A 47703-nucleotide genomic window follows, 5' to 3' on the forward strand; every position below is an offset into this window, starting at 1 on the left:
CCCGGCGTTGCCCGTGCGCCCCCCATATCCCCGACCGTCGAGCACCAGCCCACCCCCAACGCCCGTAGACACCACCACCCCCACCATCGACAACGAGCCGCTCCCCGCTCCCACCCACTGGTCCCCCACTGCCATACAAACCCCGTCCCCAGCCAACACAACCGGCATCCCAGGCATCAACTCCGCAACCCGCTGCCGCAACGGAAACCCCCGCCACCCCCCAATATTGACCGGCGAAACCTCCCCGCGCCCCCCATCAACCGGCCCCGCACACCCAACCCCCACCCCCAAGATCCCGCCGAAGCCCCCCCGCTCACCCTCACCACCACCCGCACTGCCCCCCGTACCCCCGCCCCCCGCCATCTCCAAGACCAACGCCCGCACCACCTCGAACACGGCCTCCCCATCCCCCCGAGGCGTAGCCCGCTGCTCCCGCCGGACAACCACCCCGCCCCGGTCCACAACCCCGACCGCAACCTTCGTACCCCCCACATCCACACCCAAGAACATCCCCAAAGTATCCAACCCCAACCCTAACCCCCACTCCCCCAACGCAAAATAAGCCCCCGCCGACCACGTCGACAGAAGCTCACACCACCCACGGCCAGCCCTCGGTAGAGGATCGCACCGTGGACAACCCAGTCTTTTTCGTTACCTATCCAATGCGAGGCGAAGCCCGAGCGCCCCACCTTGGTTCAAGAGAGCCCGCACAGCGGGCGACCACAGTTCCTACGGCACCAATGCGAGGGCGAAGCCCGAGTGACCCACGCTGGTTCAAGAGATGACGCACCGTCGGGCCTGGGGGCTCGGCCCCCAGAGACAATGACGAAGGGGTCCCCAGCGAAGCGGCGCAGCCGCGAGCAGGGCAATGGAAACCCCGCAGTGCTGCCAGGTCGGGGGTCCGCCAGCACTGCGGGGTCAACCGGAACATCGTGCTTCGTCCCGGCGGCGTTACACCGATCGTGAATGTGCCCTGCATCACATTCACGATCGGCTCTCGGGGTTAGCGCCAGGTGACTTGCTGGGCCTGGGCCAGGGTGATCAGTTCGTGGCGCATCGACGGTGTTGCCGCCTGCTCGATCGCGCGGGTCACCGCCTTGCGAGTACGGGCCTCGACGCGGCGGGCTCGGATCTTCGCAGCGATGTTCATGGCGCTTGCATCCCCTTCGGAAGCTTCTTGCGGCTCTGGCTGAGCGGCATGCCTCAAGTATGCACCCGACAGCCGCCGAATGCACCCGTTTGTCCGGTGAACTAGCGCACATGCCGATGAATCATCGGCAGTTAACCGATGTTAACCGGCTTCTGTCCTGAACGGTGGATGGCTGGGCGGACAACGTTCGACTCCGGGGCAACGCTTGATCGCAGCATCTAGCTATTTCTAGTGTTTTTGCTATGGATTTAGATACGGCGGGAGAGTTACTCGTCCATGCCCAGCAGGTACCGGCCGAAGTGCGGCACCGTGAACGCGATCCGGCCGCGCTCGGCGGAGTAGATCAGGCCCTTCTTGATCAGACTGTCCCGTGCCGGCGACAGCGACGACGGCTTGCGGCCCAGGTAGACGGCCACATCGGAGGTGCCCGCGCCCTCGTCCCTGCCCTCGGTCAACTCGGCCATCGCCCGCAGGTACTCGCGCTCGGCGGGGGTGGCGCGCTCGTACCGCGAGCCGAAGAAGCCGACCGCCAACTCGGCCTCGGCCTCCGGCGCGGCGACCCCGACGTCCTCGGCGGTGATCGGGTCGGCGGGCGCGGCATCCCACGCGGCCTTGCCGTACGCCTGGATGAAGTACGGATACCCGCCGGACCACTCGAACAGCGCGTCCAGCGCGTCCAGGGTGATCCCCGCTTCCTCGCGGTGCACCGGGGCGAGCACGGCCCGCTCGGCGTCCTCCCGGCTCAGCCGGTCGATGCGGACATAGCGGAACAGCCGCTCCGAGTACGACTTGCTCGCCGACAGCACCGCGGGCAGGTGCGGCAGCCCCGCGCCGACCACCACCAGCGGCGCGCCGGACTGGGACAGCTCGTGGCAGGCGGCGCACAGGGCGGAGATGTCGTCCGCGCCGATGTCCTGCATCTCGTCGATGAGCACGGCGACCCCGGTCCCGACGTCCTGCGCCAGTTCGGCCACGTCGGTGAACAGCTCCACCAGGTCGATCTCGATGTCGCCGGAGTCGGCGCGGCCCTGCGCGGCAGGCACATCGATGCCCGGCTGCCAGCGGTCGCGCAGCTTGGCGTTGTCGGAATTGGCCCGCAGCGCGAACGCCTTGAGCACGCCGAGCACCGCCTCGACCCGGTCCGGCGCGCGGTGGCGGACGGCGAGGTCGCGCACGGCCCGGTGCAGCGCGGCGGCGAGCGGCCTGCGCAGGTCGGCCTCCGGGCGGGCCTCGATCTTGCCCGCGCCCCAGCCCCGGCGGACGGCCATCGACCGCAGCTCACCGAGCAACACCGTTTTGCCGACGCCGCGTAGCCCGGTCAGCACCAGACTCCGCTCGGGCCGTCCCCGCGCGACGCGCTCCAGGACGACCTCGAACGCGGTCAGCTCCTTCTCGCGGCCTGCTAGCTCCGGCGGGCGCTGTCCCGCGCCGGGTGCGAACGGGTTCCGAACCGGGTCCATCATCCGACGGTATCCCCGTTTCTAGCGCGAACCCGATATTGATCGAGAAACCGCTACGGCGTGTCCTTGACGCATCGACTATCGATGCTATCGTTTGTCGATGTCATCGATAAACGATAGGTAGGGAGCTTGCTCATGACGAAGTTGATGAGCCGCCTTCGGGAGCCGCTGAGTACCACCGACAAGCGGATCGCCACCGGGGTCGGGTTGCTGTTCGCGACGGCGTACGGGCTGGTGAACTACGGCACGATCAGGTCGGCGACCAGGGGATGTGTCGAGGCGGGCCACGCCGCTCCGGTAGGTCCCGCGACCGGCGCCACCCAGGTCATCGGCTCCGATTCGGTCGTGATGGCCGCCACCGCGCGGCTGTGCCCCAATCCCTTCACCGGACCGGACACCACCGACCTGCTCATGTCGCTCGGCGCCACGCTGCCGAGCATCGCGTTCGGCGCGATCACGCTGATCCTGCTCGGCTGGTTCCTGTGGGGGGCGGTCCGCCCGGGTCTGCACTCGCCGGTCACGCCGGGCAGGCTGCGCACGCTCGGCTGGTTCGTGCTCATCGCAGGCCCGATAGCCGAAGCCGTCCAGTATGTGTTCGTCTACGAACTGGCCGAGAAACTCATCGAGAACACCGCCGAGTACCGGGCCGGTCTGGCGGAGTCGGACTTCAACGGGGCCTTCTCGGCGTGGTCGCAGGAGTTGCAGATGAACTTCCCGTGGTGGTGCGTGTTCGCGGGCGCGACGGCCCTGCTGGTGTCCAGGCTGCTCAAGATCGAGGTGCGGATGGGCGAAGAACTGGAAGGCACGATCTGATGCCGCCGCCCGAGGAGCCGCACGGCATCCGGGTCCACCTCGACAAACTCCTCGCCGACCGCGGCATGACCGTGGCCGAGTTAGCCGAGCTGGTCGGGTTGACTCCGGTCAACGTCTCCGTGCTGAAGAACGGCCGCGCGAAGGCGATCCGCTTCTCCACCCTGTCGAAGCTGTGCGAGGTCTTGGAGTGTCAGCCCGGTGACCTGATGACTTGGGGTCGCTAGATGTTTCTAGCGGAATTGCTAGAGAGGGCTACTTCTCCAAGATGGCTGTCACGCCCTGGCCGCCAGCCGCGCAGATCGAGATGAGGCCGCGGCCGGAACCCCGCTCGTGCAGCAGCTTCGCCAGCGTCGCGACGATTCGGCCGCCGGTCGCGGCGAACGGGTGGCCCGCGGCCAGCGAGGAGCCGTTGACGTTGAGCTTCGCCCGGTCGATCGAGCCCAGCGGCTCGGCGAGGCCCAGCTTCTCCTTGGCGAACGCCACGTCCTCCCACGCCGCCAGCGTGGCCAGCACCTGCGAGGCGAACGCTTCGTGGATCTCGTAGAAGTCGAACTCCGGCAGGCTCAGGCCGGCCCGCGCCAGCATCCGCGGCACCGCGTAAGCGGGCGCCATCAGCAGACCTTCGCCACCGTGGACATAGTCGACGGCGGCGGTCTCGGAGAACGTCAGGTAGGCCAAGACCGGGAGGCTGCGCTCCTTCGCCCACTGCTCACTGGCCAGCAACACCGCCGACGCGCCGTCGCTGAGCGGGGTGGAGTTGCCCGCGGTCATGGTGCCGTCCGGGCCGCCGAACGCGGGCTTGAGCTTGGCCAGCTTGTCCGCGCTCGACTCGGGCCGCAGGTTCTGGTCGCGGGTGAGGCCCTGGAACGGGGTGACCAGATCGTCGAAGAAACCGCGCTCGTAGGCGGCGGCGAGCTTCTGGTGGCTCGCGGCGGCCAGTTCGTCCTGCGCCTCGCGGCTGATCGCCCACTCCTGGGCGGTCACCGCGGCGTGTTCGCCCATCGACAGCCCGGTGCGCGGCTCGGCGTTGCGCGGGATCTCGGGGACGATGTGGCCGGGCCGGAGCTTGGCCACCAGGGCGAGCCGCTGGCCGACGGACTTGGCGTTGTTGAGCGCGATCAGGATGTGCCGCAGATCCTCGTTCACCTGGAGCGGCGCGTCGCTGGTGGTGTCGACGCCGCCCGCGACGGCCGAGTCGAGCTGGCCGAGCGCGATCTTGTTGGCGACCTGGATGATCGCCTGCAGCCCGGTGCCGCACGCCTGCTGCACGTCGTAGGCCGGGGTGTCGGGCGCGAGCCTACTGCCCAACACGCTCTCCCTGGCGAGGTTGAAGTCCTTGCTGTGCTTGAGAACCGCGCCCGCGGCGACCTCGCCGAGGCGCACGTCCCGCAGGCCGAAGCGGGCGACCAGGCCGTCCAGCGCGGCGGTGAACATGTCCTGGTTCGACGCCGCCGCGTACGGGCCGTTGGACCGCGCGAAGGGGATACGGTTCCCGCCAAGGACGGCGACGCGGCGCACGCGACTCGGGGCCATTGCGTCCTCCTGTTCCGGTGCTGTACTGGCAGCCTAACCTACTCGCAAGTAGGCTTACTAACGAGTAGGGAGGCGCATACTGATGACTGACCGCTACCAACAGTTCAGCACTTCCGGCGTCGGACGGCTGCTCGTGCAGCGGCTCGGACTGCCCAACCCGACGCCGCTGCGCCGGTTCTCACCTGGTCAGCCCGCGCTCGACGGCCCCGCTCTGCTCGGCGGCGCGCCCGGCGGGCGGCTGGCCGACTCGATCGGCGCCGCCATGAAGTCGGCGGGGATCGAGGTGCTGACCGTTCCGCAGGACAGCCACGCCGCGCTCGCCTTCGACGCGACAGGCATCACCACCCCCGAGGCGCTGCGCGAGCTGTACGACTTCTTCCACCCGGTGATCAGGTCGGTCGGCCCGTGCGGCCGCGTGGTCGTGCTCGGCACACCGCACCCGGCCGATCCCCGCGAAGCCGTCGCGCAACGCGCGCTGGAAGGCTTCGTCCGCTCGGTCGGCAAGGAACTCAAACGAGGCGCCACCGCACAGCTCGTCTACGTCGAGCCGGGCGCCGAGGACAAGGTCGAGTCCACGTTGCGCTTCCTGCTCTCCGCCAAGTCGGCGTACGTCGACGCCCAGGTCGTCCGGGTCGGTACACACGGCGGCGATGTCACCGTGCCGGACGATTGGGCTGTTCCGCTGGCGGGCAAGGTCGCCCTGGTCACCGGCGCGTCCCGGGGCATCGGCGCGGCCATCGCCGAGGTGTTGGCCCGCGACGGCGCGCACGTGATCGCCCTCGACATCCCGGCCCAAGGCGCCGACCTCGCCGCCGTCGCCAACGGTGTCGGCGGGTCCGCGGTGCAGCTCGACATCACCGCGGCCGATGCTCCGGCCCGGCTTGTCGAGCACCTCAAGGCGCGACACGGCGGCGTCGACATCGTCGTGCACAACGCGGGCATCACCCGCGACAAGACGCTGGCGAAGATGACGGACGGCGGCTGGGACGCGGTGCTCGCGGTCAACCTCGCCTGCCAGCTCAAGGTCAACGACGCCCTGCTGGACGGTGTGCTGCGCGCGGGCGGCCGCATCATCGGCGTCTCGTCGATCGCGGGCGTCGCGGGAAATGTCGGCCAGACCAACTACGCCACCAGCAAGGCGGGCGTCATCGGCATGGTCGACGCGTACGCGCCGCTGCTCGCCGAGCGTGGGATGACGATCAACGCGGTCGCACCCGGATTCATTGAGACAACGATGACTGCCGCTGTTCCCTTGGTAATCCGCGAGGTGGGGCGGCGGATGAACAGCCTGTCTCAGGGCGGACTGCCGGTCGATGTCGCCGAGACCATCGCGTGGTACGCCAATCCGGCGTCGGGCGCGGTCAACGGCAACGTGGTGCGGGTGTGCGGCCAGAGCCTGCTGGGGGCGTGATGGAGCTGACGGAGTCGCCCAACCTGGGTGTGCTGTTCCCCAAGGCCGTCCTCGCGGGGTTCACCAAGCGCGGCGGGGCGCTGCCGGACCGGGTGTACACGCGGTCCGGTGTGCGCGTCGATCCTCGGCAGCTCGCGGCGTACGACCGGGTGTGCGGGTTCGGGCTCACCGACGAGGTGCCCGCGACCTACCCGCACGTGCTCGGCTTCCCCATGCAGGTCAAGCTGATGACCGACGCGGACTTCCCGTTTCCGCTGGTCGGGTCGGTGCATCTGGCCAACCGCGTCACCCAGACCCGCGCTCTGCGCGTCGATGAGGAGTTCGCCCTGCGGGTGCACGCGGCGAATCTGCGACCGCACGCCAAGGGCACCCAGTTCGACATGGTCAGCGCGGCCCTGGTCGAGGGGGAAGCCGTCTGGCACGAGGTCAGCACCTACCTGCGGCGCGGTCCGGGCTCGGGGTCGGCTGGTCGCGATGCCTACCCGGAGCCACCGAGGCCCTCGGCGACGTGGCGCGTTCCCGACGACATCGGCAGGCGCTACGCCGAGGTCTCCGGCGACCGCAACCCGATCCACCTGCACCCGCTGACCGCCCGGCTGTTCGGCTTCCCCCGCGCGATCGCCCACGGCATGTGGACCAAGGCCCGCTGCCTGGCCGCGTTCGAGGGCAGGTTGCCTGCCGCGTACTCGGTGGACGTCCGGTTCAAGCTGCCGGTGCTGCTGCCCGCCAAGGTCGCCTTCTCGGCCACACCGCACGCGGGCGGTTGGGACTTCGCGTTGTTCGGCGACCGCAAGCCGCACCTGGCGGGCACGATCACCGCGCTCTGAATGGTCGTTCCGTAGCGCGAATGGCGAACAGATTACGCTGCAAGGCTACGTTACGTTGAAGGGCGAAATCAGCGGTCGCCGGGGTTGGTCGGTTACCACGCCCACGGAGCTAACGGTCAACTGGCCGCTGCCTAGCCGCGTGTCACCGTTGCCACCGAAACCTTCCTTTATGGTGTAGCTGAGGTTCCACTGCACCTCCGCGTGAGAAGTTCCGTCAGCGAAGGCCCACATGAAGACATCGAAATCCAGTCGCGCCCACTCAATTATGGGTTGAATCTTCACCGATCCCTTGTCGGAAACTATCCTGAACGGTCGCATCAGCTGGAGATCGCCGCCCGCAGCCGCGACGTAGTCACCGGTTTCCCGGTCGGCGAATTTCTGCAGGGTGAATATGAACTGGAGGTCCGCCGACATGACCTTCAACGGGTAAACGGATGCTCGGCACACTGTGGGTCTGAATCTGATCCTGACCTTCTGCTCGACACCAGGCCCTTCCGCGTGAGCCTGCCTCAGCGCCGTGCGACCCTCTTGGGTGCGTACCGCAGACCACACCGTGTCCGGGTGTGCGGCCTGGCTTGGCCCCCTGATGACGAAATGACTTCCTGGATCCGCCGCCAACAGGGTATCCACGTCATGCTTTCTGGAGAAGGGGCTCGTAAAGGGGACGGGGTGGAAGAGCACATCGCCCGGATTGGCATTCGTCATGACAGATCGGCTCCCGATGCCATCAGTAGTCCGTTGCTGGTGAGTTGCGCATCCCGATGACAGTGAAGCGGAGTCTGCGGCGAGTGTGGAGGTCTCTGTGGGCAGGGTTGGGCACACGAGAACCTGCTCCTATAGCCGCCGCCTTCGCCGAAGCTTGCGCGCCGGCTTGCGGCCAGTTGCCCAAAAGGGAACGCGACCTATGGGTGGGTCTCGTTGTTTGTACCAGGATTCGGGTGTGAATGGTTCATTCCGGGGTGGGGGTCCAGACGGTGCCGGTGACGAGGTCGCCGAAGCCCATCCAGACCAGGTTCATCAGCCAGGAGGCGACGACCTTCTCCGGGACGTCCGGGTGGTCCAGCCACCAGTCGGCCAGGGATTCGCCCGCGCCCACCAGGGCGGCGGCCAGGGCCTCGGTCGACTTGGTGGCGGTTTCGTCGAGGCCGCTGGTGGTGGCGGAGCGGACCAGCAGGGCGTCCACGAGGTTGATGGCCCGGCTGCGCATCGCGAGCAGTTCCTCGCTGAACGGGCCGCCCTGGGACGTGGCCTGGCGGTGCAGGACGCGCCAGCTTTCCTTCTGGGCGCCGACGAACTGGAAGAACGCGCGCAGACCGTGCCAAAGCTGCATGTCGGGGGGCAGTTCAGCCCGGACGCCCGCCGCGATCGCTTCCATCAGCAGGGTGGCCTCGCGCCGGATGCAGGCGGCGAACAGGTCCTCCTTGTGCCCCAGGTAGGCGTAGATCATCGGCTTGGACACCCCGGCGACGTCGGAGACCTCGTCCATGGAGGCGTTGTGGTAGCCGTGTCGGGAGAAGACGCGGACGGCCGCGTCGAGGATCTGGCGTTCCCGGACCTCGCGGGGCAGGCGCTTCGCGCGCGCCGGTCGACGCTCCTCGTCGACGCTCACGCCGAACCTCCTAGGTGCAGAACTTGCCAGCCAACCTACCCGCCCGTAACCTACTCCAGAGTAGGTACAGGGAGGTGTCCATGTCCGATTCGGGCCGTGCCATCGGTGCGCTGACGCCGCGGGAGCTGATCGAACTACTCGATCGAATGAATCCTGCCGACGTCGCCGCGATGGACATCGACGTCGATGCTATCGGGCGCGCGATCGATCCGCGGACGCTCGGCAAGAACGACCTGACCGCCCTGCTCGGCTCGCTGAACCGGCTGGCCGAGGCGGGCGCCGACGTCGACCTGGCGGGCATGGGCGCCGAGACCTTCGCCCGGATCATCGCGCACGCCTCCCGCGACCAGGTCCAGTCGATCATGAAGGACGCCGGGCTGCGGGCGCGGGTGCTGGGCGAGGTCTTCCGCCGGATGGGCAGCCACCTGCGCGCCGACCGCGTCCGCGACCTGCACGCCGTCGTCCACTGGCGGCTCACGGGCGGCGCGGGCGAAGGCGGCTACGACCGGTACCAGACAGTGATCGACAACGGTGTGTGCACGGTCGGCCGGGAGATGGACGAGCGCTCCCGGGTCACCATCACCGTGTCGCCCGTCGACTTCCTCAAGCTCATCACCAACAACGCCTCGGCTCCGGTGCTGTTCATGACCGGCAAGCTCAAGGTGCGCGGCGACCTCGCCTTCGCGGCCGGTCTGATCGGCCTGTTCGACCTCCCCCGGCCGTGATGCACACTGCGGGCATGCGCCGCAAACGCAAGCCAAGGTGGCACCGGATCGCGCCCCGCACGGTGGTCGACCTCGACGGCTTCGCCGAGGCCATCGACCCCGCCAAGCTCGACACCCGCCAGTTCGTGCAGCTCATCGAGGTGCTGGACATGTTGGGCAGCACCGGAACGGGCATCGAGCTGGCGGGTATGCGCACCGACACCTTCGTCCGGTTCCTCGGTCGCGCCTCCCGCGCGCAGCTCGATGAGCTGATGGCGCACCCGCAGCTGCGGCACGTGGTGTTCGCCGAGGTGTTCCGGCGGATGACCGACCACCTCGACCGCGAGCGCGCCGCGAACCTGCGCGCGGTCGTCCACTGGCGGTTCCTCGACGGCGACGGCGGCTACGACCGGTTCGAGACGGTGATCGACAACGGCCGGTGCTTCTCCGGCGACGAGCCGACCGACGACCCCCGCGTCACGCTCACCGTCGCGCCGGTCGACTTCCTGCGGGTGATCACCGGCGGGGTCAGTGTCCCGATGCTGTTCCTGTCCGGGAAGGTCAAAGTCAAGGGCGACATCGCCTTCGCGGCAACCCTCATCGGCTACTTCGACCTGCCCAAGGCGTGAGCGGGGAGCCGCGCAGGCTCCCCGCCCACACACCTAGAAGGTGATCGCCATCGCCGGGTCGGCCAGGAGGGCGCCGACGTCGACCAGGAACTCCGAGCCTTGTTGGCCGTCCACCAGGCGGTGGTCGAAGCTCAGCGCGAGCTGGCAGACCTTGCGGATCTTGACCTCGCCGTCGACCACCCAAGGGGTGTCGCGGATGGCACCGAACGCCAGGATCGCGGCTTCGCCCGGGTTGATGATCGGGGTGCCGGTGTCGACCCCGAACACGCCGACGTTGGTGATCGTGATGGTGCCGTTGGCCATGTCGGCCGGTGGCGTCTTGCCGTCGCGGGCGGTGGTGGTCAGGGCCTCCAGGGCCTCGGCCAGCTCGCGCAGCGACAACGCCTCGGCGTCGCGGATCTTGGGCACGATCAGGCCGCGCGGCGTGGCTGCCGCGATGCCCAGGTGCACGTAATCCTTGTAGACGATCTCCTGGGCGGCCTCGTCCCAGCTCGTGTTGATCTCCGGCGTACGCTTGACCGCCATCGCCACCGCCTTGGCGCAGAACGCCAGCGGGGTGAGCTTGACGCCGCGGAAGGCCGGGTGGGTCTTGAGCTTGGCGCGCAGGTCCATCATCGGCGTGACGTCGACGGTGAGGAACTCCGTGACGTGCGGCGCGGTGAACGCGCTGCTGACCATGGCCTGCGCGGTGACCTTGCGCACCCCCTTGATCGGCACCCGCCGCTCGCGGGCACCCGGGGCCGCCGCGGCGACCGGGACGGCGATGTCTTGATGGTGGCTGGCCGGGACGGCCGCGGCCCGCTCGACGTCGGCGCGGGTGATCACGCCGCCCGCGACCGCCAGGGACCGCAGGTCGACGCCGAGATCCTTCGCCAGCTTGCGCACGGGCGGCTTGGCCAGCGGCACATGGCCGCCGGGCCGATCCACCAGCGCGACCGGCGCCAGGCTGTGGGCGAACGGCGTGGCCTGCTCCTCCACCGCCGGGACCGGGCCCTGGGCGTGTTCGAACGCCGCGCCGACCGTGCTCTGCGCGGCAGCGGCGGCGGCCTCCCGCGGCACGGCCGGGCCGTTGCGCGCCCGGCGCTTCGCGGTGACCGCCTTGGAGCCGTAGCCGACCAGCGGCTTCATCTCCTCCTCGGTCTCGGCGGGCGCGGCACCGTTGGTCGAGGCGGGCGCGGGCGCGGCGGCCCCGCCCGGATCGACGTCGATGGTCAGGATCGGTGTGCCGACGTCGACAGTCTGGCCGGGCTTGACGTGCAGCTCGGTGACCACGCCCGCCCACGGACACGGCAGCTCGACAGCGGCTTTCGCGGTCTCGATCTCGACGATGATCTGGTTGACCGTCACCGTGTCGCCCGGTTTGACGTGCCAGAGCAGGATCTCGGCCTCGGTGAGCCCCTCGGCCGTGTCGGGCAGGGGGAAGCTCTTGTACTCAGGCATCGCTCACCACGCCAGCGAGCGGTCGACAGCGTCGAGCACCCGATCGAGGTCGGGCAGGAAGTGCTCTTCGAGCTTCGCGGGCGGGTACGGGGTGTCGAACCCGGTCACCCGCAGCACGGGCGCCTCCAGCGAGTAGAAGCATTCCTGCTGCACGCGCGCGGCGATCTCCGAGGTCAGCGACGACTCCGAAGGCGCCTCGCTGACCACGATGAGCCTGCCCGTGCGGCGCACCGACTCGAACACCGGCACCAGGTCCAGCGGCGACAGCGTGCGCAGGTCGATGACCTCCAGGGAGTGCCCGTCGTCCTCGGCGGCGGTGGCCGCGTCGAGCGCGACCTTCACCGACGGGCCGTAGGCGACGACCGTGGCGGTGGTGCCCGTGCGGAGCACCCGCGAGGCGAACAGCGGGCCGGGGGTGGCCTCGGTGTCGACCGCGGCCTTCATGACCGCCGAGTGGTAGAGCCGCTTGGGCTCGAAGAACAGGATCGGGTCGTCGCTGCGGATGGCCTGCTGGATCATCCAGTAGGCGTCGACCGCGTTCGAGCACGCCACGACCCGCAGGCCGGCGGTGTGCGCGAAGTACGACTCCGGCGACTCCGAGTGGTGCTCGACCGCGCCGATCCCGCCGCCGAACGGCACCCGGATCACCATCGGCACCCGCACCCGGCCCAGCGTGCGCGCGTGCAGCTTCGCGACCTGGGAGACGATCTGGTCGAACCCGGGGAAGATGAAGCCGTCGAACTGGATCTCGCACACCGGTCGGAAGCCGCGCACGGCCAGGCCGACCGCGGCGCCGATGATCCCGGATTCCGACAGCGGGGTGTCCAGCACCCGGTGCTCGCCGAAGTCCTTCTGCAGGCCGTCGGTAATTCGGAACACGCCGCCGAGCTTGCCGACGTCCTCACCCATCACCAGGACCTTGGGGTCGGCCGCCATCGCGGCCCGCAGGCCGAGGTTGAGCGCCTTGCCGAGGGTGAGCGTCTGGACCGTCGAGTCGGCGGTCGCCTTGTTCAACACGGGAGCGGCCATCAGTGCTCTCCTCCCGCGAAGCCCGCGGTGTAGGCGAGGAACTCGTCGCGCTGGGCGTCCAGGAACGGGTTCGGCTCGGCGTACACGTGGCTGAATATCTGCTCGATCGGGGGTTCGCCCATCTCGAAGCAGTATTCGCGCAGTTCGACGGCGAGGGCGTCGGCGTCGGCCTGGACGGAGTCGAAGAAGTCCTGGTCGGCGTCGCCGTGGCGGACCAGGTTCACCCGGACGCGCTCGATCGGGTCCTTGAGCTTCCAGGCTTCGAGTTCGTCGGAGAGCCGGTAGCGGGTGGGGTCGTCGGTGGTGGTGTGGGCGTCCATCCGGTAGGTGAACGCCTCGATCAGCACCGGGCCGTTGCCGTGGCGGCACTCGTCGAGCGCCCAGCGGGTGACCGCGAGGGTGGCGAGCACGTCGTTGCCGTCGACCCGGATGCCGGGGAAGCCGTAGCCGCGCGCCCGCTGGTAGAGCGGCAGGCGCGTCTGGCGTTCGGTGGGCTCGGAGATGGCCCACTGGTTGTTCTGGCAGAAGAACACGAGCGGCGCGTCGTAGACCGCCGCCCAGACGAAGCCCTCGTGCACGTCGCCCTGGCTGGTGGCGCCGTCGCCGAAGAAGACCATGGTGGCCTCGCCGTCGTCGTCGCCGACTTTGCCCTCGAAGCGTTGGCCCATCGCGTATCCGGCGGCGTTGAGCACCTGGTTGCCGATCACGATGGTGTACGGGTGGAACCGGGTGGCGTGGGAGTCCCAGCTTCCGTTGTCCGTGCCCCGGAAGATGCCGAGGAGTTCCTTGGGGTGCACGCCCTTGCACCACGCGATGCCGTGTTCGCGGTAACTGGGGAACGCCATGTCGGAGGGCCGCATGGCGCGGCCCGCGCCGATCTGCGCGGCCTCCTGGCCCAGCAGCGGGACCCAGATGCCGAGCTGGCCCTGGCGTTGCAGGGCGTTCGCCTCGCGGTCGGCGCGCCGGATCAGCACCATGTCGCGGTAGAGCCCGCGCAGGTCGTCGGCGGTGACGTCGGCGACGTAGCGGTCGAACTCGGGGTTCTCGACCCGCTCGCCCTCGGGGGTCAGCAGTTGGACCAGTTCCGGGCCACCCTCACTGGTCGCCCGCAGGCCCGCGATCACCTGGTTCGCCGTCGGTACGGCGGCGGTGGCCGGGGGGCCTCCCCGGGGCTCCGGGTGCGTCCACTGTTCTGGGGACGACATGCGCGTTCTCCTCGTTGTCTCCGGCCGCGCAGCCGCTCGTGGCGGCGGCGTACGGCCGCGCCACCGGTCGCCACCGCCGCTGGTGTGGACGGTTGGCCACCGTCGGCGCTGACGGTTCCTCCCATACATCCTGGCACGCGTACCCCCGAACCGGTGAGTTCGTGCCGGTCGTTGGTTACCAACCGTGGGCCGCTGAGCTGGGAAAACGATTGGACAACCGACGTTCGGGGGTCAGAGCACGACACGGTCGGGGCAGCTCAGCGCGGGCAGCGCGGACGAGGACTGACCCGAAGCCGCCCGAGTCGTGACCTGCATCACATGATCAGGTGGACTGTCTCGACGCGCTACTGAGCACGCCTCGCCGATCACCCATACGGCCGTAGCCCGCATCCGCAGGCCACGGTTGGCTGATCAAGGGGAGGTGAATTGACCCGGCGAGCCCATGAGTACTACTCGAAGGCTCCCAGAACGTGAAGCCGGTCTGTCCCTTTGGAATAGACGTAAGGGGAAACGATGCGAACGCATGTGCCGTCGAACGAGATCACGGCGGAAGGTTACGCGCCGATCTACCATGACACCAAGGACCGCATGAGCGCGGTTTTCGGCGTGCGTAACGACCGCCACTGGCCCGCCGGAGAGCGGACCTGCTCCAAGTGCTACAGCGTGACGCCGCCTGCGAGGTCGTAGGGATGGAAAAGATCGTGCTCGTCGCTGAACCAGATTCGGTTCTTGGGCCGTGTCTTGCTGCCAAGCCGGATCTTGACGAGACTTTCCAGAAACGCCTCACCCTTTTGGAACAGTACGATCTCGGCTTCCTGCTGCTCGGCCTGAGTCCGCGTCGGCTTCTGCGCGATGGCCGACTGTTCGACAATGAGCAGGTGTGGCCACTGCTGTTGTGGTTCGCCCAGTGGGACAAGCACTGTCGTTTCTGGGCGGCTGAGGTAGTGAAGCAGTGGCTGATTTTTAACCCGTCAGAGGGAGATTTTGAAGGCGTCGAGGATGAGAAGGCAGTCGAGTTCCGCGACTACTTCTTCGAGAAGTACGCGATCCCACTCATCGCTGAGTTCCGCCAGTATGTCGCCTTGTCCATGATCTTTCCGGACGAGCACAACGCGCCATCCGGTCCGGTCGACATGGTGTGGCATTCGTTCATGCTCAACACTCAGGAGTATGAGGACTTCAGCGCGCGTATCTGGGTCGGAGCAGAGCACATGCCGCCCGAGGTTCCAGAGGAGGACTATCGCTGACGTTGTGAGTTGACGGCGAATGCGCGGATCGCTGAGATGGCAGGCGGGGTACCCACGGTGTCCGAGGGAATTGTCGGCAAGTTCAATCGACAGGGTTTCGTCGTACTGCGATCTCTGATCCCGAGCGATGACGCCCAACGCCTTGCTGAGTTGGTCGAGCGACGGCACCGAGATCCCGAAACGCACAAGGCGGCCGACTCGGACTTCGTGCGCGGCAACGTAGGTCTCATGCGAATGTTCGAGTACCACCAAGCGTTTCGTGACCTGCTGGTCGTGGAACCTGTCATTAGCCTCGTGGAACAGATCCTTGGTTCGGACTGCCACGTAGTTGCGCAGAACGCGCTGCGGACGCCGAACGGATCGGGGATCGTGAACTGGCACATTGACGACGCGCTGTTCTTCCCGTTCCTGGCTGACGCTCCCGCTCCTTTCGCCCTCAGCACTGCGCTGCCCTGTTACAGCCTGAATGTGATGGTCGTGCTCAGCGACGTGGACGATGAGACACACGGCCCGACACAGGTTGTTGCCGCAAGCCATCTGACGGGGAAAGCGCCGGAGTACAGTCCGGCGCTCCCGTCAGGGGTGTTTCCCACATCGTTGCTCGCACGCGCCGGGGACGCGTACTTGGTCAACAGCCAAACGTGGCACCGGGGCGCCCAGAATAAGTCTGGGCGCACCCGGTACCTACTGACCACCACGTATGGCCGTCGCTTCATCAGTCAGCGGTTCTATCCGTTCCTGAACTACGTGATGCCACAGCACGTGATCGCCGGCGCTTCGGATCACTTGCTTCGAGTGCTCGGCAAGCATCAGAAGGGGCCATACGGCTAGCTCGTAGGGGTCACTCGTCGGCCTTGGCGTCGTCCTTGCGCCACAGGTGCCCAGCGCCTTCGAGGCTCTTGCTGCGCACCAGTTCCAAGGCGTGCTCCACGAACGCGTCCACGGCCATGGACGTCTCTTCGCCGGACCGGTACCGCACCGTCACCGTTTGCTGTTCTGCCTCGCGGCGGCCCACAACGAGAATCAGCGGGATCTTCCTTGTGACCGCCGTGCGGATCTTGGCGTTCAACCGGCTATCGCCGGCATCGACGTCGACACGCAAACCGGCCTCGAACAGGATGTCGCGCACCTTGTAAGCGTAGTCGTTCATGTCCGGCATGACCGGGATGACCTGGACCTGTTCCGGGGCGAGCCAGACCGGGAACGCGCCCGCGAAGTGTTCCGTCAGGAAGCCGACGAATCGCTCGTGAGAGCCGAGCGGCGCGCGGTGGATCACTGCTACCTGCTTCTCGGTCCCGTCCGAGTCATTGTATCCAAGCTCGAAACGGCTTGGCGTATACAAATCGACCTGGTTGGTCGAGGCCGCGAACTCCTTGCCGGTGACTGCGCGGATGATGAAGTCGACCTTGGGGCCGTAGTGCGCAGCGCCGCCAAGTTCTTCGACAAACGGGATGTTGGACTCTTCCATCGCCTGACGCGTGATGCGCTCGGCGTTGTCCCACATCGCCGCGTCGTCGTGGTACTTGTCGGTGTTTGCCGGGTCGCGCAACGCCAGAACCATGTAGAAGTCGGTGATCCCCAGCGCGCGGTAGTAGTCGTCGTGCATCCTCATGACTTCGAGGAACTGGTCCTTGGCCTGGTCGAGCGTGCAGTAGATGTGGGCATCGTTCTGCGTGAACCCACGGGTCCGCATGATGCCGTGCAACTGGCCGCTGCGCTCGAACCGATAGACGGTTCCGTACTCGGCGATCTTGAACGGCAGGTCGCGGTAGCTCCGTGGCCGAGCCTTGTACACCATGTGATGGTGCGGGCAGTTCATCGGCCGCAGGTAGTATTTCTCGTCCTCGATCTCCATTGGGGAGTAGAGGTCATCTTCGTAGTACGGAAGGTGCCCGGACAGGTAGTACAGGGCGTCCTTGGTGATGTGTGGCGTGACGACGCGCTGGTACCCCAGTCCGCGCTCGGTCACCCGCGCCCAATCCTCCAGTTCATCCCGGATGATGGTGCCGTTGGGCATCCACAGCGGCAGACCGCGTCCGATCTCGTCGCTGAATGCGAACAGATCCAGTGCTTCGCCGATCTTGCGGTGGTCGCGCTTCGCGGCCTCTTCGAGGCGCTGGAGATGGTCCTTCAACTGGTCGCGCGTCGGCCACGCGGTGCCGTAGATCCGCTGAAGCTGCTTGTTCTTCTCATTGCCGCGCCAGTATGCCGCCGCATTGCGCATGAGCTTGAAAGCCGGGATCAACCTCGTTGAGGGCAGGTGCGGACCGCGACACAGATCCGACCAGCAGGTGTCTCCGGTGCGCATGTCCACGTTATCGTAGATCGTCAAGTTGCCCGACCCGACTTCCATGACCTCGCCGGTGTCAACCTCACCCTTGATGTCGATGAGTTCCAGCTTGTACGGCTCGTTGGTCAGTTCCGCCCGCGCATCCTCCAGCGAGGGAAACTCTCGGCGCTGGAACCGCTGACCTCTCTTGATGATCTCCCGCATCCGCAGCTCGATAGCCTCAAGGTGCTCCGGCTGGAATGGCTTGGCAACGTCGAAGTCGTAGTAGAAGCCGTCTTCGATAGGCGGGCCGATACCGAGCTTCGCGTGCGGGTGCAGCTCTTGGACCGCCTGGGCAAGCACGTGCGCGGTGGAGTGGCGCAGCACGTTCAACCCATCCGGGCTGGACATGGCGACCGGCTCAACTTCGACGCCGTCGTCGGGAGACCAAGCGAGATCCTTCAACGCGCCGTCAGGCGCTCGGACGACCACGATGGCGTTGGGGCCGGCCGTGGGCAGTTTGGTACCCGCGATAGCCTCGGCGGCCGTCGTCCCGGCCGGGACCAGTACTCGCTGGGCCGGGGCGTCAGGGCGGGTTGCAGACACGGACGGGCTCCTTCGGTCAACTGCCATGAGCACAGGTACGCGGTAGAGGTGATGATATTCCGCCCTACCGACTACGGACCGTGCGGGTCGAGCCCGCGTCTCCACTCGGCCGTCCAGCGGATGCTGTGTCCCGCCGGACGGGTTCGAGCAGGTGTTCACCGAGGATGCCACCGATGACTCGCTTGGCTTGGAATGTGCCCGACAGAAGGTGCTCGACTCGTAGAGGTCGGGCCGTGAAATTGCCTTGCGAAAGCACACGCAGATAGCCGAGATCAAGCCGGAGACGTGGCAGGGGTATTTGGCAGAGCACGCGAACAAGTACCAGCCGGGTCGCATGATCCGTAACACTCGGCTCACCGGAGCACTCACCCTATGACACTAAGAGGCTAAAGTGGCTTGGACGTACTGTGAACAGTGGAATTATATGCTGGACAAGCCACTGACACCGTTCGATGAGATTGAGGCGCGCCGACGTCACGAATCGGGGAACCTCTACACTGCGGTTACTACCGATTCAGCCGGTTGCGGATCCTGGTTCACGTTCGCCTGGAGAACGACTTCGTGGCCACCCATTTCCAGGACAGTCACGGGCGAGACAGCCTGGTTTACAACTTCCGGGCCATAGACGGGCGACTCTTCCTTCGGAAGATCATCACCTACACCTATGACGAGAATTCAGATGGAGATCCCCATGGACCGTTGGTAATCGAGTCGTACACCTTCACGCCCGAGGGGATCTGTCGCCAGGAAACCGACGATTCGCGGGCCGAGACAATCGAGTCGGTGGACCGCCATTCGGTTGATGTCTCGACCCATTGGGAGGGCATCCCACAGTTCGGCGAGTATGATGCGGTGGCGAAGCACGAACGCGACTGATTGAGCGTCGCTGCAAATACGAATGTCTCCACCCCGGCCGCTGGGGCCGGGGTGGGGTTTCGTTATTCGGGGGTCGGCCGTTCCTTCGCCTGTCCACCGACGCGCTTCGCGCGCAGGTACGCGACGTCGATGTGACTTAAATCACGTGATCAGGTGGACTCGTGGCCGTCAGCGGGAACTGGCACGGCCACGAGTCCAGTACCGAGCTTGCCCGAGCGCGGCTGAAGATCCCCTCAGCCGACGTGCCGGGTGAGGGTGCGCAGGGCGCGGGTGGGGATGGCGAGGTGCCCGCCGTGCGGGTTCTTGGAGTCGCGCACGGCAACGTCGGACTCGACGTAGGCGACCTCCACGCACGAGGTCTCTGAGCCGGAGCGGCTGGACTTGCGCCACCTCGCGCTGGTGAGGTCCATGGTGATCCCTTCGGTGACGGGTGCGGTCAGTGCTGGGTGGCGTGGTGCGTCAGGTGGTGCAGGGCGTGGGTGGGGATGGCGAGGTGTCCGCCGCGCGGGTTCTTGGAGTCGCGCACCGCGACCTCGGACTCGACGTGGGCGATCTCCACGCAGTCGGTCTCCGAGCCGGAGCGGCTGGACTTGCGCCACCGGGCGCTGGTGAGGTCCATGGTGTCTCACTTTCGGTCGTATTCGGTCGCGATGGACGCCAGGAACTCCATTGATTCGGCAGGTCCCAGCGCCGCCGCCGCGAGCGTATCGGTCAGTCGCTGAAACGGGCCGGTGTCCTCCGGCTTGTCCAGGAAGCCGGATGCCTGCTTGTGTTCGAGGTGCACGATCGCGGGTGCCTTGCCGAATTCCAACAGTTGAAAAGGTCCGTAGATCGGGTAACCGCCTTGCTGGAAGAGGATCACCTGCACGGTCACATTGGACAGCTTCGAGATCTCGATCACTCGGCGAATCTGCTCGGCCATCACCTCACGCCCGCCGAACGGGCGGCGCAAGGCGGCTTCGTCCATGATCACTTGATAGCGAGGCGGCACCTTGCGGGTCAACACGGTTTGCCGTCCTGCGCGGGCCGAAACGCGGATGTCGGTATCGACATCGGGCACGCCGCTGCGCTCCATGACGGCCCGCATGTAGGCGTGTGTTTGTAGCAAGCCTGGGATCAGTAGTGGCTGGAATTGGGCTATTCGGGTGGCTTGGGATTCGAAGGTGATCAGGGTCGGGAGCTGCTTGGGCAGAGCGCCGCCGGTCTCCCACCAACCCGACGCGGTGGCCTCGCGTGCCAGCTCCAGGACGCGTTCGCGCTCCAGACCGGAGACGCCGTAGACCACCAACAGGGCGGACACCTCCTCCGGGTTGGACACCCGGATCGCCAACTCCACCCGGTTCAGGCTGGCCGGTGAGATACCGACCAGCTTCGCGGCTTCCCTGGTGTTCAGGCCGGACCGCGCCCGCAGGTCCTTGAGTTCCGCCGCCAGGGCGCGGGCGCGCGCACTGCCTTGTCTCTCGGTCATGGCGGTTATCCCATCAGCGATCAACTCGGCAACGGAAGTACACGATCGGATGAACGTCTCACGCTGAGAGATATTCGAGACCGGTGCCACGGTGATGGCCATGGAAACCACACACGAAATGCCGTCCTGCGTTCTGGACGAGAACGGCCACCTGCTCCCGATCAGTGCCGACGAGGCTATGACCGTACTCACGGAGTGGGCGATGAATTATCCCACCGGCCGCTTCGCGGTGGTCGGGATGGCCCCGGACGGCTGGGACGCCGCCGTGCTCGGCTGGGGCCTCGCGCAGCCCGACCAGGTCTTCGTCAGCCTGGACGAGACCGGCGTGTCCGGCCGGTACGCCAGCGTGGACCGCGTGATCGACCTGCTCGCGCGCGCGGGCATCGACTCCCGGGTGATCTGGGTCGACGCCGAACCCGAACGCTGGGACGACGCGGAAACCACGGACTGAAAGGGGCAAGCACACGTGGCAACGCCCTATGCGCTGATGGCCATGCTCGATCTGAACGAGGGGCCGATCGAGTACCGCGTATTCGAGGATTACCTGGAGATCACCGTCGGCAGCGAACGCACGGAGTTGGTGGTGACCCTCAATCTGTCCACAAGCTGCGTGGTCACCCTCGCCTCGGTCATCGAGCAGGCGATACCGATGCTGCGCGCCAACGACGCCCTGATCAAGGAAGGTCGCATCACCGCGATGGCCGCCCCGCCCGAGTACCGGGTGATGATCGGGGACCCGTGCACCACGGAGCCCATGTTGACGGCATCGGCCGAGCCCACGCACGTGCCCGTGATCTCTCCCGCCGGATCCTGAACGCCCGCCTACGGAGTCAGCCCCGAGTCGGGAACGATCATGAATGGCGCCGCGCCTTGTCGATGACCGCCTCGTCCGCCAACTCGTCTGCCAGTTGGTTGAAGCCTGCTGGGTCGAACCCCAGCCGCACGGCCGATTCGTGCGGCGTCAAGCGGTAGGGCACCTGCCGTGGAATGCGTGGCGCCAGGGCCTGGCGCAGCGCGTCGTTCACGATCTGCTTCATCGGGCGACGTTCGCGATGGACCGCGTCGTTCACCAACCGGGTAACGTCATCGTCGAGAGTCAGGATGGTTCGCACGTTGGTCATCGTGATGCCGCGAAATTGGCAGCGTCAAGTTGCTTGGGCGGTGGCTGGCGCTGAGGGCGGACCCGGGACACGATGACCGGAACGCGGCAGCCATGCGTTCACGGTCGGCATGGTGGCAGGATCGTGTGGTGGACACGACAGCAGCGCAGCAGACGGTCCGGCGGTTGTGGGAGACGGAAATCCTGCCCAGCCTCCAGGACTTCATCGCGATCCCCGCCCTCTCGCCGCACTTCGACGCCGACTGGGCAGCCAACGGCCACCTCGACGCCGCCGTCGAGCACCTGCGAGCCTGGATCACCGCCCGCGCCATCGACGGCGCCCGGGTCGACGTGGTCCGGCTGCCGGAGCGGACGCCGCTGCTTGTCGTCGACGTCCCGGCCACCGAGGGCGTCACCGACACGGGGACAGTCCTGCTCTATGGCCACCTCGACAAGCAGCCACCGGTCGGCGGCTGGTCCGAGGGGCTCGGCCCGTGGCAGCCCGTGCTGCGCGACGGCAGGCTCTACGGCCGAGGCTCGGCCGACGACGGGTACGCGGGCTACGCGGCCACGGCCGCCATCGAGGCGGTCCGCGCGTCGGGCGGCGCGCACGGCCGGTGCGTCGTGCTGCTGGAGACCGGCGAGGAGTCCGGCAGCCCCGACCTGCCCGCGTACCTCGACCACCTGCGCGATCAACTCGGCCGCGTCTCGCTCGTCGTCTGTCTCGACTCCGGGGGCAACGACTACGAGCGGATGTGGCTGACCACATCGCTGCGCGGGCTCGCGTCGGTCGACGTCACCGTGCGGGTGTTGCGGGCCGGGCAGCACTCCGGGCTGGCCAGCGGCATCGTGCCCAGCTCGTTCCGGGTGCTGCGCGCGCTGCTCGACCGGATCGAGGACTCCGCGACCGGCGAGATCCTGCTGTCCGAGATGTACGTCGACATCCCCGCCGACCGCACCGCCGAGGCCCGCGCCACCGTCGACGCCGCCCCCGGCCTGGTGCGCGGCGCGTTCCCGCTGATCGACTCGACCGCGCCCGTGTCCGACAACGAGGTCGAGCTGGTGCTCAACGGGAGCTGGCGGCCCACGCTGTCGGTGATCGGCGCGGCCGGGCTGCCCGAGCCGGTGGACGCGGGCAACGTGCTGCGGCCGTTCACCACACTCACGCTGAGCTTCCGGCTCCCGCCCACGGCGGACTCGTCGGCCGCGCTGGAAGCCGTCTGCAAGGCGCTCACCGTCGACGTTCCCTACGGCGCCACCGTCGAACTCGCCCGCTCCGAGTACGCCGACGGCTGGAACGCCCCCGCCCTCGCGCCGTGGCTGCGCACCGCGCTCGACACGATGTCCGGCGAGGTGTTCGGCAACCCGTGGCGCGCGATCGGCCTCGGCGGTTCCATCCCGTTCATGGGCATGCTCGCCGAGCAGTATCCGCAGGCGCAGTTCGTGATCACCGGAGCCCTCGGCGCCGACAGCAACGCCCACGTCCCCGACGAATGGCTGCACGTCGCCCAGGCCACCCGGGTCACCGAAGCCGTCGCCCACATCCTCGACGCCCACGCGAGGTCTTAGCAGCCGCTACCGGGAGCGCACCCAGTCGGCGAACAGGAGATCCGCGTGGTGTTCGCGCAGCCTGGACAACTCGCGCACGCTGACGTTCTTCGCCCACGTGCCCGGGTCGATCTGGACGAACCCGTCGGCGGCGGCCTTCGACTTCTCCGGGCCCAGGTAGTACAGGCCGGTCGAGCCGTCCTCGGCGATGCCGACGACGTGGCACTCGTGGCCGAGGTAGTCCGCGCGCGTGGTCACCTCGTCGAGCCGCTCGCAGTCCACTATGGACACCTCGGCGCGCCAGGTTCCGTTGTCCCAGACGAAACCGCTGCCCTGGGTGTCGCTGCGCAGGATGACGACGCCGTTCTCCGGGTGCGAGTCGGCGGCGAACTCGAGGCCCCGCACAACGGCGAAGATGCCGGTTCGCGGGGTCATCGCAGGTCCGCCCAACCCGGCCGGTAGATCGCGACCGGCCTGCTGCCCGGGTGCGCCATGATCCGCGCCCCGCGCGGCACGATGCCCGGCCGCCGCCACCACAGCGGCAGCGCCAGGTCGCCGCCCGCCGACAGCCCGGTTCCGGTGTAGGGCCACGGCGCGATCTCGGTTCGGTACGTGTTCGGGTCGACGCCCGCCTCCCGGGCCGCAGCGGTCATCGCGTACGCCGAATCCCTTACCGCAGGCGAACTCGCGGACAGGTCGAGCGCCGTGGGCGCGCCGAACGGCACCACGAAGTGGTCCGGGTGGAGCACGGGGAACTCCATGGTGTGCAGCTCCGGCAGGTCCGGGTGGAACGGGCTGCCCGCGTAGTCGAGCCGGAACGCCTGAAGGTGATCGCGGGGCGTGCGCAGGTGCACGCAGTCCTGCCTGCGCGCAACAGTGCCCCCTACCAGCCGGAAGTCGAACGGCGGACGCGCGCCCACCACGCCGGCCGACACCTCGCCGCGCAGGTACCAATCGAGCGCGCCGGGGGCCAGCACCTTGACCATCACCGTGTCCGCGTCGAGCGCGACCATGGTGTGCACCCGGGCGGTCAGCACCCGCTCGTGCTGCCCCAGACCGCCCGACCCCGGCACCGAGGTCACGACCGGAACCTCAGGTCGCGCTGCTCCTCGTGCACGTCGTGCAACTCGGCGGCGGGGACGTCCCGCTGGTAGGTGTACTTGTCGACCTGGGTGAACCCGTGCTCGGCCGCCCAGGCGCCGTTGTCGTCGGCGTAGGTCACCGTGGCCGCCTCCGCCACCGCATCGATCGCGACTCGGTGGCCCTGCCACCGGGCGTAGGAGCGGGCCGCGTACACCCGGTCGCAGCGCTCCCCGGGCAGGTCGGCAACCCAGCCCTGATAACGGTCGTGCCACCCGAACAGCGCGCCGTCCGGGTTCTCCGCCTGCCTGGACTTGAGCACCACGCGGTCCTCGGTCGGCGAATAGGTACACGGGTGCGTGACACCGTCGATCACCGCGAACTGGCCGGTGCGCGGCCCGGTGTACCTCACGGTTTCACCCACCCGAGAACCCGGTCGTACGTCGCGACCAGCACCTTGTTGCCCCCGGTGTCGTACCTGCTGATCGTGGCACCCTCGGGGATCGGCACCCGCTCGGTGAGCACGAACTCCGGGACCCCCTTCGTCGGGTGCCCGGTGACGCCCGCCCCCGTGTACGGCCACTCGTTGATCGTCGGAGTGTACGTCCGCGGATCGACCCCGGCCCGCTCCGCGGCGGCGACCATCTCGTCCCTCGCGTGCAGCACCGCCGGGGAGTCCGAGGGCAGGGTTCCGGGCACGGCGGGCGCGCCGACCGGGGTCTTGTACAGCGACGGGTCGCCCGCGGGGAACTCCATGACGCTGATGTGGCTCTGGCTCGCGCTGTAGGGCGAGTTCGGGTAGTCGAGCCGGTTGCCGCTGATGAGATCGGCAGGCGTGCGCAACGCCCCGGCGTCCTGCTGGCGGGCGACGAACCCGCCGACCTCGGGGCTGTTCGTACCGTCGAGGTACTTCGCGACGGCGGCCTCCGGGAGCACCTTCTGCATCACCGTGCCGCCGGTGATGTCGACCTCCTTCATCGCCCGCGCCATGAGGTCGCGCTCGTGCGGGGTGAGTTGGCCCGACCCGGGCACCTGGCCGGGCACCGGATCGGCGCTGAGCTTGGCCATGGCGCCTTTGAACTCGGTGAACTCCTTGGGCGTGAGCTTGCCGCCGACACTCTGCAACCAGTGCTCGCCCCCGCGCGACGCGGTCGACAGGCCGGGCGTCGGGCCGCCTGCACCCTCCGGCGGGGTGGGCACGTCGCCCTGCGCGGAGCTGGGCGCGGTTTCGGTCCCCGCCTGCGGCCTCGCCCCGCTGGTTGCTGTGTCGCCCGGGGCGGCGCTCATGGTGTGGACCGAATCAAGGGCGTTCGGCGTCGCGGTGCGCGTGCCCGCGCGCAGCTTCTCCAGGCCCGACGTGATCGACACCCACAGCTCGCCGAGCTTGGTCAGCATCGGGCTCAGCTTCGCCAGCGAGCGGGTCAGCTTGGCGATCACCTCCGCGATCCGCTCGGCCCACAGCGCCACCAGCGAACCCACCGACGCCACGATGTGCGGCGTCGCCGAACCCAGCGTCACCCCGGCCTCGGCCAGCCACTGCGGGATGCGGACCACCAGCGTCGAAACGCACTCCGCGACCAGGTCGCGGACAAAACCCCGGACGACCCCGACCAGCACGCCGACGACTTCCACGACCGTGCCGACCGTGTCCGCGCCCCGTCCCACGGCGGTGATGTAGTCGCCCTGCTCGGCCGTGTTGCGCCGGTAGGCGTCTGCCGCCGGACCCGTCCAACCCGAGGTGCCGTTGGCCACCTCGGTCTTGAGTCCCTCGGCGACCCCGCCGACCGCCTTGGCCGCGTTCTTCCAGCTCTGCGCGTACGCGGCGATCTGGTCGGCGTCGCCCGCGAGCCAGTTCAACGCGTCCCGCAGCGGCTTGACCTGCTCGATCACCCAGGACACCGCGTACTGCCCGAGCCGCCCGAGCGGGTCCACCTTGAGCGAGAAGGCCTCCAGGCCGGTGCCCGCCAGCCCCAACCCGCCCTCGATCCACGAGCCGTCGCGCACACCGTTGTAGAGGTCGAGCGCGGACTCGGCGACGCCGATGCCGCTGTAGACCTTGGTCGAGTCCTGTCGCTCGGCTACCAGCGGGTTCGTCATCTCGGGCCGCCGGTGAAGGGCTTGGTGTTGGTCTGCTCGGTGTCGCCGTACGCGCGGGCGGTGTCGCGGACGCCGGTCGCGGTCGCGTCCACCGTCTCGGCCGCCTTGCCGATGACGGCCACGCCGGGCTCGCTCACCGCGCGCACCATGGGCACGAAGAACTGGCAGACCACGCCGTACGCCTGGTCGCCCAGATGGGCCTGCCGCGCGGCTAGCAGGGCCGTGTCCAGCTTGTCGTTGAGCGCGTCGAGGCGGCCCGCGTGCGCGCCCAACTCGTCGATCAGGACACCGTATCCCTCGGGCACCGGGGACTCCTTCGATCAGGTCAGGATGGACGGTCCGGTCCAGTCGTCTTCGTCGTCGGCCCGCTTCGGGCGGGTGGCGGACTGCGCGGGGGGCGGGTCCTCGGGCACGTCGCCGAGACTCAACTCCTCGACGCCGCGCACCGGTTCCGGGTCGGGTTCGGGGAACCGCTCGCGGTAGGAGCCGACGACCGCGGCCACGGTCTGCGCGTCGTCGCCGACCGTCCGCGCCATGACCTCGGAGACCCGCTCGGTGATCCGCGACTGGGCGCGCCGCATGGTGGTCAACACGAGCGCGGCCAACTCGGCGCCGCCGCTCAGCTCGTAGCACCGGTCGCTGATCACCAGGTCGGTCACCGCGCCGGTCGCGTCGACGGTGACCCTGACCACCTCGTCCCGGTCGGACTCGACCACGCTCACCTGCGCGACCTCGTTCTGCATCCGGTGGTAGCGCTGGGCTTTCGCCTCGACATCGGCCGCCCAGCGGCGCAGCTCCTGCTCGGTCTGGTGCCCGTCCCCACCGAATGACGGCTGGCTCATCCCGATTCCCCCGTGTCGCCGACCTGAGGTGATCTCACCGTCTGATCCGACCGTTGCGCAAGCCCCTGTTTCACCAAGCCGGGTAGCGGGACCGCCAGTCGGGGTCGGCCAGCGAGTTCGCCGCGCTGAACTCGATCAGCGCGTCGCCGCCCAGTTGCTCGATGACCTCGCGCAACTCCAGTTCGGCGAGCCACTCCGCCGGGATCGCGCCGACGCCGTGCGCCGCGCCCAGCAGGTTGCCGCAGATCGCGCCCGTGGAGTCGCTGTCGCCCGAATGGTTCACCGCGAACACCAGCCCGTCGGCGAGATCCTCCGCGACCAGCGCCGCGCACACCCCGATGGCCAGCGCCTCCTCGCCCACCCAGCCGCCGCCCAACTCCGCCGCCAACACTTCGGGCGTCGGCCGCCCGCGCTTGGCCAGCGCGACCGCCGCGTCCAGCGCCGCCACCGTCTCCGCCGAATCCTCCCAGGTGACCAGCTCCGCCCGCGCGTCGTCGAGCGCCTCGGGCAGCGCGGCGCCGTCGAGCAGGCGGTGGACCAGGAACGCCAGCGTGCCCGCGGTCAAGAAGCCGGTCGGGTGCCCGTGGGTCAGCGCGCCCGCCTGCGCGCCGATGACGAACCCGTCGAGCGGGTCCTCCGACCACAGCGCGCACGGCGCCGCCCGCATCACCGCGCCGCAACCCTTGGAATCGTTGAGGTGATGGGAAAGCGTGCCCCGCTCGGCGCCCTCCGCGAACCCCTGCAACGCGCTCAGCACCGTCGCGCCCGGCGCCCGGCGGTGGAACAGTTCGCGCTCGCGCACCAGCCACCCGTCCGGCTCGGCCTCCATCGCGTACGACCCGCCCGCGCGGTGCCACGGCACACCCTGGGTGTGATACCAGCGCTGATAGGCGTGCTGGACGACCGACGAGGTCTGCTGCTCGAAATACAGCAGCCGCCTGCCCACGTGGGCGCGGATCATCGCCTCCAGGGTGAACAGCGTCATCTGGGTGTCGTCGGTGACCCGGCCCCGGCCGCCGTAGGCGTCGGCGTACCCCGTCGTGCCGCCGGGGCCGAACCGGGCCCGGATCTCGTCGATCGTCAGGAACTCCACCGGAGCCCCGAGAGCGTCGCCGACCGCGCCCGCCAGCAGACACCCGAGCCAGCGGTCGGGCGGGATCACGCGGTCGTAAGGGAGGTCGCCGTCCACGCTCGGCAAGAGTAGTGACGCGCGCCTGTCACGCGATGGCCTGGTGCAACTCGGCGAGTCGCCTCCCGATCAACTGTGGCGTGCCCGGCACCGCCGTCACCGACCGCTCGCCGCGACCCGGCGCCTGGTAGACCGCCCAGCGGCCGTCCGGCACGTCGATGACGCTGACCCAGTCGGCGGCGCGGACCCGCTTGCCGCGGTGGTCGCGCCTGGCGGTGTAAAGCCTGCCACCGCCCACCCGCGGCGCCCGCATCAGCGCCTCCAGCCTGCGCGCCGCGGGCGGACGCGCCGACCGCGGCCTGCTCATGCTGAACCCGTCGGCCCTGGGCTGCGGCCGCAAGTCCGCCGCGGGCACCGAGATCGGCTCGCCCCGGCTCGCGGGCACGTTCGGCAGCCGGTACACGAACGAATCGAGCACCTTCGCCGGGTCGATCCGCTCGATGCTCACCTTGTCGTCGATGCGCTGCGCCAGCGCCGCCGACCGGCCCGCCGCGGCCGCCAACACCGAATACGGGCCCTCCGCGTCGTGCAGCCAGCCGTAGTACTCCACGGCCGCCCGCTGGATCACCGACAGCAGCCCGAGAAACTCCTCGTCCACCCCACGCGGCGTGTTCACCCCCGCCGCGTCCAACTCGCGCCGCGACCGCGCGTCGGTCTCCTGCCTGAACCGCGGCGAGAAGTAGCGCTCGCCACCGGTGAACACGGTGTGCGGCTCGCCCAGATTGTGCTGCCGCACCAGCCGGTAGAGCGTGTGGACCGACAGTTCGATCTTCGACACTGCTACTCCCCGATGCCCGGCGCGGCGGTGATCCGGTCGGTGCCGAAGATCGCCTCCGCGTCGTCGTCCCGCAGGAACGACGCCCGCGTGTGCTCCCTGTCGCCGCCACTGTCGAACACGATCAGCCCCCCGCCTTCATGGTCTGCACAGCCTCCGCCGCGACCTCCGCGGCCACCCTGCACGGTTCAGCAGTACCGATCTTTGACCTCGACTGTGACAGCCCCACCTGGAAGGTCAACCTGTCGGTGACACCGACCTCAACCCCGCAACTGCCCTTGTCGCGCCTATCAACCACGTCGAGGGCGACTGCGGGCAAGCCTTCGATGCTCGGGAGCGCATTGAAGTACACGTACTTCCCCGCATTATTCGCCTTGTAGGCGGCGCTCAATCCGCGCGGGATCTTCTCGCCCCAACTGATCTCGATGCTGCCGCCATCATCGTTGCGCCATCTGCACGCGTTGCCCACACCCGTGGCGCGTGCCGTGCCTGGCGAGGCGACCCCGAGCTTCGTGGTCTGCGTATCGGTGAGTACCAGACACGGATCCTGCTGGAACTTGGTCGTCTCGATCGGGCTCTCGACCTTCGGAGCCCCGTCGGAAGGTAGGTCCGCCGATTCCCCACTCGATGTCGTGGACGGGGACACCGAAGTGGTCGGTGGCCGCGACGTCGGTGGCGTGCCGCCGGGAATGGCCTGACCTGGCTGTTCACTGGTACACCCGGCGAGCGCGGCCATACCGAGCGCCGCGCAGAGGACCAACGTGCAAATGTGCGGCCGCAAGTCAGATTCCTCCGTCGATGTCCGACCCCGGCGGAGGGCCGGATTCGCCCGCTGCGTTGATGTCGCGGACACTCTCCCGGTCGACGCCAAGATAGTCATGCAAGGCATCCTTGAACTTCTGCGCCTGGTCAAGGCGTACTCTTGCTTCTCTACGAGCGAGTCGAGATACGCCTGACCAGCCGAATTGGCCACCGTGGCGTGCATCTGACTCGCGTAGCCAAGCCCAGCCCCCTCGATCTGCGCCAAATACCTCGACGCATCGAGGGATGCGGCGTAGCTGTCGGCCAGGTCCAGCCAGTCGGTCACGATGGCGCGGATCTCGTTCGGGGCAAAGGAGAATCCGCCGCCGTCGCCTGCCGGGGTGGCGGAGCGCCCATGGGGCCGCTGGCCACGATGTGGCCCAGTGACGAACCGATGCTGTCGAACGCCGACGTCATGGTGCCCCCCGAGTGCTCTGGCGCGCGGTCCCCCCGTGACGGATACTAGAACATCGGTCACGCGCTGTGGTCCGTTTTCACCGATCCGCGTGGGTCCACCACACTGGCGCGAGTGAGCGAACTGGAGAGGCTGGCCGAGTCGGCGTCCGCGGAGTCGCCTTGGCGGTTGTGGGGGCCCTACCTGGCGGCGCGGCAGTGGGGGACGGTCCGCGAGGACTACTCCGGCAACGGCGACGCGTGGGGGTATCTGCCGTTCGATCAGGCGCGCTCGCGGGCCTACCGGTGGGGCGAGGACGGGATCGCGGGCATCTGCGACCGGCACGGCTTCCTCAACCTGAGCCTCGGCCTGTGGAACGGCCGCGACGAGATCCTCAAGGAGCGGTACTTCGGCCTGACCAACGCCGAGGGCAACCACGGCGAGGACGTCAAGGAGCACTGGTGGATCACCGACGGCACCCCGACGCACTCGTGGATGCGGGTCCTCTACCGCTACCCGCAGGCCGCGTTCCCCTACGCGCGGCTGCGTGAGCTGGCGGCGCGGGCGGGGCGGGACGCGCGCGAGCCGGAGTTGGCCGACACCGGGGTGCTCGACGGCAACCGGTTCTTCGACGTCGAGGTGACCTACGCGAAGGCGGCGGCGGACGACATGTGCGTCGAGATCGTGGCGACCAACCACGGGCCCGACGCCGCGCCGCTGCATCTGGTGCCGCAGGTGTGGTTCCGCAACACGTGGTCGTGGGGGCGGGACGCGCGCAGGCCCGCGCTGATCGCGTCCAGTGTGGACGGTTGGGCGCGGGTGGTCGCGGAGCACCCGAAGCTGGGCCGCTACACCGTGCACTTCGACGGCGCGCCGTCGCTGTTGGTGACCGACAACGAGACCGACGAGGCGCTGCTGTACGGCCGTTCGGTCAACCCGAGCCGCTACACGAAGTCCGGGATCGGCGACCACGTGGTCGACGGCAAGCCGGACGCCTGCCAGGTGGTGGCGCCGGGGGGCGCCTCGCAGCCGGGCACGAAAGCCGCGGCCTGGTACCACTTCGACTCCGTCGCCCCCGGCGAGTCGGTGACGGTGCGGCTGCGGTTGATCGCGGGCACCGGCCACGGCCGCGCGTTCGGTCGCACGTTCCTCGCCGCGATGTGGGAGCGCAAGGAAGAGGCCGACGCCTTCTACGCCCGGATCGCCCCCGACGCGCCGCCGGAGGAGAAGAAGGTGACGCGGCGGGCGTTCGCCGGTCTGCTGTGGACCAAGCAGTACTACCGGTTCAAGGTGCGGGAATGGCTGGAGGGCGACCCGGCGCACCCGCCCGCGCCGCACGAGCGGCAGCACCCGCACGCGCGCAACGCGCACTGGAAGCACATGGACGTCGCTGACGTGCTGTCGATGCCGGACGAGTGGGAGTACCCGTGGTTCGCCGCGTGGGACCTGGCCTTCCACATGGTGCCGTTCGCGCTGATCGACCCGGCGTTCGCCAAGGAGCAGCTCCTGCTGATGTGCCGCGAGTGGTTGATGCACCCGGACGGCCAACTCCCGGCCTACGAGTGGGAGTTCGGCGACGTCAACCCGCCCGTGCACGCGTGGGCGACGCTGCAGGTCTACCGCGCGGAGAAGGCGGCCACCGGCACCGGCGACCGGGTGTTCCTCGCCCGGGTCTTCCACAAGCTGCTGCTGAACTTCTCCTGGTGGGTCAACCGCAAGGACCCGGAGGGCAGCTACCTGTTCGAAGGCGGCTTCCTCGGGATGGACAACATCGGCCCGGTCAACCGCTCCGCCCCGCTCGCCGACGGCTGGCGGTTCGAGCAGTCCGACGCCACCTCGTGGATGGCGACCTACGCGCTGCACCTCATGCAGATCGCGCTGGAACTGGCCCGCCACGACGAGGCGTACGAGGACGTGGCGACCAAGTTCGTCGAGCACTTCCTGTCCATCGCGCAGGCGTCGACGCACTTCGGGTCGGCGGCGCGGCCGATCTGGGACGAGGAGGACGGCTTCTGCTACGACCTGGTCTCGCGCAGGCTGCCCGGCGGCGGCACGGAGGCGCGGCCGGTGCGGGTGCGGTCGATGGTGGGGCTGATCCCGGTGCTGGCCTCGGCGTCGCTGGAGCCGTGGGTGTTCGCCGAGCTGCCCGGGTTCGCGGGCAGGCTGAACTACCTGCTGCGCCGCCAACCCGGCTTCGGCCAGTTCCTCACCTGGCGCACCGCGGCCAACGGCGACCGCAGCGCCCTGCTCTCCCTGCTCGACGAGCGCAAGCTGCGCCGCGTGCTGAGCCGGATGTTCGACGAGGCGGAGTTCCTGTCCCCGCACGGAATCCGCTCGCTGTCCGCGGCCCACCACGGCGGCCTGGAGGTGGAGATCGCGGGCTCCCCGCACCGCATCGAGTACGAGCCGGGCGAATCGCGCACGCCGATGTTCGGCGGCAACTCGAACTGGCGCGGGCCGATCTGGTTCCCGACGAACGCGCTGCTGGTCGAGGCGTTGTGTGTGCTGGACGAGTTCCACCAGGGCGCGGTGACAGTCGAGCTGCCTACCGGCTCGGGCAACAAGGTGTCCGCGGGCGAGGCGGCCCGCGACCTCGCGCGCAGGCTCGCGGCGCTGTTCCTGCCCGGCCCGGACGGCCGCAGGCCCGCGGACGGCAAGCGGATCGAGGCCACCGATTCGCCGCTGTGGAGCGAGCACGTGACGTTCAGCGAGTACTTCGACGGCGACACCGGGGAAGGGCTCGGCGCCGCCCACCAGACCGGCTGGACGGCGTTGGTCGCGGTCCTGCTGGCGGGCTGGCCCGCGAATATTTCGGTCGAACCGGACTCGCGGCGCACATGACGCGCGCGCAACAAGTCGGCTGCGGGCGTGTGACGAACTGGCTGACACTGCCCATCGGGCGCCGACGGTGGCAGTATGCGTGCACTCGATCTGAACATAGTTACGAGGAGTGACACCGTGCTTCGTCGATCCAAGCTCAAGGTGTTCGCCCTGCTCCCCGCGCTGACCCTCGCGGTCGCCGCTGCGGGCTGCGGGTCGGAGACCACCCCGGCCGGGGGCCAGACCGGCGGAGCGGACGCCCCCGCGCTCATCAAGTCGGGCAAGCTCGTGACCTGCACCGGCCTGCCCTACGAACCGTTCCAGTTCGAAAAGGACGGCAAGGTCATCGGCTTCGACGTCGAGCTGGTCGACCTGGTCGCGAAGAAGCTCAACGTCACCCAGGAGATCGTCGACACTCCGTTCGACGGCATCCAGTCCGGTGTGGACCTCGACTCCGGCAAGTGCGACCTCGCCGCCGCCGGCATGACGATCACCGACACCCGCAAGCAGAACTTCGACTTCTCCGACCCCTACTTCGAGGCCACCCAGGCGCTGGTCGCGAAGAAGAGCGCCGGGGTCACCGACTTCGACAAGCTCAAGGGCAAGAAGCTGGGCGTGCAGAACGGCACCACCGGCATGGAGTACGCGGCGAAGAACGCCCCCGGTGTCGAACTGGTCACCTTCGAGGATCTCGGCCTGCTGCTGACCGCGGTGGAGACCGGCACGGTCGACGCGGCCATCAACGACAACGGCGTGCTGTTCGACTGGATCAAGAAGAAGCCCGACTTCGAGGTCGGCAAGGAGTTCGACACCGGCGAGCAGTACGGCATCGGGGTCAAGAAGGGCAACGCGGCGCTGCTCAAGGTCATCAACGAGACCCTCGCCGCCGCCAAGTCCAGCGGTGACTACGACAAGATCTACGAGAAGTGGTTCGGCAAGAAGCCGACCAAGTAGACGTCCAGGCGGGGTCGGCGCGCGACGCGCCGGCCCCGCCGCATGCGTACCGCCACTTCCTAGGAGCAAGTCGTATGGCAATGACCAAGCGCCAACGGGTGCGCGTGATCCGGGGCGCGCAGTACGCCGTCCTGCTGGGTGTCGTCCTGTTCGTCGCGTTCGCCGCCGACTGGGGGCAGATCCGGCGCGCGTTCTTCGACGTCGAGGTGGCGTCGGGCATGTTCCCCGAGGTCATCACGGTCGCGCTGGTCAACACGCTGATCTACACGGCGTTGGGCTTCGGGTTCGGCCTCGTGCTGGGTGTCGTGCTCGCCCTCATGCGGCTGTCCACCGTCGGCGCCTACCGGTGGCTTGCGGGCGCGTACATCGAGTTCTTCCGCGGGCTGCCCGCGCTGCTGATCATCCTCGCGATCGGCAGCGGCATCCCGCTCGCGTTCCCCGGCACCCAGCTCGACCGGTACATCTCGATCATGATCGCGCTCGGCATCGTCGGCTCGGCGTACATGGCCGAGACCATCCGGGCCGGTATCCAGGCCGTGCCGAAGGGCCAGGTCGAGGCGGCCCGCTCGCTGGGCATGTCGCCTGCCAAGGCGATGATCTGGATCGTCATCCCGCAGGCGTTCAAGATCATCCTGCCGCCGCTGACCAACGAGCTGATCCTGCTCACCAAGGACTCCTCGCTGGTGCTGTTCCTCGGCTCCAGCCAGCTCCAGTACGAACTCACCCAGTTCGGCCGCACCGAGCTGAACCAGTCCCGCAGCCTCACCCCGGTGCTGGTCGCGGGCGTGTGCTACCTGATCATCACGATCCCGCTGTCCTACCTGTCCCGGTACCTGGAGAAGCGCACCGGCGGCAAGAAGATCAGCTCACCGCAGGCGACCGACGTGACCGTGGAGGCGACGAAGTGACCGAGCCCGCGGTTCGGATAACCGGTCTGACCAAGAGTTTCGGCCCCCTCGACGTGCTCAAGGGCATCGACCTGGAGGTGGCATCGGGCGAGGTCATCTGCATCATCGGCCCGTCCGGCTCCGGCAAGTCGACGCTGCTGCGCTGCGTGAACCTGCTGGAGCAGCCCAACGGCGGCACCGTGGTGGTCAACGGCGTCGAGCTGACCGACCCGGACGTCGACATCGACGCCGCCCGCACCCGGATCGGCATGGTGTTCCAGTCGTTCAACCTGTTCGGCCACCTGACCGTGCTGAACAACCTCACCATCGCGCAGCGCAAAGTGCTCGGCCGCGGCAAGGCCGAAGCCGAGCAGGTTGCGCTGGCGAACATGGCGCGCGTCGGGCTGGAGGACAAGGTCAACGCGCTGCCCAGCCAGCTCTCCGGCGGCCAGCAGCAGCGCGTCGCGATCGCCCGGGCGCTGTCGATGGACCCGGAGGTCATGCTGTTCGACGAGCCGACCTCCGCGCTCGACCCGGAGTTGGTCGGCGAGGTGCTCGGGGTGATGCGCAAGCTCGCCGACGAGGGCATGACCATGCTGGTCGTCACGCACGAGATGCAGTTCGCCAAGGAGGTCGCGGACAAAGTCCTGTTCATGGACGGCGGTTACGTCGTCGAGCAGGGCCCGCCCGCGCAGGTGATCGGCGCGCCGCGGGAGGAGCGCACCAAGACGTTCCTGAGCCGCGTACTCGACCCGACCCATCTGAACCCCTAGCCCGGCACTTAAGCCGACGTTGGACAGTTGCGGACACACTGGGGACTGGTCCCACCTCGTCGAAGTAGGTTGCGCGGCGCAGGCAACCTTGAGGAGGGGTCATGAACGACGAGACGACCAACGTGCCACGCGTAAAGAAACGTCGCACAGTGATTGCGCTGGCTGTCGCCGCGGTGGTGGTCGGCGCGAGCCTTGTGCAATTGGCGCCACCGATCGCCCCCGAGGCGCATAGCGCCGTCTTGGGCGTCACGGACGAATGCGCCATCGGCAAGGACAAGAAACTGCGGGATCAGGACTATGACGATGACCAGCTCCCCTGGCGGCGAGCGAAGGGCAAGGAAGTTGTCATCTTCTTCGAGACGAAAGGTCTGACTTCGGAGTATCTGAAACACCACCGCAAGGCCGTCGAGCTCTGGGATGTCAGCCCGTGCATCAAGCCACAGTTGATCAAGGACTGTCCGCGTGACGCCAACTGCGTCACCATCAGCCTCGACGACTCCAAGGGCGGCGACGACGACGGCAACTTCGACGCCAAGGAAAAGAAAGGTTTCACGATCGGTGGCCACATCACGCTGTACACCGAGAATCTGGAAGAGGCAGGCAAGGTTGAAACCCTGAACGTCGTCGTGCACGAAATGGGCCATGCCGTCGGCCTGCGTCACCGCAAGAAAAAGAACGTCCTGATGCATGGGGACACCAACAAGGTCACCAAGCCGGACACGACCGACTATTACAACCTGCTGGTTCTCTATGCGAACCAGAAGAAGTAGGCAGGGTAGCTTCCAGAACGACGCAGGTGTCCGGCGGGGGCGATAGCGCAGGGCGATCGAGAGGGAACGAAGCGTGATCGTCGCGCGTCCAACTCCTGGGTTCCGCACCGGGGAGGCGACACATGGCGGGCATCGCGGGAGACGAGCAGCTCGGCGGCATCCTCGACCCGCATGACCCGACACCGCCCGAGTGGGCGCGGATGCCCGCCGCCGACGTCGTGCGGCGCGGCGTCGAGCCGGACACGGGCGGGGTGCTGCGCCGCCGCAAGCCCGCCGCCGCCCCGGTGCTCACGGTGTCCGACAAGTACCTCGTCGGCCCGCTCGACCTGCGCGCCGTGGAGTTCCCGTACCTGCTGGAGTTCGTCCGCTGCCGGTTCGCGCAGCCGCCCGACCTGCGCCAGGCCAAGCTCGCCGGCGTCGAGTTCCGCGACTGCGCGCTACCGGGTCTCCAGGGCCGGAATCTGCACAGCGACAACGATGTGCTGCTGGTCGCGGGCAGCGTCGTGCACGGCACGGTCGACCTCACCGACGGCGAGATCCACGGATCGCTGGTGCTGCGCAACAGCAAGCTCGTCAGCGCGGGCGGTCCCGCGCTGCACGCCGACCGGCTCCAGCTCGCGGGCGCGCTGCTCGCGGCGAACCTGGTGGCCGAGGGCGAGGTCCGCATCCCCGGCCTGCGCACGGGCGGCAACGTCAACTTCGCGGGCGCGCTGCTGCACAACCCCGGCGGGTTCGCGCTCAACGGCAACGGCGTGCACGTCGGTGGCAATCTGCACCTGACCCCCGATCCGGCCAGCGGCGTGCCGTTTCGCAGCGTCGGCCAGGTGTTCCTGCCCAGTGCCCGGGTCGACAGCGACTTCTCCCTGCGCGGCGCCCACCTGTCGCCGCGTACCGAGCACTCCCGCCCGGCGCCGCCGGACGACCCGTTCTTCGACCCGAACGCCACCCTGGTCGCCGACCGGTCCAAAGTGGACGGAAACGTCAACCTCGACCGCGGGTTCACCAGCACCGGCACGATCCGCATCGTCAACGCCACCATCGGCGGCTCGCTTCGGCTCAGCCACGCCAGAATCGACCTTTCCGGCGGCCAGGAGAAATTCGTCGAGCAGGTCGGCTCCGGCCGGCCGCCGCCCGGCCCGTACCCGGACCGCTCGCTGCACTTCGACGGCACCGAGGTCCGCGGCGGCATCGACGCCCGCGACGCGCGGGTGGCGGGCCAGATCCGGCTCGTGGACGTCAAAGTGCAGGGCAGCGTCCTGCTCGACGGCGCCGTCCTGAGCAACCGGCACGGCGACGCCGTCGAGGGCCGCCGGTTCGCCGTAGGCGGCAACCTCGACGGCCGCGCGGTGCTGGTGTTCGGCTCGGTTCTGTTACCCAGCGCCAGAATCGGCGCGAACCTCGACCTGCGCGGCAGCAGGCTGCTCGCCCCCGGCACCTACCACCGCGACAAGTCGCCCAAGCCATCGCTCGACCTCCGCGTCGCCACGATCGGCCGCGACCTCATCTGCGCCGACGGCGACACGCCGTTCTCCGCGCACGGCGAGATCCGCATGCGCCGCGCGGAAGTGGGCCGGGAGACCAACTTCGACGGCGCCGAACTCGGCAACACCCGCAGCCGGGTGGCGCTCAACGCGTTCGGCGTGCGGACCCAGGAGTTGCGGCTGGCGGTCGGCACACCGCCCAACGGCCGGATCGACCTGCGGCACCTGCACTGCGCGTCGCTGGCCGACAACGACAAGTTCTGGCGCGCGCTCGGCCGCATCGACCTGGAAGACTTCCGTTACAACTCCCTCGCCGACCCGATCGCGCTCGATGACGACGCCCAGATCGGCCAGCGCCTGGTCTGGCTGCGGGAGGGGATGCGCAACGTCTACCGGCCCGGCCCCTACGACCAGTTCGCCGCCATGCTCCGCGCGTGCGGCAACGAGGAACACGCCGCGACCGTGCTGGTCGAGAAGCAGCGCAGGCGCTACCTCGCCCTCGGCGACGGCGCCCGGTTCACCCGGCCGGGCATCCTGGTGTGGAGTTGGCTGCAGCGCTGGATGGTCGGCTACGGCTACCGCCCGACCCGCGCGCTGGCCTGGCTGTTCGCCTGCCTCGTCCTTGGCACGTTGTGGTTCTCGGTCATGCCCACCCCGAACGAGTCCAACACCGACGACCAGTTGGTGTGGAACCCGCTGCTCTACACCCTCGACCTGCTGGTCCCGATCGTCGACTTCGGCCACAAGAACAAGTGGACCGTCGGCGGCGCGTCGCAGTGGATCTCCGCGGCGCTGGTCGCCGTCGGCTGGATCCTGGCCACGACGGTGGCCACGGGCGTCACCCGGATGTTGCGCCGCACCACGTAGCTACTGTTCAGCAGCAGGCACCCAGTGGGAGGAGCGGTCATGACCGAGCCGGACGCACACGCGCAGGTCGAGGTGGAAGCGCCCGCCGATCGGGTCTACACGCTGGTCAGCGACCTGCCAGGACTGGCGGGGCTGGCCGAGGAGTTCGGCGGCGGTAGCTGGCTCGGCGGCGCCGTGGCGGCGCGGGTCGGCGCCCGGTTCCGCGGCGTGAACCGGCGCGGAATCCGCCGCTGGACGACGGTGTCGACGGTGACCGACGCCGGGCCGGGCCGGTTCGCCTTCGAGGTCCGCTCGCTCGGGCTGCCGGTGTCGCGCTGGCAGTACGACATCGAGCCGACCGAGACGGGCTGTCGGGTCACCGAGAGCGCGTGGGACCGCAGGCCCGGCTGGTTCCGGCCGATCACGGTCCTCGCCACCGGGGTGACCGACCGGCCCGCGGAGAACCAGCGCAACATCGAACGCACCCTGGCCAGGCTCAAGCAGGCCGCCGAAGGGTGACCACGCCGGGACCTACCGGTGCTCATCGGCCTCGTGCTAGCCGGGGTGCTGTTCGGGGTTCGCGCCGAGCGACCGCGGCACGTGGGTGCCGGAAGTGGTGTGGGTGCTCGTCGGGCTGCATGTTCCTCTGCCTGTTCGGCGCGGTGCTGGCCCAGTTGTTCCTGGCCCGCGCCCACGATCGCCAACTGACGGCGGCCCACGGAAGGCTTCCGCTGGGCCGGGCCGGGGGTGCACGATGCAGGTCACCCGTTCCCCTGGCCCCTGGAGACCCCATGCGCCGCCGCACTGTCCTCGCCCTGACCGCCGGACTCGCGTTGACCGCGGCGCCAGGTGTCTCCGCCGCGCCCGGCGTGACGACCGGCACCGGGCAGGTGTTCATGGTCAACCCCGTGCAGTCGAGCGGCAACCAGGGACTGGTCGACGCGAAGGACGCGGCGGCGGCGGTGCCCGGGTCGGCGTATGTGACGGTGCCGCTGCGCAACCTCGACGGCTCCGGCACCCTCACCGGCCGCTGGGTCAACGTCCGCGCCGAGACCGGCAACCCCGCCCGATCGGCCGAGGGCCGATTCGTCTATACCCGAAACCAGGACGAGTTCGAGCAGGTCATGGCCTACTTCTGGGTCAACCAGGCGCAGGAGTACCTGCAGTCGCTCGGGTTCGGCGGCGAACTGGGCGCGGTCAACGCGGAGTCGCAGGACGTCCGCACCAACCAGTGGGGCCAGGACAACTCCTACTCGTGGGACAAGCACGACATCATCCGGCTCGGCAAGGGCGGTGTCGACGACGCCGAAGACGCCGAGGTGGTTGTGCACGAGTACGGCCACGCGGTGCACGATGCCCAGGTCCCCGGGTTCGGGTCGGCGCACGAGGCGGGCTCCATCGGCGAAGCCTTCGGCGACTACCTGGCGGTCACCGTCGGACTGGCGGCTGCCGGACAGTACGGCTGGCCGGTGAACGCGCCCGCCGCGTGCGTCGCCGACTGGGACGCGGTCAGTTACACCAGCGCCACGCCGCACTGCCTGCGCCGCGTCGACAGCAACCTGGTCTACGCCGATCGCACCGGTACCAGCGTCCACCGCGACGGCATGATCTGGTCGCGCGCGCTCTGGGACATCCGCGGTGCGCTCGGCCCCACGGTGGCCGACCGGATCATCGTCAACGCCCAGTTCGCCTTCGCCCCGGACACCTCGTTCACCGCCGCCGCGCTGGCGACGGTCGACACCGCGCGGGCCATGTACGGCACGTCGGCGGCGAACACGGTCCGCGCCGCCTTCGCCGCGCGCGGCATCCCCGGACTCTGACGGAACACACTCCCGGCGCGCGGTGTTCACTTCGCACGTGACTTCTCTGATCCGGGGCCGGGTGCGCGCGGCCGAGCTGGTCGGCCGCGGCTGGCTGAACACCGGGGGCAAGGACCTGCACCTCGGCGACTTTCGCGGCAAGGTGCTGCTGCTCGACTTCTGGACGTTCTGCTGCATCAACTGCCTGCACGTCCTCGACGAGCTGCGTCCCATCGAGCGCGAGTTCGCCGACGTGCTGGTCACGGTCGGGGTGCATTCGCCGAAGTTCGTGCACGAGGCCGACGCCGACGCGCTCGCCGCCGCGGTGGAGCGCTACGACGTGCGCCACCCCGTGCTGGACGACCCCGAGCTGACTACCTGGCAGGCGTACGCGGTAAAGGCGTGGCCGACGCTCGTCGTGGTCGATCCGCTGGGCTACGTGGTGCACATCGCCGCTGGTGAGGGGCATGCGGAGGCGTTGCGCCGGGTGCTTCGGGAGGTGATCGCCGAGCACGAGGCCAAGGGGACCCTGCACCGCGGCGACGGCCCGTACGTGCCGCCCCCGGCGCCTGCGACCGTGTTGCGGTTTCCCGCCAAGGCCGTCCCGACCGGCCGGGGCACCCTGTTCGTCGCCGACACCGCGCACCACCGCGTGGTCGAACTCGACGGCGACACCGTGCTGCGCGCCTACGGCATCGGCGAGCGCGGCCACACCGACGGCGTCGCGGCCCGGTTCGCCGAGCCGTCCGGGATCGCGGTGCTGCCCGCGCACATCGCCGAGCGGGTCGGGTACGACCTGGTTGTCGCCGACACGGTCAACCACCTGCTGCGCGGCATCGACACCGGCACCGGCGAGGTCACCACGATCGCGGGCACGGGCGCCCAGTGGCGCGACGGCGAGACCGACGGGCCCGCGCTCAAGATCGACCTGAGCTCGCCGTGGGACGTGGCCTGGTGGGAACCCGCGGGCGGCGTGGTGATCGCCATGGCGGGCAACCACACGCTCGGGCTGTTCGACCCGGTGCGCGGCGAGGTCGGCCGGTTCGCGGGGACGACCGTCGAGGGCCTGCACGATGGCCCCGCCGCCGAGGCGTTCTTCGCGCAGACCTCTGGCCTCGCCGCCGCGCCCGACCGGCTCTGGCTCGCCGACTCGGAGACCTCGGCGCTGCGCTGGGTCGAGCCCGGCCCGGACGGGTTCGTCGTGTACACCGCGATCGGCCGCGGCCTGTTCGACTTCGGCCACCGCGACGGCCCCGCCGACCAGGCCCTGTTGCAGCACCCGCTGGGCGTGACCGTCCTGGCCGACGGCGCCGTGGCGATCGCCGATACCTACAACGGCGCCATCCGCCGCTACGACCCGGCGACCGGCCAGGTCAGCACCTTGGCGACCGGCCTGGCCGAGCCGTCCGGCGCCGCCCTGCTCGACGGCGACCTCGTGGTCGTCGCGTCCGCGGCACACAAGCTGGAGCGCCCGGTGGCCGCCGCCCACCTCGTCGCGGGCGAGGCGCACCAGGTGCGCCGCCCGCCGTCCGACATCGCGGCGGGCGAGCTGGATCTGGCCGTGGTGTTCACTCCGCCGCCGGGCCAGAAGCTCGACCAGCGCTGGGGCCCGTCCACCCGGCTGGAGGTCACCTCGTCGCCGCCGGAGCTGCTGGCCGATGGCGCGGGCGTGGGCACCGACCTGACCCGGCGGCTGGTTGTCGCGGAGGGTTTCACCGAGGGCGTGTTGCACGTCGTGGCGCAGGCGGCAAGCTGCGATGATGACGGCGCCGAACACGGTGCGTGTCATCTGACTCGACAGGACTGGGGCGTTCCGGTCCGCGTCACCGAATCGGGGATGCGCCGGTTGCCGCTGGTGATGGGCGGCCTCGACCCCGACCAATAGCACGGCTGCACCAGCCGCGCGAGCCGACAGATACCATGCGCCGGTGCCGGAACTGAAACTCGAAATCCAGATGCTGCACGATCGGTTGCTCGTACAGCTCACGCCCGAGGAAGGTGAACGGCGCAGCACCGGCGGCATCGTCATTCCGGCGACCGCGCAGATGGCCAAGCGGCTCGCCTGGGGAGATGTGCTCGGCGTGGGCACCACCGTGCGCACCGTCAAGGTCTCCGACCGGGTGCTGTTCAACCCCGAGGACCAACTCGAAGCCGAGGTCCAGGGACAGACCTACCTGGTGATGCGCGAGCGCGACGTGCACGCCATCGCCAGTGAGCGCACCGAGCATGGGACCGGGTTGTATCTGTAAGGGAAAGGTGTAGTCGTGCCGGACGACCACAACTGGCCGAAGTCGCACGCGGAGCAGACCGATCTGCTGCCCTCGGTGCGCTCGGCCGCTGGCTCGCCGTGGGACGCCGCGACGGAGAAGATCGTGGCGCCGCGGCCCGTGCCCGAGCCGGACCAGGCCAAGGGCCGCAACCTGCGCAAACCCGCGATCATCGCGGGCGGGATCGTCGGCGCCCTCGCCCTGCTCTACGGCATCGACCTCGCGCTCAGCAGCGGCGAGGTGCCGCGCGGGGTCACGGTGGCGGGCGTCGAAGTCGGCGGACTCTCGCGCGCGGAGGCCGAGAGCACGCTGCGCGAGCGGATCGAACCGCGGCTGACCCAGCCCGTCGCGGTGCGCGTCGGCAGCGTGGACGAGCAGCTCGACCCGGCGAAGTCCGGCCTGACGCTCGACTGGAACGCCACCCTGGACCTCGCGGGCGACCAGCCGCTCAACCCGATCACCCGGATCAGCTCGCTGTTCAGCACCCGCGAAGTCGGCTTCGTCACCGGCACCGACAACGCCGCCCTGCTCGCCGCGGTCGAGCAGCTCAAGACCAAGACCACGCGCGCGCCCGCCGAGGGCACGATCCGCTTCGACGGCGTCACGCCGGTCGCGGTCGAGCCGGTGCCCGGCCAGGAGTTGGACGCCGACAAGGCCCGCGACGTCATCGTCGCGGGCTGGGTCGGCGACACGGCCCTGGACCTGCCGGTGACCACCACCCAGGTGAAGACCACCGCCGAGGGCGTCCGCGCGGCGTTCGACCAGATCGCCAAGCCCGCGGTGTCCGGGCCGGTGGTGGTCAAGGGCGAGGGCAAGGACGCCGCCATCGAGCCCGCGGTGATCGCCACCGCGCTCACCTTCGAGCCCGCCGACGGCGGCGGGCTGAACCCGATGCTCGACCAGGTGAAGATCATCGAGGCGGTGCAGCCGCAGCTCCTGTCCACCGAGAAGGAGGGCAAGGACGCCCAGGTGGTGTTCGAGGGCGGCGCGCCGACGGTCACCCCGTCGGTCGACGGCCTCGGCGTCAAGTACGACACCGCGTTCGTGACCCTGCTCGACGTGCTGCGCAAGACCGAGGGCCGCGAGATCAAGGTCGAGTACACCAAGAAGCCCGCCAAGGTGACCACCGAGCAGGCCAACCAGCTCGGCATCAAGGAGGTCATCGGCGAGTTCACCACCAAGGGCTTCGCCGCCGACTCCGGCGTCAACATCAAGGTGGTCGCGCAGAAGGTCAACGGCGCCATCGTCAAGCCGGGCGAGACGTTCAGCCTCAACGGGTTCACCGGCCCGCGCACCGCCGCCCAGGGCTACGTCGAGGCGGGTGTGATCAAGGAGGGCGCCCCCGGGCGCGAGGTCGGCGGCGGTATCTCCCAGTTCGCCACCACCCTCTACAACGCCTCGTACTTCGCCGCGCTCAAGGACGCCGGGCACAAGGAGCACAGCTACTACATCAGCCGCTACCCGGCCGCGCGCGAGGCCACCGTGTTCCAGAACCCCAGCGGCGGCAGCGTCATCGACCTCAAGTTCACCAACGACTCGCAGACCGGCGTCGCGATCCAGACGATCTGGACGCCGTCGTCGATCACGGTGAAGATCTGGGGCACCAAGCGCTACGTGGTCGAGTCGGTTCCCGGCGGTCGCTCGGCGGAGACGATGCCGCAGGAGAAGGCGGGCCCCGCCGAGAACTGCAAGCCGAGCAACGGCGCGCCCGGCTTCACCACCTCCGACACCCGCGTGATCAAGGACGCGGGCAGCGGCCGCGAAGTCCGCCGCGACACCCGGACCGTCCGCTACAACCCGCAGCCGAAGATCATCTGCGGAGCGCCCCCGCCACCCGCCTGACCAGCACATACGACGGGCCCCGCACGCGTGTGCGGGGCCCGTCGTTCATGTTCTAGTGCCGTGCGGCCTGGCCGCCCTTCATCTTGGTCCAGACGCCTGCCACCAGAGTCACCGCGACGACCGCGACGATCACCTGCAGGACGATCTCCAGGACGTCGATCCCGCTCGTCGTGTCCCAGCCGAACGGCTTGGCGAGCAGTGTGCCGACGAAGGCCGCCGCGATGCCGGTCAGGATGGTGAGCCACCACGGGATCTTCTGGTCGCCCGGCGCGATCGCCCGGCCGACGACGCCGAGAATGGCGCCGACGATGATGGCGCTGAAAATGCCTCCGATACCCATGCCAGCTCCCCGATTCGTGTCTGTCGAACTGCTTCCCGCCAAGCGTCGCACCGCAGGTTTGATCGCGCCCGTCCAGGGACACCTTCCGGGATAGCGGTTTCACTCGAATGGGACCCTTTCGGAGGCGGGATGACCAGCGCAGTAGGTGCCGCCGGGCGGCGCGCGCAGAACCACGACGCGGTGAAGGTCCTCGGCCGCGCGGGCATGGTGTGTTTCGGCGCGGTGTACATCATCGTGGCGTACCTGGCTGTTCGGATCGCCATAGGCAGCGACTCCCAGGAAGCCGACCAGACCGGCGCGCTCGCCGAGATCGCCACGACGACGTTCGGCGTGGCCGTGCTGTGGGTGCTCGGCGTCGGCCTCTTCGCGTTCGGCCTGTGGCAACTCCTGATGGCCGCGGTCAGCTACCGGTGGGTCGACAAGACCTACAAACGCACCCTCAAGCGGGCAAGCGCGGCGGTGCGCGGGGTCGTCGGCATCTCGCTGGGCATCGCCTCGGTCCGTATCGCGGCGGGCGCGGGCGGCGGGAGCGGCGGCGACCAGAACCAGCAGGAGCTGACCGCGCGGGTGATGGCGCTGCCCGCGGGCCGGGTCGTCGTCGGGCTGGTGGCGCTGGCCGTGATCGGTGTCGGCGTCGCGAGCATCTCCTCCGGCGTGCGCAAGTCGTTCATGAAGGACCTGGACAGCTCGGACCTGCCGTCGGGCTCGCGGACACTGGTCGAGCGACTCGGCATGATCGGCCACATCGCCAAGGGCGTCGGCATCGGCATCATCGGCGGCCTGCTCGGCACCGCCGCCCTCGACGCCGACCCCGGCGAGGCGGGCGGCCTCGACCTGGCGCTGCGCACCCTCGCCGACCGGCCGTTCGGCTCGATCCTGCTGGTCGCCGTCGCGCTCGGGTTCGCCGCCTTCGGCGCCTACTGCTTCGCCGCGGCCCGCGCCCACCGCACCTGAGAAAGGAAACAGCGGCGGTCTCCCGGGGTGAACCGGGGACCGCCGCCGTCCGCGCCGCAGGGTAGCGCTGGTTTCCTAGAACGCCGCTTCGTCGACGTCCATCAGGTCGTTGTCGGCCGACTCGACGATCTTGCGGCCCGCCGACAGCTCGGGCAGCACGTTCTTGGCGAAGAACGACGCCACCGCGATCTTGCCCTCGTAGAACCCCTTGTCCTTGCCCGCCGTGCCCGCGTCAAGCCTGGCGATGGCGACCTCAGCCTGGCGCTGTAGCAGCCAGCCCACCAGCAGGTCACCGGTCGCCATGAGCAGGCGCACGCTGTGCTGGCCGACCTTGTACAGGCTGCGCTGGTCTTCCTGGGCGGCGGTGAGGTACTGGATGAGCGCGCCGAGCATGCCCTGCACGTCCTCCAGGGCCTGCTTGAGCAGCTCGCGCTCCTGCTTGAGTCGCCCGTTGCCGCCCTCGGACTCGATGAACCCGGTGATCTCGCCCGCGATGAACGCCAACCCCTGACCCTTGTCGCGGACGATCTTGCGGAAGAAGAAGTCCAGCGACTGGATCGCCGTGGTGCCCTCGTACAGCGAGTCGATCTTGGAGTCGCGGATGTACTGCTCGATCGGGTAGTCCTGCAGGAACCCGGAGCCGCCCAGCGTCTGCAGCGACTGCACGAGCTGCTCGGTGGCCCGCTCGGAGCCCACGCCCTTGACGATCGGCAGCAGCAGGTCGTTCACCCGCTCGGCCAGCTTGACGTCCTCCTCGCCGCCCTCCTGGGTCCACACCTGGTCCTGGAAGGAGGCGTTGTAGAGGTACACCGCGCGCAGTCCCTCGGTGTACGCCTTCTGCAGCATCAGGCTGCGCCGCACGTCCGGGTGGTGGGTGATGGTGACCCGGGGGGCGGCCTTGTCCAGCATGTTCGTCATGTCGGCGCCCTGCACCCGCTCCTTGGCGTAGGCCAGCGCGTTCAGGTAGCCGGTGGACAGCGTGGCGATCGCCTTGGTGCCGACCATCATCCGGGCGTACTCGATGACCTGGAACATCTGCGCGATGCCGTTGTGCACCTCGCCGAGCAGCCAGCCCTTGGCCGGGACGCCGTGCTGGCCGAAGGTCAGCTCGCACGTGGTGGACGCCTTGAGGCCCATCTTGTGCTCGACGTTGGTGACGAAGGCGCCGTTGCGCTCGCCGAGGTCGCCGGTCTCGGTGTCGAAGTGGAACTTGGGCACCAGGAACAGACTCAGGCCCTTGGTGCCAGGGCCGTGGCCCTCAGGGCGGGCGAGCACCATGTGCATGATGTTCTCGGTCAGATCCTGGTCGCCCGAGGTGATGAACCGCTTCACGCCGTCGAGGTGCCAGGAGCCGTCCGGCTGCCGGACAGCCTTGGCGCGCCCGGCACCCACGTCCGAACCGGCGTCCGGCTCGGTCAGCACCATGGTCGCGCCCCAGCCGCGGTCGATCATGAGCCGGGCCCAGCGCTGCTGCTCCTCGGTGCCGTTGCGGTGCACCACCATGCCGAAGTTCGGGCCTGCCAGGTACATGAACAGCGCGGGGTTCGCGCCGAGGATCAGTTCGGCCGCGGCCCACTGCACGGTCGGCGGGAGGCCGAAGCCGCCGAGTTCGTTGGTGAGGCCGAGACGGCCCCACTCGCCCTCCCACAGCGCCCGGTAGGACTTCTTGAACGCCTCGGGGAGGGTCGCGCTGAACGTCTTGGGGTCGTAGACCGGTGGGACGCGGTCGGATTCGACGAAGGACTCCGCCAGCGGGCCGACCGCCAACTTGTTCAGCTCGGCGAGGACACCGCGCCCGGTGTCCTCGTCACACTCGGCCACGCCCCCCATGCCCACTCGATCCTCGTCGTTGTAAAACACGAACCAGTT

The 47703-nt window shown here is 68.9% G+C and carries 49 protein-coding genes; 24 read left to right on the plus strand and 25 right to left on the minus strand.

The genetic code is table 11. The features are described from left to right. The 3 genes from ACT4N7_RS07555 to ACT4N7_RS07565 all read right to left on the minus strand — a co-directional run. A partial coding sequence (locus tag ACT4N7_RS07555; RefSeq protein WP_444827880.1) for an ROK family protein occupies window positions 1-510 on the minus strand: 510 nt, incomplete at its 3' end. Window positions 511-1003: 493 nt separating this feature from the next. Further along, on the minus strand, window positions 1004-1150 hold the full coding sequence (locus tag ACT4N7_RS07560; protein ID WP_444827881.1) for a hypothetical protein: 147 nt from the start codon (window positions 1148-1150) through the stop codon (window positions 1004-1006). Window positions 1151-1416: 266 nt separating this feature from the next. Next, on the minus strand, window positions 1417-2610 hold the full coding sequence (locus tag ACT4N7_RS07565; protein WP_444827882.1) for an AAA family ATPase: 1194 nt from the start codon (window positions 2608-2610) through the stop codon (window positions 1417-1419). Window positions 2611-2745: 135 nt separating this feature from the next. Here ACT4N7_RS07565 and ACT4N7_RS07570 point away from each other — a divergent pair, with 135 nt between their 5' ends. Then, on the plus strand, window positions 2746-3423 hold the full coding sequence (locus ACT4N7_RS07570) for a hypothetical protein (protein WP_444827883.1): 678 nt from the start codon (window positions 2746-2748) through the stop codon (window positions 3421-3423). Continuing rightward, the gene (locus ACT4N7_RS07575; RefSeq protein WP_444827884.1) at window positions 3423-3647 is read left to right on the plus strand and encodes a helix-turn-helix domain-containing protein; all 225 of its coding nucleotides are present in this window, start codon (window positions 3423-3425) and stop codon (window positions 3645-3647) included. Before ACT4N7_RS07570 ends, ACT4N7_RS07575 begins: the two co-directional genes overlap by 1 nt. A gap of 28 nt (window positions 3648-3675) precedes the next feature. Here ACT4N7_RS07575 and ACT4N7_RS07580 read toward each other — a convergent pair whose 3' ends face one another. Beyond that, on the minus strand, window positions 3676-4956 hold the full coding sequence (locus ACT4N7_RS07580; protein WP_444827885.1) for an acetyl-CoA C-acetyltransferase: 1281 nt from the start codon (window positions 4954-4956) through the stop codon (window positions 3676-3678). Window positions 4957-5038: 82 nt separating this feature from the next. Between ACT4N7_RS07580 and ACT4N7_RS07585 the strand changes: the two genes are divergently transcribed. Both ACT4N7_RS07585 and ACT4N7_RS07590 read left to right on the plus strand, forming a co-directional pair. Further along, complete coding sequence (locus ACT4N7_RS07585; RefSeq protein WP_444827886.1) at window positions 5039-6367, plus strand: 3-oxoacyl-ACP reductase; 1329 nt, start codon at window positions 5039-5041, stop codon at window positions 6365-6367. Then, a complete protein-coding gene (locus ACT4N7_RS07590) occupies window positions 6367-7194 on the plus strand; it encodes a MaoC family dehydratase (protein ID WP_444827925.1) in 828 nt (275 codons plus the stop codon). The genes ACT4N7_RS07585 and ACT4N7_RS07590 overlap by 1 nt, the downstream gene beginning before the upstream one ends. Before the next feature lie 45 nt (window positions 7195-7239). Here the strand turns inward: ACT4N7_RS07590 and ACT4N7_RS07595 are convergent, their stop codons facing one another. Further along, window positions 7240-7899 (minus strand): hypothetical protein, encoded by a 660-nt coding sequence (locus ACT4N7_RS07595; RefSeq protein WP_444827887.1) that lies wholly within the window; start codon window positions 7897-7899, stop codon window positions 7240-7242. Between the two features lie 244 nt (window positions 7900-8143). Further along, window positions 8144-8803, minus strand: coding sequence for a TetR/AcrR family transcriptional regulator (locus ACT4N7_RS07600; RefSeq protein ID WP_444827888.1), 660 nt, complete (start codon window positions 8801-8803; stop codon window positions 8144-8146). An 80-nt stretch (window positions 8804-8883) separates the two neighbouring features. Here ACT4N7_RS07600 and ACT4N7_RS07605 point away from each other — a divergent pair, with 80 nt between their 5' ends. Continuing rightward, window positions 8884-9528 (plus strand): SCP2 sterol-binding domain-containing protein, encoded by a 645-nt coding sequence (locus ACT4N7_RS07605; protein WP_444827889.1) that lies wholly within the window; start codon window positions 8884-8886, stop codon window positions 9526-9528. A gap of 14 nt (window positions 9529-9542) precedes the next feature. Next, window positions 9543-10136, plus strand: a complete 594-nt coding sequence (locus ACT4N7_RS07610) for an SCP2 sterol-binding domain-containing protein (RefSeq protein WP_444827890.1) — start codon at window positions 9543-9545, stop codon at window positions 10134-10136. Between the two features lie 33 nt (window positions 10137-10169). Here the strand turns inward: ACT4N7_RS07610 and ACT4N7_RS07615 are convergent, their stop codons facing one another. The 3 genes from ACT4N7_RS07615 to pdhA are packed head-to-tail and all read right to left on the minus strand — an operon-like array spanning window position 10170 to window position 13810. Next, the gene (locus ACT4N7_RS07615) at window positions 10170-11576 is read right to left on the minus strand and encodes a dihydrolipoamide acetyltransferase family protein (protein WP_444827891.1); all 1407 of its coding nucleotides are present in this window, start codon (window positions 11574-11576) and stop codon (window positions 10170-10172) included. Window positions 11577-11579: 3 nt separating this feature from the next. Further along, entirely contained in the window at window positions 11580-12605 is a 1026-nt protein-coding gene (locus ACT4N7_RS07620) for an alpha-ketoacid dehydrogenase subunit beta (RefSeq protein ID WP_444827892.1), read from the minus strand. Continuing rightward, complete coding sequence (gene pdhA / locus ACT4N7_RS07625; protein WP_444827893.1) at window positions 12605-13810, minus strand: pyruvate dehydrogenase (acetyl-transferring) E1 component subunit alpha; 1206 nt, start codon at window positions 13808-13810, stop codon at window positions 12605-12607. The genes ACT4N7_RS07620 and pdhA overlap by 1 nt, the downstream gene beginning before the upstream one ends. Window positions 13811-14499: 689 nt before the next feature. Between pdhA and ACT4N7_RS07630 the strand changes: the two genes are divergently transcribed. Further along, the gene (locus tag ACT4N7_RS07630; RefSeq protein WP_444827894.1) at window positions 14500-15057 is read left to right on the plus strand and encodes a hypothetical protein; all 558 of its coding nucleotides are present in this window, start codon (window positions 14500-14502) and stop codon (window positions 15055-15057) included. A 57-nt stretch (window positions 15058-15114) separates the two neighbouring features. Beyond that, on the plus strand, window positions 15115-15888 hold the full coding sequence (locus ACT4N7_RS07635; RefSeq protein WP_444827895.1) for a phytanoyl-CoA dioxygenase family protein: 774 nt from the start codon (window positions 15115-15117) through the stop codon (window positions 15886-15888). A gap of 10 nt (window positions 15889-15898) precedes the next feature. Here ACT4N7_RS07635 and thrS read toward each other — a convergent pair whose 3' ends face one another. Beyond that, on the minus strand, window positions 15899-17932 hold the full coding sequence (gene thrS / locus ACT4N7_RS07640) for a threonine--tRNA ligase (RefSeq protein ID WP_444827896.1): 2034 nt from the start codon (window positions 17930-17932) through the stop codon (window positions 15899-15901). Between the two features lie 561 nt (window positions 17933-18493). Between thrS and ACT4N7_RS07645 the strand changes: the two genes are divergently transcribed. Continuing rightward, a complete protein-coding gene (locus ACT4N7_RS07645; protein ID WP_444827897.1) occupies window positions 18494-18808 on the plus strand; it encodes a hypothetical protein in 315 nt (104 codons plus the stop codon). A gap of 233 nt (window positions 18809-19041) precedes the next feature. On the opposite strand, the gene ACT4N7_RS07650 is transcribed toward ACT4N7_RS07645, so the two are convergent. Genes ACT4N7_RS07650 through ACT4N7_RS07660 form a run of 3 tightly spaced genes read right to left on the minus strand, consistent with a single transcriptional unit; the run spans window position 19042 to window position 20378 of the window. Then, on the minus strand, window positions 19042-19218 hold the full coding sequence (locus tag ACT4N7_RS07650; RefSeq protein WP_444827898.1) for a DUF397 domain-containing protein: 177 nt from the start codon (window positions 19216-19218) through the stop codon (window positions 19042-19044). A 26-nt stretch (window positions 19219-19244) separates the two neighbouring features. Beyond that, a complete protein-coding gene (locus ACT4N7_RS07655) occupies window positions 19245-19427 on the minus strand; it encodes a DUF397 domain-containing protein (protein WP_444827899.1) in 183 nt (60 codons plus the stop codon). Window positions 19428-19433: 6 nt separating this feature from the next. Further along, window positions 19434-20378 (minus strand): helix-turn-helix domain-containing protein, encoded by a 945-nt coding sequence (locus tag ACT4N7_RS07660; protein WP_444827900.1) that lies wholly within the window; start codon window positions 20376-20378, stop codon window positions 19434-19436. Between ACT4N7_RS07660 and ACT4N7_RS07665 the strand changes: the two genes are divergently transcribed. Together ACT4N7_RS07665 and ACT4N7_RS07670 are read left to right on the plus strand one after the other, a co-directional pair. Next, complete coding sequence (locus tag ACT4N7_RS07665) at window positions 20377-20727, plus strand: hypothetical protein (protein ID WP_444827901.1); 351 nt, start codon at window positions 20377-20379, stop codon at window positions 20725-20727. The genes ACT4N7_RS07660 and ACT4N7_RS07665 overlap by 2 nt on opposite strands. A gap of 15 nt (window positions 20728-20742) precedes the next feature. Then, entirely contained in the window at window positions 20743-21090 is a 348-nt protein-coding gene (locus tag ACT4N7_RS07670) for a hypothetical protein (RefSeq protein WP_444827902.1), read from the plus strand. Between the two features lie 37 nt (window positions 21091-21127). On the opposite strand, the gene ACT4N7_RS07675 is transcribed toward ACT4N7_RS07670, so the two are convergent. Next, window positions 21128-21388 carry a hypothetical protein gene (locus ACT4N7_RS07675; RefSeq protein ID WP_444827903.1) on the minus strand — a complete coding sequence of 87 codons (261 nt, stop codon included), beginning with the start codon at window positions 21386-21388 and terminating at the stop codon, window positions 21128-21130. Window positions 21389-21489: 101 nt separating this feature from the next. Here ACT4N7_RS07675 and ACT4N7_RS07680 point away from each other — a divergent pair, with 101 nt between their 5' ends. Further along, window positions 21490-22944: a M20/M25/M40 family metallo-hydrolase gene (locus tag ACT4N7_RS07680; RefSeq protein WP_444827904.1), complete on the plus strand. Its 1455-nt coding sequence runs from the start codon at window positions 21490-21492 to the stop codon at window positions 22942-22944. 6 nt (window positions 22945-22950) lie between these two features. Here ACT4N7_RS07680 and ACT4N7_RS07685 read toward each other — a convergent pair whose 3' ends face one another. The 9 genes from ACT4N7_RS07685 to ACT4N7_RS07725 form a co-directional block, all read right to left on the minus strand. Continuing rightward, window positions 22951-23328 carry a hypothetical protein gene (locus tag ACT4N7_RS07685; protein ID WP_444827905.1) on the minus strand — a complete coding sequence of 126 codons (378 nt, stop codon included), beginning with the start codon at window positions 23326-23328 and terminating at the stop codon, window positions 22951-22953. A 26-nt stretch (window positions 23329-23354) separates the two neighbouring features. After that, a complete protein-coding gene (locus ACT4N7_RS07690; protein WP_444827906.1) occupies window positions 23355-24005 on the minus strand; it encodes a hypothetical protein in 651 nt (216 codons plus the stop codon). Continuing rightward, window positions 24002-24415, minus strand: a complete 414-nt coding sequence (locus ACT4N7_RS07695) for a hypothetical protein (RefSeq protein ID WP_444827907.1) — start codon at window positions 24413-24415, stop codon at window positions 24002-24004. The genes ACT4N7_RS07690 and ACT4N7_RS07695 overlap by 4 nt, the downstream gene beginning before the upstream one ends. Next, window positions 24412-26100 carry a WXG100 family type VII secretion target gene (locus ACT4N7_RS07700; RefSeq protein WP_444827908.1) on the minus strand — a complete coding sequence of 563 codons (1689 nt, stop codon included), beginning with the start codon at window positions 26098-26100 and terminating at the stop codon, window positions 24412-24414. Before ACT4N7_RS07700 ends, ACT4N7_RS07695 begins: the two co-directional genes overlap by 4 nt. Continuing rightward, the gene (locus ACT4N7_RS07705; protein WP_444827909.1) at window positions 26097-26405 is read right to left on the minus strand and encodes a type VII secretion target; all 309 of its coding nucleotides are present in this window, start codon (window positions 26403-26405) and stop codon (window positions 26097-26099) included. The genes ACT4N7_RS07700 and ACT4N7_RS07705 overlap by 4 nt, the downstream gene beginning before the upstream one ends. Window positions 26406-26420: 15 nt before the next feature. Beyond that, window positions 26421-26942 carry a YbaB/EbfC family nucleoid-associated protein gene (locus tag ACT4N7_RS07710; protein WP_444827910.1) on the minus strand — a complete coding sequence of 174 codons (522 nt, stop codon included), beginning with the start codon at window positions 26940-26942 and terminating at the stop codon, window positions 26421-26423. A gap of 70 nt (window positions 26943-27012) precedes the next feature. After that, on the minus strand, window positions 27013-28131 hold the full coding sequence (locus ACT4N7_RS07715; protein ID WP_444827911.1) for an ADP-ribosylglycohydrolase family protein: 1119 nt from the start codon (window positions 28129-28131) through the stop codon (window positions 27013-27015). Window positions 28132-28159: 28 nt separating this feature from the next. Further along, on the minus strand, window positions 28160-28909 hold the full coding sequence (locus tag ACT4N7_RS07720; RefSeq protein ID WP_444827912.1) for an ESX secretion-associated protein EspG: 750 nt from the start codon (window positions 28907-28909) through the stop codon (window positions 28160-28162). A gap of 121 nt (window positions 28910-29030) precedes the next feature. Beyond that, the gene (locus ACT4N7_RS07725) at window positions 29031-29993 is read right to left on the minus strand and encodes a DUF3558 domain-containing protein (protein ID WP_444827913.1); all 963 of its coding nucleotides are present in this window, start codon (window positions 29991-29993) and stop codon (window positions 29031-29033) included. A 243-nt stretch (window positions 29994-30236) separates the two neighbouring features. Here ACT4N7_RS07725 and ACT4N7_RS07730 point away from each other — a divergent pair, with 243 nt between their 5' ends. The 11 genes from ACT4N7_RS07730 (at window position 30237) to ACT4N7_RS07780 (ending at window position 44540) form a co-directional block, all read left to right on the plus strand. Further along, on the plus strand, window positions 30237-32942 hold the full coding sequence (locus tag ACT4N7_RS07730; RefSeq protein ID WP_444827914.1) for an MGH1-like glycoside hydrolase domain-containing protein: 2706 nt from the start codon (window positions 30237-30239) through the stop codon (window positions 32940-32942). 117 nt (window positions 32943-33059) lie between these two features. Then, a complete protein-coding gene (locus ACT4N7_RS07735) occupies window positions 33060-33875 on the plus strand; it encodes a basic amino acid ABC transporter substrate-binding protein (protein WP_444827915.1) in 816 nt (271 codons plus the stop codon). A 74-nt stretch (window positions 33876-33949) separates the two neighbouring features. Continuing rightward, window positions 33950-34783, plus strand: a complete 834-nt coding sequence (locus ACT4N7_RS07740; RefSeq protein ID WP_444827916.1) for an amino acid ABC transporter permease — start codon at window positions 33950-33952, stop codon at window positions 34781-34783. Continuing rightward, complete coding sequence (locus tag ACT4N7_RS07745; RefSeq protein ID WP_444827917.1) at window positions 34780-35535, plus strand: amino acid ABC transporter ATP-binding protein; 756 nt, start codon at window positions 34780-34782, stop codon at window positions 35533-35535. Before ACT4N7_RS07740 ends, ACT4N7_RS07745 begins: the two co-directional genes overlap by 4 nt. A 101-nt stretch (window positions 35536-35636) precedes the next feature. Then, a complete protein-coding gene (locus ACT4N7_RS07750) occupies window positions 35637-36305 on the plus strand; it encodes a matrixin family metalloprotease (RefSeq protein ID WP_444827918.1) in 669 nt (222 codons plus the stop codon). A 122-nt stretch (window positions 36306-36427) separates the two neighbouring features. After that, the gene (locus tag ACT4N7_RS07755) at window positions 36428-38653 is read left to right on the plus strand and encodes a hypothetical protein (RefSeq protein WP_444827919.1); all 2226 of its coding nucleotides are present in this window, start codon (window positions 36428-36430) and stop codon (window positions 38651-38653) included. 39 nt (window positions 38654-38692) lie between these two features. Further along, window positions 38693-39151, plus strand: coding sequence for an SRPBCC family protein (locus ACT4N7_RS07760; RefSeq protein ID WP_444827920.1), 459 nt, complete (start codon window positions 38693-38695; stop codon window positions 39149-39151). A 272-nt stretch (window positions 39152-39423) separates the two neighbouring features. Beyond that, on the plus strand, window positions 39424-40452 hold the full coding sequence (locus ACT4N7_RS07765; RefSeq protein WP_444827921.1) for a M36 family metallopeptidase: 1029 nt from the start codon (window positions 39424-39426) through the stop codon (window positions 40450-40452). 61 nt (window positions 40453-40513) lie between these two features. After that, window positions 40514-42316, plus strand: coding sequence for a thioredoxin-like domain-containing protein (locus ACT4N7_RS07770; protein ID WP_444827926.1), 1803 nt, complete (start codon window positions 40514-40516; stop codon window positions 42314-42316). Between the two features lie 70 nt (window positions 42317-42386). After that, complete coding sequence (locus tag ACT4N7_RS07775) at window positions 42387-42680, plus strand: GroES family chaperonin (RefSeq protein WP_444827927.1); 294 nt, start codon at window positions 42387-42389, stop codon at window positions 42678-42680. Between the two features lie 15 nt (window positions 42681-42695). Next, window positions 42696-44540: a VanW family protein gene (locus ACT4N7_RS07780; protein WP_444827922.1), complete on the plus strand. Its 1845-nt coding sequence runs from the start codon at window positions 42696-42698 to the stop codon at window positions 44538-44540. A 52-nt stretch (window positions 44541-44592) separates the two neighbouring features. Here ACT4N7_RS07780 and ACT4N7_RS07785 read toward each other — a convergent pair whose 3' ends face one another. Further along, window positions 44593-44880, minus strand: coding sequence for a GlsB/YeaQ/YmgE family stress response membrane protein (locus ACT4N7_RS07785; RefSeq protein WP_444827923.1), 288 nt, complete (start codon window positions 44878-44880; stop codon window positions 44593-44595). A gap of 129 nt (window positions 44881-45009) precedes the next feature. Between ACT4N7_RS07785 and ACT4N7_RS07790 the strand changes: the two genes are divergently transcribed. Beyond that, window positions 45010-45834 carry a DUF1206 domain-containing protein gene (locus tag ACT4N7_RS07790; RefSeq protein ID WP_444827924.1) on the plus strand — a complete coding sequence of 275 codons (825 nt, stop codon included), beginning with the start codon at window positions 45010-45012 and terminating at the stop codon, window positions 45832-45834. 75 nt (window positions 45835-45909) lie between these two features. Here ACT4N7_RS07790 and ACT4N7_RS07795 read toward each other — a convergent pair whose 3' ends face one another. Next, complete coding sequence (locus ACT4N7_RS07795) at window positions 45910-47694, minus strand: acyl-CoA dehydrogenase (protein ID WP_444827928.1); 1785 nt, start codon at window positions 47692-47694, stop codon at window positions 45910-45912. Window positions 47695-47703 lie beyond the last annotated feature (9 nt).

The sequence above is a fragment of the Actinokineospora sp. genome, assembly GCF_052390155.1.
Taxonomy (GTDB): domain Bacteria; phylum Actinomycetota; class Actinomycetes; order Mycobacteriales; family Pseudonocardiaceae; genus Actinokineospora.

What these genes read in the sequence shown, in the direction of transcription:
- pdhA (WP_444827893.1), bottom strand. Translation starts at nt 13,810, where the DNA reads ATGTCGTCCCCAGAACAGTGGACGCACCCGGAGCCCCGGGGAGGCCCC.
- ACT4N7_RS07665 (WP_444827901.1), top strand. Translation starts at nt 20,377, where the DNA reads ATGGAAACCACACACGAAATGCCGTCCTGCGTTCTGGACGAGAACGGC.
- ACT4N7_RS07595 (WP_444827887.1), bottom strand. Translation starts at nt 7,899, where the DNA reads ATGACGAATGCCAATCCGGGCGATGTGCTCTTCCACCCCGTCCCCTTT.
- ACT4N7_RS07560 (WP_444827881.1), bottom strand. Translation starts at nt 1,150, where the DNA reads ATGAACATCGCTGCGAAGATCCGAGCCCGCCGCGTCGAGGCCCGTACT.
- ACT4N7_RS07740 (WP_444827916.1), top strand. Translation starts at nt 33,950, where the DNA reads ATGGCAATGACCAAGCGCCAACGGGTGCGCGTGATCCGGGGCGCGCAG.
- ACT4N7_RS07630 (WP_444827894.1), top strand. Translation starts at nt 14,500, where the DNA reads ATGGAAAAGATCGTGCTCGTCGCTGAACCAGATTCGGTTCTTGGGCCG.
- ACT4N7_RS07585 (WP_444827886.1), top strand. Translation starts at nt 5,039, where the DNA reads ATGACTGACCGCTACCAACAGTTCAGCACTTCCGGCGTCGGACGGCTG.
- ACT4N7_RS07660 (WP_444827900.1), bottom strand. Translation starts at nt 20,378, where the DNA reads ATGGCCATCACCGTGGCACCGGTCTCGAATATCTCTCAGCGTGAGACG.
- ACT4N7_RS07700 (WP_444827908.1), bottom strand. Translation starts at nt 26,100, where the DNA reads ATGACGAACCCGCTGGTAGCCGAGCGACAGGACTCGACCAAGGTCTAC.
- ACT4N7_RS07565 (WP_444827882.1), bottom strand. Translation starts at nt 2,610, where the DNA reads ATGGACCCGGTTCGGAACCCGTTCGCACCCGGCGCGGGACAGCGCCCG.
- ACT4N7_RS07605 (WP_444827889.1), top strand. Translation starts at nt 8,884, where the DNA reads ATGTCCGATTCGGGCCGTGCCATCGGTGCGCTGACGCCGCGGGAGCTG.
- ACT4N7_RS07655 (WP_444827899.1), bottom strand. Translation starts at nt 19,427, where the DNA reads ATGGACCTCACCAGCGCCCGGTGGCGCAAGTCCAGCCGCTCCGGCTCG.
- ACT4N7_RS07785 (WP_444827923.1), bottom strand. Translation starts at nt 44,880, where the DNA reads ATGGGTATCGGAGGCATTTTCAGCGCCATCATCGTCGGCGCCATTCTC.
- ACT4N7_RS07615 (WP_444827891.1), bottom strand. Translation starts at nt 11,576, where the DNA reads ATGCCTGAGTACAAGAGCTTCCCCCTGCCCGACACGGCCGAGGGGCTC.
- ACT4N7_RS07650 (WP_444827898.1), bottom strand. Translation starts at nt 19,218, where the DNA reads ATGGACCTCACCAGCGCGAGGTGGCGCAAGTCCAGCCGCTCCGGCTCA.
- ACT4N7_RS07760 (WP_444827920.1), top strand. Translation starts at nt 38,693, where the DNA reads ATGACCGAGCCGGACGCACACGCGCAGGTCGAGGTGGAAGCGCCCGCC.
- ACT4N7_RS07765 (WP_444827921.1), top strand. Translation starts at nt 39,424, where the DNA reads ATGCGCCGCCGCACTGTCCTCGCCCTGACCGCCGGACTCGCGTTGACC.
- ACT4N7_RS07710 (WP_444827910.1), bottom strand. Translation starts at nt 26,942, where the DNA reads ATGAGCCAGCCGTCATTCGGTGGGGACGGGCACCAGACCGAGCAGGAG.
- ACT4N7_RS07775 (WP_444827927.1), top strand. Translation starts at nt 42,387, where the DNA reads ATGCTGCACGATCGGTTGCTCGTACAGCTCACGCCCGAGGAAGGTGAA.
- ACT4N7_RS07680 (WP_444827904.1), top strand. Translation starts at nt 21,490, where the DNA reads ATGCGTTCACGGTCGGCATGGTGGCAGGATCGTGTGGTGGACACGACA.
- ACT4N7_RS07580 (WP_444827885.1), bottom strand. Translation starts at nt 4,956, where the DNA reads ATGGCCCCGAGTCGCGTGCGCCGCGTCGCCGTCCTTGGCGGGAACCGT.
- ACT4N7_RS07575 (WP_444827884.1), top strand. Translation starts at nt 3,423, where the DNA reads ATGCCGCCGCCCGAGGAGCCGCACGGCATCCGGGTCCACCTCGACAAA.
- ACT4N7_RS07790 (WP_444827924.1), top strand. Translation starts at nt 45,010, where the DNA reads ATGACCAGCGCAGTAGGTGCCGCCGGGCGGCGCGCGCAGAACCACGAC.
- ACT4N7_RS07620 (WP_444827892.1), bottom strand. Translation starts at nt 12,605, where the DNA reads ATGGCCGCTCCCGTGTTGAACAAGGCGACCGCCGACTCGACGGTCCAG.
- ACT4N7_RS07755 (WP_444827919.1), top strand. Translation starts at nt 36,428, where the DNA reads ATGGCGGGCATCGCGGGAGACGAGCAGCTCGGCGGCATCCTCGACCCG.
- ACT4N7_RS07570 (WP_444827883.1), top strand. Translation starts at nt 2,746, where the DNA reads ATGACGAAGTTGATGAGCCGCCTTCGGGAGCCGCTGAGTACCACCGAC.
- ACT4N7_RS07750 (WP_444827918.1), top strand. Translation starts at nt 35,637, where the DNA reads ATGAACGACGAGACGACCAACGTGCCACGCGTAAAGAAACGTCGCACA.
- ACT4N7_RS07610 (WP_444827890.1), top strand. Translation starts at nt 9,543, where the DNA reads ATGCGCCGCAAACGCAAGCCAAGGTGGCACCGGATCGCGCCCCGCACG.
- ACT4N7_RS07590 (WP_444827925.1), top strand. Translation starts at nt 6,367, where the DNA reads ATGGAGCTGACGGAGTCGCCCAACCTGGGTGTGCTGTTCCCCAAGGCC.